Annotated in this window: 51 protein-coding genes; 16 read left to right on the forward strand and 35 right to left on the reverse strand. The window is 69.1% G+C overall.

Annotation, left to right across the window (positions count from 1 at the left end; genetic code table 11):
• The first annotated feature begins 563 nt into the window (after window positions 1-563).
• Complete coding sequence (locus TSO352_RS32380) at window positions 564-1,556, forward strand: SDR family oxidoreductase (protein ID WP_109111371.1); 993 nt, start codon at window positions 564-566, stop codon at window positions 1,554-1,556.
• Window positions 1,557-1,568: 12 nt separating this feature from the next.
• Here TSO352_RS32380 and TSO352_RS32385 read toward each other — a convergent pair whose 3' ends face one another.
• The 7 genes from TSO352_RS32385 to TSO352_RS32415 form a co-directional block, all read right to left on the reverse strand.
• Entirely contained in the window at window positions 1,569-2,720 is a 1,152-nt protein-coding gene (locus TSO352_RS32385; protein ID WP_109111372.1) for a M20 family metallopeptidase, read from the reverse strand.
• Window positions 2,720-4,147 carry a M20 family metallopeptidase gene (locus tag TSO352_RS32390; RefSeq protein WP_109111373.1) on the reverse strand — a complete coding sequence of 476 codons (1,428 nt, stop codon included), beginning with the start codon at window positions 4,145-4,147 and terminating at the stop codon, window positions 2,720-2,722. The genes TSO352_RS32385 and TSO352_RS32390 overlap by 1 nt, the downstream gene beginning before the upstream one ends.
• A gap of 24 nt (window positions 4,148-4,171) precedes the next feature.
• Complete coding sequence (locus TSO352_RS32395; protein WP_109111374.1) at window positions 4,172-5,125, reverse strand: oligopeptide/dipeptide ABC transporter ATP-binding protein; 954 nt, start codon at window positions 5,123-5,125, stop codon at window positions 4,172-4,174.
• Window positions 5,122-6,138 (reverse strand): ABC transporter ATP-binding protein, encoded by a 1,017-nt coding sequence (locus tag TSO352_RS32400; protein ID WP_109111375.1) that lies wholly within the window; start codon window positions 6,136-6,138, stop codon window positions 5,122-5,124. The genes TSO352_RS32395 and TSO352_RS32400 overlap by 4 nt, the downstream gene beginning before the upstream one ends.
• A 5-nt stretch (window positions 6,139-6,143) precedes the next feature.
• Window positions 6,144-7,055: an ABC transporter permease gene (locus TSO352_RS32405; protein WP_109111376.1), complete on the reverse strand. Its 912-nt coding sequence runs from the start codon at window positions 7,053-7,055 to the stop codon at window positions 6,144-6,146.
• Window positions 7,052-7,969, reverse strand: coding sequence for an ABC transporter permease (locus TSO352_RS32410; protein ID WP_109111377.1), 918 nt, complete (start codon window positions 7,967-7,969; stop codon window positions 7,052-7,054). The genes TSO352_RS32405 and TSO352_RS32410 overlap by 4 nt, the downstream gene beginning before the upstream one ends.
• Before the next feature lie 75 nt (window positions 7,970-8,044).
• Window positions 8,045-9,574 (reverse strand): ABC transporter substrate-binding protein, encoded by a 1,530-nt coding sequence (locus TSO352_RS32415; RefSeq protein ID WP_109111378.1) that lies wholly within the window; start codon window positions 9,572-9,574, stop codon window positions 8,045-8,047.
• 135 nt (window positions 9,575-9,709) lie between these two features.
• On the opposite strand from TSO352_RS32415, the gene TSO352_RS32420 reads away from it, so the two are divergent.
• Window positions 9,710-10,618 carry a LysR family transcriptional regulator gene (locus tag TSO352_RS32420; protein WP_109111379.1) on the forward strand — a complete coding sequence of 303 codons (909 nt, stop codon included), beginning with the start codon at window positions 9,710-9,712 and terminating at the stop codon, window positions 10,616-10,618.
• A gap of 18 nt (window positions 10,619-10,636) precedes the next feature.
• Here the strand turns inward: TSO352_RS32420 and TSO352_RS32425 are convergent, their stop codons facing one another.
• Complete coding sequence (locus TSO352_RS32425) at window positions 10,637-11,068, reverse strand: hypothetical protein (protein WP_109111380.1); 432 nt, start codon at window positions 11,066-11,068, stop codon at window positions 10,637-10,639.
• A gap of 223 nt (window positions 11,069-11,291) precedes the next feature.
• Here TSO352_RS32425 and TSO352_RS32430 point away from each other — a divergent pair, with 223 nt between their 5' ends.
• The 5 genes from TSO352_RS32430 (at window position 11,292) to uxuA (ending at window position 20,462) form a co-directional block, all read left to right on the forward strand.
• A complete protein-coding gene (locus TSO352_RS32430; RefSeq protein ID WP_348770671.1) occupies window positions 11,292-13,073 on the forward strand; it encodes an NAD(P)H-dependent oxidoreductase subunit E in 1,782 nt (593 codons plus the stop codon).
• A 10-nt stretch (window positions 13,074-13,083) separates the two neighbouring features.
• Window positions 13,084-15,858, forward strand: a complete 2,775-nt coding sequence (gene fdhF / locus TSO352_RS32435; protein WP_109111382.1) for a formate dehydrogenase subunit alpha — start codon at window positions 13,084-13,086, stop codon at window positions 15,856-15,858.
• Between the two features lie 402 nt (window positions 15,859-16,260).
• The gene (locus tag TSO352_RS32440) at window positions 16,261-17,619 is read left to right on the forward strand and encodes an MFS transporter (RefSeq protein WP_109111484.1); all 1,359 of its coding nucleotides are present in this window, start codon (window positions 16,261-16,263) and stop codon (window positions 17,617-17,619) included.
• A gap of 84 nt (window positions 17,620-17,703) precedes the next feature.
• Window positions 17,704-19,209 (forward strand): mannitol dehydrogenase family protein, encoded by a 1,506-nt coding sequence (locus tag TSO352_RS32445; protein WP_109111383.1) that lies wholly within the window; start codon window positions 17,704-17,706, stop codon window positions 19,207-19,209.
• Between the two features lie 59 nt (window positions 19,210-19,268).
• Window positions 19,269-20,462: a mannonate dehydratase gene (uxuA, locus tag TSO352_RS32450; protein WP_109111384.1), complete on the forward strand. Its 1,194-nt coding sequence runs from the start codon at window positions 19,269-19,271 to the stop codon at window positions 20,460-20,462.
• Window positions 20,463-20,533: 71 nt separating this feature from the next.
• Here the strand turns inward: uxuA and TSO352_RS32455 are convergent, their stop codons facing one another.
• A complete protein-coding gene (locus TSO352_RS32455) occupies window positions 20,534-21,415 on the reverse strand; it encodes an aldo/keto reductase family oxidoreductase (protein ID WP_109111385.1) in 882 nt (293 codons plus the stop codon).
• Window positions 21,416-21,507: 92 nt separating this feature from the next.
• On the opposite strand from TSO352_RS32455, the gene TSO352_RS32460 reads away from it, so the two are divergent.
• Complete coding sequence (locus tag TSO352_RS32460; protein WP_109111386.1) at window positions 21,508-22,452, forward strand: LysR family transcriptional regulator; 945 nt, start codon at window positions 21,508-21,510, stop codon at window positions 22,450-22,452.
• Here TSO352_RS32460 and TSO352_RS32465 read toward each other — a convergent pair.
• The 6 genes from TSO352_RS32465 to TSO352_RS32485 all read right to left on the reverse strand — a co-directional run bounded on the left by TSO352_RS32465 (window position 22,437) and on the right by TSO352_RS32485 (window position 26,934).
• Window positions 22,437-23,288, reverse strand: coding sequence for a cell wall hydrolase (locus tag TSO352_RS32465; protein WP_109111387.1), 852 nt, complete (start codon window positions 23,286-23,288; stop codon window positions 22,437-22,439). The genes TSO352_RS32460 and TSO352_RS32465 overlap by 16 nt on opposite strands.
• Window positions 23,289-23,550: 262 nt before the next feature.
• Window positions 23,551-23,715 carry a hypothetical protein gene (locus TSO352_RS33360; protein WP_158284647.1) on the reverse strand — a complete coding sequence of 55 codons (165 nt, stop codon included), beginning with the start codon at window positions 23,713-23,715 and terminating at the stop codon, window positions 23,551-23,553.
• Between the two features lie 110 nt (window positions 23,716-23,825).
• Window positions 23,826-24,032, reverse strand: coding sequence for a hypothetical protein (locus tag TSO352_RS32470; protein WP_109111388.1), 207 nt, complete (start codon window positions 24,030-24,032; stop codon window positions 23,826-23,828).
• Window positions 24,033-24,358: 326 nt separating this feature from the next.
• Entirely contained in the window at window positions 24,359-25,366 is a 1,008-nt protein-coding gene (locus tag TSO352_RS32475) for a glutathione S-transferase family protein (protein WP_109111389.1), read from the reverse strand.
• 94 nt (window positions 25,367-25,460) lie between these two features.
• Window positions 25,461-26,045 carry a YceI family protein gene (locus tag TSO352_RS32480; protein WP_109111390.1) on the reverse strand — a complete coding sequence of 195 codons (585 nt, stop codon included), beginning with the start codon at window positions 26,043-26,045 and terminating at the stop codon, window positions 25,461-25,463.
• A 49-nt stretch (window positions 26,046-26,094) separates the two neighbouring features.
• Entirely contained in the window at window positions 26,095-26,934 is an 840-nt protein-coding gene (locus TSO352_RS32485) for a hypothetical protein (protein WP_109111391.1), read from the reverse strand.
• Between the two features lie 90 nt (window positions 26,935-27,024).
• Between TSO352_RS32485 and TSO352_RS32490 the strand changes: the two genes are divergently transcribed.
• Window positions 27,025-27,915 (forward strand): LysR family transcriptional regulator, encoded by an 891-nt coding sequence (locus tag TSO352_RS32490; RefSeq protein WP_109111392.1) that lies wholly within the window; start codon window positions 27,025-27,027, stop codon window positions 27,913-27,915.
• Window positions 27,916-27,934: 19 nt separating this feature from the next.
• Here the strand turns inward: TSO352_RS32490 and TSO352_RS32495 are convergent, their stop codons facing one another.
• The 9 genes from TSO352_RS32495 to TSO352_RS32535 all read right to left on the reverse strand — a co-directional run bounded on the left by TSO352_RS32495 (window position 27,935) and on the right by TSO352_RS32535 (window position 36,594).
• On the reverse strand, window positions 27,935-29,320 hold the full coding sequence (locus TSO352_RS32495; RefSeq protein ID WP_199231809.1) for an aromatic acid/H+ symport family MFS transporter: 1,386 nt from the start codon (window positions 29,318-29,320) through the stop codon (window positions 27,935-27,937).
• A 160-nt stretch (window positions 29,321-29,480) separates the two neighbouring features.
• The gene (locus TSO352_RS32500) at window positions 29,481-30,236 is read right to left on the reverse strand and encodes an SDR family oxidoreductase (RefSeq protein ID WP_109111393.1); all 756 of its coding nucleotides are present in this window, start codon (window positions 30,234-30,236) and stop codon (window positions 29,481-29,483) included.
• 24 nt (window positions 30,237-30,260) lie between these two features.
• Window positions 30,261-31,058 carry a 1,6-dihydroxycyclohexa-2,4-diene-1-carboxylate dehydrogenase gene (locus TSO352_RS32505; protein WP_109111394.1) on the reverse strand — a complete coding sequence of 266 codons (798 nt, stop codon included), beginning with the start codon at window positions 31,056-31,058 and terminating at the stop codon, window positions 30,261-30,263.
• Window positions 31,055-32,095: a benzoate 1,2-dioxygenase electron transfer component BenC gene (gene benC, locus TSO352_RS32510; protein WP_109111395.1), complete on the reverse strand. Its 1,041-nt coding sequence runs from the start codon at window positions 32,093-32,095 to the stop codon at window positions 31,055-31,057. The genes TSO352_RS32505 and benC overlap by 4 nt, the downstream gene beginning before the upstream one ends.
• Before the next feature lie 103 nt (window positions 32,096-32,198).
• A complete protein-coding gene (benB, locus tag TSO352_RS32515; RefSeq protein WP_109111486.1) occupies window positions 32,199-32,690 on the reverse strand; it encodes a benzoate 1,2-dioxygenase small subunit in 492 nt (163 codons plus the stop codon).
• Between the two features lie 11 nt (window positions 32,691-32,701).
• Entirely contained in the window at window positions 32,702-34,066 is a 1,365-nt protein-coding gene (benA, locus tag TSO352_RS32520; protein ID WP_109111396.1) for a benzoate 1,2-dioxygenase large subunit, read from the reverse strand.
• Between the two features lie 112 nt (window positions 34,067-34,178).
• The gene (gene catA / locus TSO352_RS32525) at window positions 34,179-35,090 is read right to left on the reverse strand and encodes a catechol 1,2-dioxygenase (RefSeq protein WP_109111397.1); all 912 of its coding nucleotides are present in this window, start codon (window positions 35,088-35,090) and stop codon (window positions 34,179-34,181) included.
• Window positions 35,091-35,148: 58 nt separating this feature from the next.
• Window positions 35,149-35,439, reverse strand: coding sequence for a muconolactone Delta-isomerase (catC, locus tag TSO352_RS32530; RefSeq protein WP_109111398.1), 291 nt, complete (start codon window positions 35,437-35,439; stop codon window positions 35,149-35,151).
• Between the two features lie 33 nt (window positions 35,440-35,472).
• A complete protein-coding gene (locus TSO352_RS32535; RefSeq protein ID WP_109111399.1) occupies window positions 35,473-36,594 on the reverse strand; it encodes a muconate/chloromuconate family cycloisomerase in 1,122 nt (373 codons plus the stop codon).
• Window positions 36,595-36,750: 156 nt separating this feature from the next.
• Here TSO352_RS32535 and TSO352_RS32540 point away from each other — a divergent pair, with 156 nt between their 5' ends.
• The 4 genes from TSO352_RS32540 to TSO352_RS32555 all read left to right on the forward strand — a co-directional run bounded on the left by TSO352_RS32540 (window position 36,751) and on the right by TSO352_RS32555 (window position 41,822).
• Window positions 36,751-37,665 (forward strand): LysR family transcriptional regulator, encoded by a 915-nt coding sequence (locus tag TSO352_RS32540; RefSeq protein ID WP_109111400.1) that lies wholly within the window; start codon window positions 36,751-36,753, stop codon window positions 37,663-37,665.
• Between the two features lie 251 nt (window positions 37,666-37,916).
• On the forward strand, window positions 37,917-38,954 hold the full coding sequence (locus tag TSO352_RS32545) for a putative 2-aminoethylphosphonate ABC transporter substrate-binding protein (protein WP_109111487.1): 1,038 nt from the start codon (window positions 37,917-37,919) through the stop codon (window positions 38,952-38,954).
• Between the two features lie 70 nt (window positions 38,955-39,024).
• The gene (locus TSO352_RS32550) at window positions 39,025-40,098 is read left to right on the forward strand and encodes a putative 2-aminoethylphosphonate ABC transporter ATP-binding protein (protein WP_109111401.1); all 1,074 of its coding nucleotides are present in this window, start codon (window positions 39,025-39,027) and stop codon (window positions 40,096-40,098) included.
• A complete protein-coding gene (locus TSO352_RS32555; protein WP_109111402.1) occupies window positions 40,095-41,822 on the forward strand; it encodes a putative 2-aminoethylphosphonate ABC transporter permease subunit in 1,728 nt (575 codons plus the stop codon). The genes TSO352_RS32550 and TSO352_RS32555 overlap by 4 nt, the downstream gene beginning before the upstream one ends.
• Here TSO352_RS32555 and TSO352_RS32560 read toward each other — a convergent pair.
• Window positions 41,740-42,708 carry a LysR substrate-binding domain-containing protein gene (locus TSO352_RS32560; RefSeq protein ID WP_109111403.1) on the reverse strand — a complete coding sequence of 323 codons (969 nt, stop codon included), beginning with the start codon at window positions 42,706-42,708 and terminating at the stop codon, window positions 41,740-41,742. The two genes, TSO352_RS32555 and TSO352_RS32560, sit on opposite strands and share 83 nt — an antisense overlap.
• A gap of 102 nt (window positions 42,709-42,810) precedes the next feature.
• On the opposite strand from TSO352_RS32560, the gene TSO352_RS32565 reads away from it, so the two are divergent.
• From TSO352_RS32565 to TSO352_RS32575, 3 genes are read left to right on the forward strand one after another with little or no spacing between them, the layout of a single operon-like run.
• Window positions 42,811-43,929, forward strand: a complete 1,119-nt coding sequence (locus TSO352_RS32565) for a 2-aminoethylphosphonate--pyruvate transaminase (RefSeq protein WP_109111404.1) — start codon at window positions 42,811-42,813, stop codon at window positions 43,927-43,929.
• Between the two features lie 28 nt (window positions 43,930-43,957).
• Window positions 43,958-44,788 carry a phosphonoacetaldehyde hydrolase gene (gene phnX, locus TSO352_RS32570; protein ID WP_109111405.1) on the forward strand — a complete coding sequence of 277 codons (831 nt, stop codon included), beginning with the start codon at window positions 43,958-43,960 and terminating at the stop codon, window positions 44,786-44,788.
• Window positions 44,789-44,793: 5 nt separating this feature from the next.
• Window positions 44,794-46,170 (forward strand): aspartate aminotransferase family protein, encoded by a 1,377-nt coding sequence (locus tag TSO352_RS32575; protein ID WP_109111406.1) that lies wholly within the window; start codon window positions 44,794-44,796, stop codon window positions 46,168-46,170.
• A gap of 21 nt (window positions 46,171-46,191) precedes the next feature.
• Here TSO352_RS32575 and TSO352_RS32580 read toward each other — a convergent pair whose 3' ends face one another.
• The 10 genes from TSO352_RS32580 to TSO352_RS32625 all read right to left on the reverse strand — a co-directional run.
• Entirely contained in the window at window positions 46,192-46,593 is a 402-nt protein-coding gene (locus TSO352_RS32580; protein WP_247872594.1) for a PAS domain S-box protein, read from the reverse strand.
• Between the two features lie 273 nt (window positions 46,594-46,866).
• The gene (locus TSO352_RS32585) at window positions 46,867-48,213 is read right to left on the reverse strand and encodes a 2-hydroxycarboxylate transporter family protein (RefSeq protein WP_247872595.1); all 1,347 of its coding nucleotides are present in this window, start codon (window positions 48,211-48,213) and stop codon (window positions 46,867-46,869) included.
• 441 nt (window positions 48,214-48,654) lie between these two features.
• Complete coding sequence (locus tag TSO352_RS32590; protein ID WP_109111488.1) at window positions 48,655-49,224, reverse strand: alpha/beta hydrolase; 570 nt, start codon at window positions 49,222-49,224, stop codon at window positions 48,655-48,657.
• A 72-nt stretch (window positions 49,225-49,296) separates the two neighbouring features.
• Window positions 49,297-50,238, reverse strand: a complete 942-nt coding sequence (citG, locus tag TSO352_RS32595; protein ID WP_109111409.1) for a triphosphoribosyl-dephospho-CoA synthase CitG — start codon at window positions 50,236-50,238, stop codon at window positions 49,297-49,299.
• On the reverse strand, window positions 50,219-50,776 hold the full coding sequence (gene citX / locus TSO352_RS32600) for a citrate lyase holo-[acyl-carrier protein] synthase (RefSeq protein WP_247872596.1): 558 nt from the start codon (window positions 50,774-50,776) through the stop codon (window positions 50,219-50,221). The genes citG and citX overlap by 20 nt, the downstream gene beginning before the upstream one ends.
• 5 nt (window positions 50,777-50,781) lie before the next feature.
• Entirely contained in the window at window positions 50,782-52,329 is a 1,548-nt protein-coding gene (citF, locus tag TSO352_RS32605; protein WP_247872597.1) for a citrate lyase subunit alpha, read from the reverse strand.
• A 16-nt stretch (window positions 52,330-52,345) separates the two neighbouring features.
• The gene (citE, locus tag TSO352_RS32610; protein WP_109111410.1) at window positions 52,346-53,218 is read right to left on the reverse strand and encodes a citrate (pro-3S)-lyase subunit beta; all 873 of its coding nucleotides are present in this window, start codon (window positions 53,216-53,218) and stop codon (window positions 52,346-52,348) included.
• On the reverse strand, window positions 53,215-53,511 hold the full coding sequence (gene citD, locus TSO352_RS32615; RefSeq protein WP_109111411.1) for a citrate lyase acyl carrier protein: 297 nt from the start codon (window positions 53,509-53,511) through the stop codon (window positions 53,215-53,217). The genes citE and citD overlap by 4 nt, the downstream gene beginning before the upstream one ends.
• Before the next feature lie 44 nt (window positions 53,512-53,555).
• Complete coding sequence (gene citC / locus TSO352_RS32620; RefSeq protein ID WP_109111412.1) at window positions 53,556-54,662, reverse strand: [citrate (pro-3S)-lyase] ligase; 1,107 nt, start codon at window positions 54,660-54,662, stop codon at window positions 53,556-53,558.
• A 272-nt stretch (window positions 54,663-54,934) separates the two neighbouring features.
• Window positions 54,935-56,777: NADP-dependent malic enzyme (locus TSO352_RS32625; protein WP_109111413.1), on the reverse strand; the 1,843-nt coding region annotated here is incomplete at its 5' end.

Below are 56,777 nucleotides of genomic sequence, written 5' to 3' on the forward strand. Positions count from 1 at the left end.
CGCAATCAGGGCGTTCAGGTCGGATATGGATTTGACAGTTGTAACCATGATCGGGCGTCTCCCATCGGGCGTCGCCATGTGGCCGGCGTCTCGCCGCTCAGTCTGAGCATGTAGGAAAACTACCCAATCCCTGATGGGTTCGCAAGAGTGGTCATACCAGTTGCCCGCATGTTTGATCTGGATCAAGTGTAGGAGCGCGACGATGGCGGGGGTCGACGGGTAGTCGCACTCCTTCTTCCGGGTTTTCCCGGACATCCGCATGATAAACGGTAATGTAGTTTAACTACATAAAACAAATCTATCGAGATAACCGGAGATTTGAAGAGAAATCGCAAAACATATTCGGGGCGAGTTCGAGAAGAACGGCATTTTACCTCAGGATTTCCATAGAAAAATCAGTGCGCCTGTGTGGAAAAGGCAACGATTGGACGCCGCATCATAGCGCTGTGATGCTCGGGTGGCAGCGGAGACGGATCGGTCTTCCGACCACTCTCACTGGTCGCGACAACCTCCGCCTCCTCCTGTTGAGGCTGTCGACACAGCGTCAGCCGGAGGGGAAGGGAATGGAGAACCTGCATGGGGCCGCCGTCGTGGTGGCCGGAGCGTCGAGCGGAATCGGGCGGGCCACCGCGCTGGCCTTCGCGCGGGAGGGCGCCCGGCTGGCGCTGGCCGCCCGCCGGGAGGAGCTGCTGGAGGAGGTGGCGGAGGAATGCCGCGGCCTCGGCGCCAGCGCCGTCGCCATACCGACCGACGTCACCGATCCGGAGGCCGTGACGCGCCTTGCCGAGCGCGCGGTGGCGGAATTCGGCTCCATCGACATCTGGATCGCCAACGCCGGCGTCGGTGCATTGGGCCGCTTCGAGGACACGCCGGTCGAGGCGCACCGCCGGGTGATCGAAACCAACCTGCTGGGACCGCTCTACGGCGCCCACGCCGTGCTTCCCCTCTTCCATCGCCAGGGGCATGGCACCTTCATCGCCACCGTCTCGGTCGGCGCCTGGGCGCCGGCGCCCTATGCCGCCGCCTATGCGGCCAGCAAGTTCGGGCTGGACGGGCTGCTGGAGAGCCTGCGGGCGGAGCTGGTGGACAGCCCGAACCTGCATGTCTGCGGCGTCTATCCCGCCTTCACCGACACGCCGGGCATGAGCCACGGCGCCAACTACACCGGGCACGAGCTGGCGCCGGAAAGCCCCTTCTACGACGATCCCGACGACGTGGCGGAGACGATGGTGGCGGTCGCCCGCCGTCCGCGGGCCCGCGCCATGGTCGGTGCCCTGACCCCGCTGACCCGCCTCGGACACGCCGTCGCGCCGCGGCTGGTGGAGATGGTGGCGGGCTATGGCGCGCACCGGCATTTCGAGCGGCAGCCCCCGGCCCCGGCCAGCGACGGCAACCTGTTCCATCCGGTGGAGAGGGGGCGGGGGGTCACCGGCGGCTTCCGCACCCCGCCGCCCGCCTGGGTCTCCCCCGTGCTGATGGCCGGCGTAGCGGTCGCCGCCGCCGCGGCCTACCGCAGCCTGGGGCGCCGGCCGGGCGGGCGCCTGCCCCGGCACTGATCCCCTGACGGCTCAGGCGTCCAGATCGGCGATCGTGACCGCCAGCGCCTGGGCGCGCGGGACCAGCGTGTCGAGCCGGCACCATTCGCGTTCGGTGTGCGCCGCCCCGCCGACCGGTCCCAGGCCGCAGAGCGACGGCACGCCGAGCGCGCCGGTGAAGCCGGAATCGGCGCAGCCGCCGGTGAACTCGCCATCGACCGCGAAGCCGATCTCGGTCGCCGCCGTTTGGTAGCGGGCGAAGAGTTCGGCCGAATGCCGTTCCTCCAGCGGCATGAACAGGTGGCCGCGCTGGTAGCTGGCGCTGGTGCCGGGGACATCCTCGGCCGCCAGGATCGCCTCGATCCGCGCCAGGATGCCGTCGAGCTGGTCGACCGAGCGGAAGCGGATGTCGAGCGCCGCCTCGGCATGGTCGGCGACGGTGTTGTGCGTGCGCCCGCCGCGGATCACGCCGACGTTGGTGGTGATGCCGCTGGGATAGTCGGTCAGCGCGTGCAGCGCCGTGATCTTGGCGGCGAGCGCGCCGATGGCGCTGGCCCCGTCGGCGTGGTTGACGCCGGAATGGGCGGCGCGGCCGGTCACCGTGATGTCCAGCGTCAGGCCGCCCTTGCGCGCGGTGACGACGTTGCCCGACGCCCGCCCCGGCTCGGCGTTGAAGGCGGCGCGGGCACCGCGCGCCACCTGTTCGATCACCGCGCGGCCGGACGGCGAGCCGATCTCCTCGTCGGCGGTGAACAGGCCGATCAGCGGAAAGCCGGTGCCGCCGGCCGCCTTCAGCGCCCGCAGCACGAAGACGTCGACGACGAGGCCGCCCTTCATGTCGGCCACGCCCGGCCCGAAGGCGGTGTCGCCGTCGCGGGAGAAGGGCCGGGCCGCCACCGTGCCCTTGGGATAGACGGTGTCGCGGTGACCCATCACCAGCACCGGCGCGCCGCCGGTGCGCCCGGGGATCTCCGCCTTCAGCACGCCGCCATAGACGTCGTTGGGGATGCGCGTCACGGCGATGCCGTCGGCCTCCAGCAGCGCGGCCATCGCCTCGCCGACGGCGTCGATGCCGGCGGCGTCGCGGCTGCCGGAATCGATGTCGACGATCCGGCGCAGCGTGTCTTCCATCTCGTCGCGGCGGCTGGCGAGCCAGTCGCTGGCCCGTTGTGCGAGCGGTGTCATCAGCGGTGTGCCTCCTTGATCGCCAGGATGGACGGGCCGGTTTCGCCCAGGTCCCAGAACAGCCCGGCCATGATCCGCAACGCCTCCTCGGCGACGGGGCCGAGCATGTGCTCGTTGGGGGCGTGCTGCGAGCAGGCCGGGTAGGAATGCGGCACCCAGATCGTCGGCAGGCCCAGCACCTCGGCGAACACGTCGTTGGGGATCGAGCCGCCGAGGTTGGGCAGCAGCGCCGGCTTCTTGCCCGTCGTCCGGGCGAGCGAGGCGAGCGACCAGCCGACCCACGGGTCGGTCGGATCCAGGCGGGTCGCGGCGAAGGTCTCCATCCGGCTGGCGGTGACCTGCACCTGTTCGAAGCCGTTGGCGGCGAAATGGGCGCGGATGGCGGCCAGCGCCGCCTGCGGGTCGGTGCCGACGACGAAGCGGAGTTGCAGCGTCGCCTTGGCCGAGGCCGGCACCGCGTTCACCGGCGCCCGCGGGTTGCCGGTCTCGAAGGCGAGGACTTCCAGCGCGTTCCAGCCGAACACGCGTTCCTCCGGCGTCAGCCCCGGCTCGCCCCAGTCGCGGTCGATCGCCGGATCGTTGGGGCCGCCGCCGACCGACAGGTCGGCGATCGCGGTCTTGACGGCGGGCGGAATCGCCGGAGGCTTCAGCGCGTCGAGCCGGATGCGGCCATGCTGGTCGATCAGCGCGGCGATGGCGTTGGCCAGGATGGTGCCGGGGTTGGCGAGCAGCCCGCCCCAGTTCCCGGAATGATGCGCGCCCTCGCGCAACGTGACGGTCAGGTCGAAATTGAGGGCGCCGCGCGAGCCGAGAAAGATGGTCGGCCGTTCGGCGATCACCCGCGGCCCGTCCGACGCGATCAGCACGTCGGCGGCGAGCGCGTCGCGGTGGGATTCGGCCATCGCGCGCAGACCGGGCGACCCGGCTTCCTCGCCCATCTCGATCAGGAACTTGGCGTTGAAGCCGAGCGAGCCGCCGCGTTCGGCCATCACCTGGGCCAGGGCGGCGATGTTGACCGAATGCTGGCCCTTGTTGTCGGCGATGCCGCGGCCGTACCAGCGGTCGCCGTCCACCGTGACCGTCCAGGGGTCGAGCCCTTCGCGCCAGCGGCCCTCATGGCCCAGCACCACGTCGCCGTGGCCGTAGACCAGCACGGTCGGCAGCCGGGGATCCTCCTGCCGCTCGGCGATCAGGAACGGCCCGCGGCCGGCGACCGGGTTGTCGACGATGGTGGAGGTGAAGCCCAGCCCGGCCAGGGTCGGCGTCATCTCGTCGCTCAGATAGGCGCGGAGTTCGGCGCCGCGGTCGGGAGACTGGCTCTCCGTCTTCATCGCGATACGGCGCGACAGGTCGGCCAGGAAGGCACCGGAGGCGAAATGGGCGGCGGCGCGGGCGACGGCACCGTCGCGCGATGGCTGATGGGTCATGATCGGGGCTCGGGGAATGAGGGATCAGGTGGCGAGGTGGCAGGTGGCGAAACCGTCGGCCAGCGGCACCGGCGGCGGCGCGGCGACCCGGCAATGGTCGGTGGCGCGCGGGCAGCGCGGGTGGAAGGTGCAGCCCGGCGGCGGCGCGATCGGGTTGGGAAAGGCGCCGGTGATCGCGGCGTCGGGCATGCCCAGCGTCGGATCGGGCGTCAGCACGCAGTCGAGCAGCGCCTTCGAATAGGGGTGGCTCGCCCTCTCGAACAGCGCCTCGCGGCTGCGCTCCTCGACGATGCGGCCGAGATACATGACGGCGACCCGGTCGGCCAGATGCTCGACCACGGCGAGGTTGTGGCTGATGAAGAAATAGGTCAGGCCGAATTCGCGCTTCAGGTCCATCAGCAGGTTCAGGATCTGTGCCTGGACCGACACGTCGAGCGCCGAGGTCGGCTCGTCGCAGATCAGCACGTCGGGCTGCATCACCAGCGCGCGGGCGATGGCGACGCGCTGGCGCTGGCCACCGGACATCTGGCCGGGATAGGCGTCGATCATCCGCCGCGGCAGGCCGACCGCGTCGAGCATGGCGGCAACCCGTTTCTGCCGGTCCTTCGCGCTGCCGATGCGGTGGGCGACCAGCGGCAGCGCGATCAGGTCGGCGACCGTCTTGCGCGGGTTCAGCGAGGAATAGGGGTCCTGGAACACCGGTTGGATGCGGCGGGCGACCTCGCGCCGGTTGGTCATCGCGATCGGCACGCCGTCGATCCGGATCTCGCCGGAGGTCGGGGCGATCAGGCCGAGCAGCATCCGGGCCAGCGTCGATTTCCCCGACCCGCTTTCGCCGACCAGGGCGTGGACCTCGCCGCGGGCCACCGTCAGGCTGACGCCGCCGACGGCGGTCAGCGTCGCCGGGGGCCGGAAGATCCCCTGGCGGATCGCGTAGGTCTTGGTGACGTCCTTGAGTTCGAGCACCGGGATCGTCATTGCGGCCTCCGGTCGTCAAGGGCGAGGGCAGGGGCCTCGGCCCAGGTTTGAACAGGGTCCAGAATGCAGGCCATGCGGTGGCCGGGTGTGACCGTCCGGTCGGGGATCTCGCTGGCGCAGGCGTCCTGCGCGTGGTCGCAGCGGTTGCGGAAGCTGCAGCCGGACAGGGGACCGACCAAGCTCGGCACCTGGCCGGGGATGGTGCCGAGCGGTTCGCCGGGGCGGGTGCGGCCGGGCACCGGGATGGCGCGCAGCAGGCCGCGGGTGTAGGGGTGGCTGGGGGCGCCGAACACCGCCTCGACCGGGCCGGTCTCCACCAGCCGGCCGGCGTACATCACCGCGACCTTGGTGGCGACGCGGGCGACCACCCCCAGGTCGTGGGTGACCAGGATCAGCGCCATGCCGAATTCCTGCTGAAGGTCGCGCAGCAGCTTCAGGATCTGCGCCTGGATCGTCACGTCGAGCGCGGTCGTCGGCTCGTCGGCGATGATCAGGTCGGGCTCGCACATCAGCCCCATGGCGATCATGACGCGCTGGCGCAGGCCGCCGGAGAGCTGGTGCGGATACTGCCCCAGCCGCGAGGCCGCCGCGGTGATGCCGACGCGTTCCAGCAGATGGACGGCGCGGTCGCGCGCGGTCTTGCGGTCGACCTTGCGGTGGCGGCGCAGCGCCTCGGCCAGTTGGTCGCCGATGGTGTAGGCCGGGTTGAGCGAGGTCATCGGCTCCTGGAAGATCATCGCCATCCGGTCGCCGCGCAGATTCTCCTTGTCGCGCTCGCTGGCGGCCTGGAGGTCGATGCCGTCGAAGCGCAGCGACCGGGCGCGGCGGATCGCCTTCGACGGCAGCAGATCCATCAGCGCCAGCGAGGTCAGCGACTTGCCGGATCCGCTCTCGCCGACGATGGCGAGCGTCTCGCCGCGCTCCAGCGTGAAGGAGACGTCGTTGACGGCGTGGAGCAGTCCGCCTTCGGTCGGGATGTCGATGGTGAGGTGGTCGACGTCGAGCAGGGGCATGCGCGTCAGCTCCGGTTTTCGGGGGCGGTGACGTCGCGCAGGCCGTCGCCAAGCAGGTTGATCGCCAGCACCAGCGCGACCAGCGCCACGCCGGGGACCGTGATCACCCAGGGGCTGAAGAACATGAACTGCTTGCCCTCCGCGATCATGAGGCCCCAGGAGGGCAGGGGCGGCTGGACGCCGAGGCCGAGGAAGGACAGCGCGGCTTCGAGCAGGATCGCGTGGGCCATCTCCAGCGTGGCGATGACGATCAGCGGGTTCAGGATGTTCGGCAGCACCTCCGACAGCACGATCAGTCGGGTGGAGCAGCCGATCGAGCGCGCGGCCGCGACGAAGTCGGCGCCGGCGATCTGCTGCGTCGCCGAGCGGGCGACCACGGCGAAGCGGTCCCACAGCAGCAGGCCGAGCACGATGATGACGGTGTTGAGCGACGAGCCGACCAGCGCCGCCGCGGCCAGCGCCACCAGCACCACCGGCAGGGCGAGCCGCACGTTGATGATGTAGCCGATCACCAGATCGACCCGGCCGCCGAAGAAGCCGGCGGCGACGCCCAGCGCGGTGCCGATGGTGCCGGACACCAGCACGGTGGCGACGCCGATCAGCAGCGAGATGCGCCCGCCATAGAGCAGCCGGGCGAAATAGTCGCGGCCAAGCTTGTCGGTGCCGAGCCAATGCTCCCAGGTGCCCTTGGCCTGCCAGACCGGCGGCAGCAGCCGCCTGGAAATGTCCTGGGCGTAGGGATCGTAGGCGGTGATGAGCGGCGCGGCGAGCGAGCACAGCAGGAGGACGGCCAGGACGACCGTGCCCGCCATGAAGCCGGGGTGGCGCAACGCCCGCTTGGCCATCCGGGCCAGCGGCGAGCGCCGGAGGGGGACGTCGTCGAGGGGGGCAGCGCCGGAGGCGGAGACACTGGTCATGCGACGCGGATCCTCGGGTCCAGCCAGGCGTTGAGAAGGTCGGCGAGCAGCGTCAGGCCGATGTAGATGGTGGCGAGCAGCATCACGACCGCCTGGACGACCGGGAAGTCCTTGCGGGCGATCGCCTCCCAGGCGAGGTGGCCGAGGCCCTGCATCGAGAACACCGCCTCGACCACGATCGAGCCGCCGAGCATGAAGCCGAACTGCACCGCCGCCAGCGCCACCACCGGCACCACGGCGTTGCGCAGGGCGTGCTTGAACAGCACCTGCGGCCAGCGCAGGCCCTTGGCGCGGGCGGTCCGGATGTAGTCCGACGCCAGCACGTCGAGCATGCCGTTGCGGGTCAGCCGCATCACCGCCGGCACCGCGTACCAGCCGAGCGCCACCGACGGCAGCACATAGTGGGCCCAGGTGGCGCTGCCCGACACCGGCAGCCAGCGCAGGTTGACGGCGAACAGGATGATCAGCGACAGCCCGAGCCAGAAGGTCGGGATGGCCTGGCCGAGCGCGCAGAAGATCAGCGCCGCGCGGTCGATCCAGCTGCCGCGCTTCACCGCGGCGAGCACGCCCAGCGGGATGGCGATGACCAGCGCGACGCCGAGCGAGATGGCGCCGAGCGTCAGGGTTACCGGCATGCGTTGGACGACCAGCGCGGCGACCGTGTCACGGAAATAGAAGGAGCGGCCGAAATCGAAGCGCGCGGCATCGGCCAGCCAGGCGCCGTATTGGACGATCATCGGCCGGTCCAGGCCGAACTGGGCCCGGACCTGGGCGACCTGTTCCGGCGACGCTTCGGGGCCGGCGATGGCCAGCGCCAGATCGCCCGACAGATGCAGGAGCAGGAAGGCGATGACGGACACGGTGAGCACGACCGACAGCGCCACTGCAAGACGGCGAAGCAGGAACATCAGCATGGGCAGGCCTCCTGGACCGGAGGTGTCGGGATGCGGCGGGCCGTCGGGGGATTGGCCGGGCCCGCCGCGGCGGCCTTATTTCCAGTGGGCGGCGTAGAAGCGCGGCAGCTCGTCCGGCTGGGCTGCGAAGTCGAGGTCGGAGGAGAAGGCGTAGTTGGTCGAATAGGAGAAGAGCGGCAGCAGATAGGCCTTTTCCGCGATGCGCGACAGCGCCTGCGCGTAGGTCTTCTTGCGGGTGTCGAGGTCGATCGTGGTGTCGGCCTTGTCGAGCAGCGCCTTGACCTCGGGGTCGCGGCTCATATCGTCCTCGTTGCCCTTGAACCACACGCCGGTGAAGGCGGAGGCGTCGGCCACCGAGAAGGAGCCCCAGGTCTGGAAATAGATCGGCACCTTGCCCGCACGGCTCAGCTCGCGCAGGGCGGCGTATTTCATGAACTGAAGGTTGGCGCGGATGCCGATGGCGCGCAGATAGCCGATCACCGCCTCGGCGTAGTCGCGCTCGCGGTAGGCGTAGAGGTCGATGTCGAAGCCGTTCGGGTAGCCGGCCTCTGCCAGCAGGGCCTTGGCCTTGGCCGGGTCGTAGGCGTAGCGCGGCACGCCCTCGTCGGTGCAGCCGACCTGATCGATGAAGCAGGCGGAGTTCATCACGCGGGCGCCGCCGCGCACCAGATTGTCGACCATCGCCTTGCGGTCGATGGCGTGGGAGATCGCCTGACGGACCTTTGGGTTCTTCATCGGCGTGTTGGGATCGCTGCGGCCGGCGGAGTCGAACTGGAGGAAGCCGACGCGCATGGTTTCGGCCGCGAGCACGCTGACGTTGGGAACGGCCTGGAGCTGGGCGGCCTGGTCGTTCGGCACCCGCCAGATCCAGTCGACGCCGCCGGTCATCAGCTCCGCCATGCGGGTTTCGCCGTCGGGGATGACGCGGAATTCCAGCTTGCCGATGGACGGGTCGCCGATCGGGCTGCCCTTCCAATAGGTCTTCGACTTCTCCATCTTCACGGCCTTGCCGTTCTCCACCGACACGATGCGGTAGGGGCCGGTGCCGATGGGCGCCTTGGCGAAGCCGTCGAGGCCGACCTTCTTGAAATAGGCCGCCGGATAGATCGGCGTCGGGCCGGACAGATACTCCAGCGCCGCCGGGAACGGCCCCTTCAGGTGGATGCGCACCTTGTAGTCGTCGATCTTCTCGGTGCCGGTCATCCAGTCGACGTTCTGCTTGGTCACCACCTTCGCGTCCGGCGTCAGCACGTAGTTGAAGGTGAAGACCACGTCATCCGCCGTGAAGGGCGAGCCGTCCTGGAAGGTCACGCCCCGGCGCAGCTCCAGATCCAGCGTCGTCGGGTCGACCCAGCTCCAGGAGGTGGCGAGATACGGCTCGTAGGCTCCGGTCTTCAAATTGTGGTGGATCAGCGTCTCCCAAACATGATGGGCGATGATGACGCCTTCGCGTACGTTGTTGTGATAGGGGCTGATGTTCTCCGGCTCGCTGTCGGAGGCATAGATCAGCGTGTCGTTGGCCTTGTCGGCAAAGGCCGCGCCGGGCAGCGCGACGGCCAGCGACGCCGCGAGCAGAACAGACTTACCGTACGCAAAGGGCGCCATGTCCGAAGCTCCGTCCAAGGGGTTCCGTTTGCACGAAAGTTAGCCATGACACGGTATTGTGCAGATTGCCGTGCCACAATTATAATAGGGCGAAGCTTGCGTTGCTGATTTGGCAACGAGTCAGCGGGGACCGCCATGAACAGCACGGCGCTGCGCTATTTTCTGGAGGTTGCCCGCACCGGCTCGATCGCCGACGCCTCCGTCCGTCTCAACGTCGCCTCCTCCGCCATCAGCCGGCAGATCGCCCATCTGGAAGCCGATCTCGGCGTCGAGCTGTTCGAACGCCGCCCGCGCGGCATGGTGCCGAGCCCGGCCGGCGAGCAGCTCGCCCGCCACGCCCGCCGCGTCTTCCTGGAAGAGGAGGCGATCGTCAACGAGCTGAAGCGGCTGCGCGGGCTGGCCACCGGCGTCGTGCGCATCGCCGCGACGGAGGGGTTCGGCCTCAGCCTGATCCCGGCGGCGATCCGCGGCTTTCGCGAACGCCATCCCGGCATCCGCATCGAACTGCGCGTCAAGGCGCCGGCCGAGGTGACCCGCATGGTCCGCGACGGCGACGTCGACATCGGGGCGACCTTCTCCTTCGCCCAACAACCGGGCGTGCGGGCCATCGGCGAGGGCCGGGCGCCGGTGCTGGCGGTGATGGCGAAGGACCATCCCTTGGCGACGCGCGTCGTGCTGTCGCTCGCCGAACTGGCCGGCGAGCCGCTGGCGCTGCCCGAAAAGGACACCACCGCGCGGCAGGTGTTCGACATCGCCTGCGGCCTCGCCGGTGTCGCGGTGGAACCGGTGCTCGTCTCGAACTACATCGCCGCCCTGTGGGCGTTCGCCGCGGAAGGCGGCGGCCTCACCATCGCCAGCCCCTTCACCGTCCATGCCCCCAGCGTCGGCAGCCAGGTGGCGCTGGTGCCGATCGACGCGCCGACGCTCGACCAGCGCCAGTATCAGATCCTGACGATGCTCGGCCGCCGCCTGCCCGACGCGGTGGACGCCTTCGCCGCGCACCTTCTCGGCGTCATCGCCGGGCTCGGGCAGGCGACGGCCTGAATTCCCGCCCGCATCGGATCAGCCGCCGTGGAAGCCCTTCAGCCGGTCCTCGTCGAGCCCGATGTCCGATTTGAAGGGGCCCGTCTGCGCCGCCTGCAGGATCTGGTCGATGAAGGCGCGATACGCGTCGGCCGTTCCGCCCTGTCCCGGGCCGCCCTTTGGGGAGACCGGCTCGACGGAGCTGCTGTAGGCGTTGCCGTCGGTGCTGAGCGCGTCCTGAACCTTGTAGGCGGGAACGAAGACGCTGTCGCCCTCGAGGTTGCCTTCCCCGGCATGCTGCGAGGCCCGGGAGAGTTCGATCCGCCCCTCGTCGTCCGGCGCGGAGAGAATCTTCACGCCCCGCAAGATGGTCGCCTTGCCGCGCGCGTTCCACGCGGCGTCCTGTTCGAAGGTGTCCTTGTCGTACATCCGCTCGACGCTCGAACGGTCGTTGACGTTCGCTTCGGCCATGACTGCCTCCAAGTCGTTGACTTGGGAAACACGGGACCCTGCCCGGTCGGTCCGCCGGAACGCCCAAATTCCACCATTGCAATCACAGGGCTCCGGGGAAATAGTTTGTTATCAGAACATTCGGCTCATCCTATTGCTTTCTGGCATCTGGTATACGCCATGCCAAGCTGCTAGGCTGATGAGCATCAAGGACGCGGACCATCCAGCAAGGGCCAGAAACGTCGTGACCTCAGTGAACCCGATGACCATCCCGACGCCACCGCTTGGGCAGGTTCCCGCCCGCAGCATTCACCCCGGCTCCGGCCGTCGCAAGACGCGCGATCATCAGAAGGGACGTCAGGTCGATCCGCTCAGCCTGGACGAGGTGCGCGCGCTGCTTGGCGACCGCTCGCGCCAGCCCGACCTGCTGATCGAGCATCTTCACCTGCTCCAGGACCATTACGGCTGCCTGCACGCGCGCCATCTCGCCGCCCTGGCGAAGGAGATGCGGCTGGCGCTGGTCGAGGTCTACGAGGTCGCGTCCTTCTACGCCCATTTCGACATCGTGATGGACGGCGAACCCGCCCCGCCGAAGATCACCATCCGCGTCTGCGATTCGCTGAGCTGCGCGCTGGCCGGCGCGGAACAGCTTCTGGACGCGCTGAAGGCCGGGGTCGACGAGCGGGAGGTCCGCGTCGTGCGCGCGCCCTGCATGGGCGGCTGCGACAAGGCTCCGGTCACCGCCATCGGCCACAGCCTGCACGAGAACGCCACGGTCGACAGCGTGCTCGACGCGGTGGCGCACGGTCACACCCGCCCGGACATCCCCGACTACATCGGCCTGAGCGACTATATCCGCAACGGCGGCTACAAGATGCTGGCGGAATGCCTCAACGGCGCGCGCGACGTCGACGGCGTGCTGAAGGGGCTGGAGGATTCCAGCATCCGCGGCCTGGGCGGTGCCGGCTTCCCGACCGGCCTGAAATGGCGCTATGTCCGGGCCGAACCGGGCCCGCGCATGATGGCGATCAACGGCGACGAGGGCGAGCCCGGCACCTTCAAGGACCGCTACCACCTGGAGCGCGACCCTCACCGCTTCCTCGAAGGGATGCTGATCGGCGCCTGGACGGTCGAGGCGACCGACGTCTACATCTACCTGCGCGACGAATACCCGCAATGCCGGGAAATCCTGCTGCGCGAGATCCCGAAGATCGAGGCGGCCGGCTTCTCGCCCCACACCCGGATCCATCTGCGCCGGGGGGCCGGCGCCTACATCTGCGGTGAGGAATCGGCGATGCTGGAGAGCATCGAGGGCAAGCGCGGGCTGCCGCGGCACAAGCCGCCCTTCCCCTCGGTCGTCGGGCTGTTCGGCCGCCCGACGCTGATCAACAACATCGAGACGGTGTTCTGGGTCCGCGAGATCCTGGAAAAGGGCGGCGCCTGGTTCGCCAGCCACGGCGCCAACGGCCGCAAGGGGCTGCGCACCTTCTCGGTGTCGGGCCGGGTGAAGGAGCCGGGGGTCAAGCTCGCCCCGGCCGGCACCACCCTGCTGGAACTGGTCGAGAACTACTGCGGCGGCATGGCCGACGGCCACACGCTGAAGGGCTATCTGCCCGGCGGTCCGTCGGGCGGCATCCTGCCGGCGTCGATGGCGAACATCCCGCTCGACTTCGGGACGCTGGAGCCGCACGGCTCCTTCATCGGGTCGGCCGCCGTCATCGTGCTGTCCGACAAGGACAACATGCGGGACGTCGCGCTCAACCTCCTGAAATTCTTCGAGGACGAGAGCTGCGGCCAGTGCACGCCCTGCCGCGTCGGCACCGAAAAGGCGGTGCGCCTGATCAGCCAGCCGGAATGGGACGAGGAACTGCTGGCCGCGCTCGGCAAAGTGATGGGCGACGCCTCGATCTGCGGCCTGGGCCAGGCGGCGATGAACCCGATCAAGCAGGTCATGAAGCATTTCCGCGACGACTTCGTTTCGCGCCAAAGCGCAGACGGCCAAAGCGCAGACGGGTCGAAGGGGTAAGGAGACCGACATGTCCAACGGCATCACGTTCACCCTGGACGGCACCGAGGTCGTCGCACAACCCGGCGAGACGATCTGGCAGGTCGCCAACCGTGTCGGCACCGAAATCCCGCATCTCTGCCACACCCCGAAACCCGGTTATCGGCCGGACGGCAACTGCCGGGCCTGCATGGTGGAAATCACCGGCGAGCGCGTGCTGGCGGCGTCCTGCGTCCGCAAGCCGACCCCCGGCATGACGGTGCAGACCGCGTCGGACCGCGCCCGGGACTCGCGCAAGCTGGTGTTCGAACTCCTGCTGGCCGACCAGCCGGAGCGGGAGACCGCGCACGACCCCAACTCCGTCTTCTGGCGATGGGCTGACCGGGTGGAGATCGCCGGCAGCCGCTTTCCCACGGTGGATCGTCCGACCAAGACCGACGACCTGTCGCACCCGGCGATGGCGGTCCAGCTCGACGCCTGCATCCACTGCAACCTGTGCGTCCGCGCCTGCCGCGAGGTCCAGGTCAACGACGTCATCGGCATGGCGGCGCGCGGCCATCTGGAAAAGATCGTCTTCGATTTCGACGACCCGATGGGCCAATCGACCTGCGTCGCCTGCGGCGAGTGCGTGCAGGCCTGCCCGACCGGCGCGCTGATGCCGGCGACGCTGGTGGACGAACAGGGCGTCTACACCAACGCGCCCGACCGCGAGGTCCACTCGGTCTGCCCCTATTGCGGCGTCGGTTGCCAGCTCACCTACCGGATCCGCGAGAACAGGATCGTCGCCGTCGACGGCCGGGACGGCCCGTCCAACCAGAACCGCCTGTGCGTCAAGGGCCGCTTCGGTTTCGACTACGCCCATCACGCCGACCGGCTGACCGTGCCGCTGATCCGCAAGGAGGGGGTGTCGAAGCACGACGTCGACATCGACCCGATGAACCCCTTCACCCATTTCCGCGCCGCGACCTGGGACGAGGCGCTGGCGGTGGCGTCCGGCGGGCTGAAGAAGATCCGGGACGAGCGGGGCGGCAACGCGCTGGCCGGTTTCGGCTCGGCCAAGGGCTCCAACGAGGAGGCCTATCTGTTCCAGAAGCTGGTCCGCGCCGGCTTCGGCACCAACAACGTCGACCACTGCACCAGGCTGTGCCACGCCTCGTCGGTCGCGGCGCTGATCGAAGGCGTCGGGTCGGGGGCGGTGTCGGCGCCCTTCATGGCGGCCGAGGACGCCGAGGTCATCGTCATCATCGGCGCCAACCCGACCGAAAACCATCCGGTGGCGGCGACCTTCTTCAAGAACGCCGCGGAGCGCGGGGCGAAGCTGATCGTCATGGACCCGCGCGGGCTGGCGATGGCCCGCCACGCCACGCACATGCTGCAGTTCACGCCGGGCCGCGACGTGTCGATGCTGAACGCCATCCTGCACACCATCATCCAGGAGGGGCTCTACGACCGCCAATACGTCCAGGCCAACACCGAGGATTTCGAGGCGCTGGCCGAGACCGTCAAGGACTACCCGCCGGAGGAGATGGCGAAGGTCTGCGGCATTCCGGCCGCGACCCTGCGCGAGGTGGCGCGGCTGTTCGCCCGCGCCAAGTCGTCCATCATCTTCTGGGGCATGGGCGTGTCGCAGCACATCCACGGCACCGACAACAGCCGCTGCCTGATCGCGCTGTCGCTCGTCACCGGCCAGATCGGCCGTCCCGGCACCGGCCTGCACCCGCTGCGCGGCCAGAACAACGTCCAGGGCGCGTCCGACGCCGGCCTGATCCCGATGTTCTACCCCGACTACAAGTCCGTCGAGGATCCCGAGGTCCAGGCCTTCTACGAAAACTACTGGGGCACCAAGCTGGACGGCAAGCGCGGGCTGACCGTGGTCGAGATCATGGACGCGGTCCATGACGGCCGCATCCGCGGCTGCTACATCGAAGGCGAGAATCCCGCCATGTCCGATCCGGACGTGACCCACGCCCGCGAGGCGCTGGCCATGCTGGAACATCTCGTCGTGCAGGACATCTTCCTGACCGAGACGGCGAAATACGCCGACGTCGTCCTTCCCGCCTCCGCCTGGCCGGAAAAGGACGGCACCGTCATCAACACCAACCGGCAGGTCCAGATGGGTCGCGCCGCGGTGCCGCTGCCCGGGGAGGCGCGCCAGGATCTGTGGATCATCCAGGACATGGCGCGCGGGCTTGGCCTCGACTGGAACTACCGTCACGTCTCCGAGGTGTTCACCGAGATGGTCGGCGCCATGCCGTCGCTCGCCAACATCACCTGGGAACGGGTGGAGCGCGAGGACTCCGTCACCTACCCGGTCGACGGCCCGGACGAGCCCGGCCATGACATCGTGTTCGGCAACGGCTTCCCGACCAAGTCCGGCCGCGGGCGCTTCGTGCCGGCCCGGCCGATCAACCCGGCGGAAACCCCCGACGTCGACTATCCGCTGGTGCTCACCACCGGCCGCCAGCTGGAGCATTGGCACACCGGGTCGATGACCCGCCGCTCCACCGTGCTCGACGCCGTCGAACCGGAGGCGGTCGCCTACGTCTCCCCGCACGACCTGACCCGCGCCGGCATGAGGACCGGGGATTACATGCTGGTGTCGAGCCGCCGCGGCACGATCCGCCTGAAGGCACGCATCGACGACCGCATGCCGGTCGGCCTGGTGTTCATCCCCTTCGCCTACGCCGAAGCGGCGGCGAACGTGCTGACCAACCCGCAGCTCGACCCGTTCGGCAAGATCCCGGAGTTCAAATACTGCGCGATCCGCATCGAAAAGGCCCTGCCCGCCGCCGAGGCCGCCGAGTGAGGCGGCGCTCGGGCAGCGCCGGTTAGGTCGGGTTTCACCAGCGACGGTGCGACACGCGCGGCAAGGCTGCGTGGCGCACCGGTTGCTTTCGGAAACCTGTCAAGCCGCCAGCCTTGACGATATGTCGCAGGCCGCCATGGTTGATCCCGACGAAACAATAGGACTACCATACCAGCACTGGAATGGTAGTATGTGAGTCCCGAGGTCGTTTACGACCTCGTGCCGGCTCCGACGATGAACGGACCGCTTCAGGAGAGTTGCTGCACGTGCGACCGCCAACCACCGCGGCGTGGGATCCCCTTGACCGGATCCCCGCACAAGCGGGTGGCGACGGCCGAGGAATCAACGCTGGTGCGCCGGACGGCGGCGGAAAGCCGCTGCGTCATGGCGGGAGATATCAACATGAGCGATCAGATCGTAGCCGACGCGGCCGGGCGGCCGGCGGACGCGATACCGGCCCCCGGTGGTGTCGGGCACGCGGCGGCCAAGCTGAGCAAGACCATCGGTCGGTACCGGTGGACCATTTGCGCCCTGCTGTTCTTCTCGACGACCATCAACTACATGGACCGTCAGGTGCTTGGCCTGCTCAAGTCCACGCTGATGGGTGACCTGCACTGGACGGAGTCGGACTTCGGCGACATCGTCGCCGCCTTCTCGCTGTTCTACGCCTTCGGCTATGTCGGCGTCGGCCGCCTGATGGACAAGGTCGGCATCCGCTTCGGACTGCCGGCGGCGGTCGCGGGCTGGAGCTTCTTCGCCTGCATCCACGCCATGATGGGCAGCGTCCTTGGCTTCAAGATCGCCCGCGCCGGCCTCGGCCTGACCGAAGGCGGCAATTTCCCGGCCTCGATCAAAGCCATTTCCGAGTGGTTCCCCGCCAAGGAGCGGGCGCTCGCCACCGGCATCTTCAACGCCGGCAGCAACGTCGGCGCGGTCGCCGCACCGATCCTGGTGCCGATCCTGCTCGTCGCCTATGGCTGGGAGGTCGCCTTCCTCGTCACCGGCGGCATCGGCTTCCTGTGGTGCATCGTCTGGCTGCTGATGTACAAGAAGCCGGAAGAGCACCCGAAGGTGACGGCCGAAGAGCTGGCCTACATCCGCAGCGACCCGGTCGAGCCGCAGGTCCACATTCCCTGGCTGCAACTGCTGCGCTACCGCGGCACCTGGGCGAACATCGTCGGCACCTGCTTCTCGGCCCCGGTGTGGTGGTTCTACCTGAACTGGGTCCCCGGCTTCCTGTCCAAGCAATATGGCGTGAACCTGTTCGGTGCCATGCTGCCGCTGATCATCATCTACTGCATGGCCGACGTCGGCAGCATCGGTGGCGGCTGGCTGTCCTCGACCCTGATCAAGCGCGGCGTCAAGACCCTGCGCGCCCGCAAGATCACCTTCCTGATCTGTGGCCTGTGCGTCCTGCCGGTGTTCTTCGCGTCGCAGGTCTCCAACATGTGGGTGGCCGTCGTCCTGATCGGCATCGCCGCCTCGGCCCACCAGGGCTATTCGGCCAACGTCTACACCATCGTGTCGGACACCATGCCGCGCAACGCCATCGGTTCGGTGGTCGGCATCGGCGGCTTCTGCGCCTACTTCGTCGGCATGTTCGTGTCGATGGGCGTCGGCCGTCTGCTCGACGCGACCAACGGCAACTACCACGTGCTGTTCGCCATCGCCTCGGTGCTCTACCTCGTCGGCCTCCTGATCATGCACTTCATCCTGCCGAAGACCGGGTCGGGCAAGACCCCGGCCGGCATCGAAGTCTGACCCTTCCGCACCACGCTCCGGGGCGACGCCGCCCCGGAGCCTTATCACCAAACGGCGCGCCAGCCCCGCGCCCCGGAGCCCACCATGACCATGACCGCCACCATCGAGGCGGAGAGACTCTCCGACGCTTTGCTTGACCGCCTGCCCGCGTCGGTCGCCCGCCCCGCCTATGACCGGGCGGCGGTGACCCCCGGCATCGTCCATCTCGGCCTCGGCGCCTTCTGCCGCGCCCATCTCGCCACCTACACCGACGCGGTGCTGGCCGCCGGGGCGACCGACTGGGGCATCGTCGGCGTCGATCTGCTGTCGCCGGCGATCCGCGACGCGCTGAAGCCGCAGGACTGCCTGTACACCGTGCTGACCCGCGAAGACGGCCGCGACCAGGTCCAGGTCGTCGGGTCCTTCATCGACGCCATGGCGACCGCCGACCAGCGCGACGCGGTGATCGCGCTGATGGCCCGGCCGGAGATCCGGATCGTCACGCTGACGGTGACCGAGAAGGGCTATTGCCAGGACGCCGCCACCGGCGCGCTGGACGAGGCGCACCCGCTGATCCGCGCCGATCTGGCCGATCCGGCGCAGCCGCGCAGCGTTCCCGGCCTGCTGGTCGAGGCGATCCGCGCCCGTCGGGCCGCCGGCGTCCCGCCCTTCACCGTCCTGGTCTGCGACAACCTTGCCCAGAACGGCACCAAGGTGCGCGGCATCGTCATCCGCTTCGCCGAACTGCGCGATCCGGAACTGGCGGCTTACATCGCCGCGCAGGTCTCCTTCCCCTGCACCATGGTCGACCGCATCACGCCGGCGACGCAGGACGCCGACCGTCTCGCCGTCGACACGGCGCTGGGCTTCGAGGACCGCTGGCCGGTGGTGACCGAACCGTTCCGCCAGTGGGTGATCGAGGACCGCTTCCCGCTCGGCCGTCCGGCCTGGGAGACGGCGGGCGCGATCATCGTCGACGACGTCCATCCCTTCGAATTGATGAAGCTGCGCTGCCTCAACGGCGCCCATTCGCTGCTCGCCTACCTGTCGGTGGTCGCCGGCATCGGCACCGTCGCCGAGGCGATGGCCGACCCGCAACTGCCGGCGGTGGTGCGGCGGCTGTGGGCGGAGGATCTGATCCCCACCCTGCCGCCGGTGCCCGACACCGACATCCCTGCCTACACCCAGGCGCTGGAGGCGCGGTTCCGCAACCCCGGCATCCGTCACCGGACACTGCAAATCTCCTCCGACGGGTCGCAGAAGCTGCCGCCGCGCCTGCTGGAACCGGCCCGCGAGCGCATCGCCGCGGGGGTCCAGCCGACGGTGATCCCGCTGGCCGTCGCCGCCTGGATGCGCTTCCTGCTGGGCGAGGACGAGGCGGGCGCCGTCTACGCGGTGGCCGATCCGCTCGCCGGCGACCTCACCCGGATCGCGCAAGCGCACCGCGACGACAGCGCCGCGCTGGTCGACGCCCTGTTCGCCGTCGAGGACATCTTCGCGCCGGAACTGGCGGCCGATGCCGGCTTCCGCGCCGCGGTCGCCGCACAGCTCGACAGCCTGATGCACGTCGGCGTCCGCGCCACGCTAACGGCCTTCCTCGCACAACGCTGACCCTACATGGCACCGGCCGCCACGGCGGCCGGGCTCGCGGATTTCGAAAGGACAAGACAATGCAAGAGACTTGGCGCTGGTTCGGCCCCGACGATCCCGTCACCCTGGAAAACGCCCGGCAGGCCGGGGCCACCGGCATCGTCACCGCGCTCCATCACATGAATCAGGGGACCGTCTGGACCACCGAGGAGATCATGAAGCGCCGCCGCGAGGTCGAGGCCGCCGGGCTGACCTGGTCGGTGGTCGAGAGCATCGGCGTCGGCGAGGAGATCAAGACGCGGACCGGCAATTACCGGGAGAAGATCGACAACTACAAGCAGTCGATCCGCAACGTCGCCCGCGCCGGCATCCCGGTGATCTGCTACAACTTCATGGTCATCACCGACTGGAGCCGGACCAACCTGATGCACCGGCTGCCGAACGGCGGCTATGCGTTGCGCTACGACAGCATCGACTTCGCCGCCTACGACCTGTTCGTGCTGCGGCGGCGGAACGCGGAGAAGGACTATGACGCCGCCCGCATCGCCGCGGCCGAGGCGCGCTTCGCGACCAAGAGCGCGGCGGAGATCGCCGAGCTGGAGCGGGTGCTGATCGACTGGCTGCCGGCCCGCGACTTCGCCTATGACCGCCAGAGCTTCAAGGCGATGCTGGAGCTGTACCAGGACATCGGCACCGAGGAACTGCGCGCCAACCTGATCGAGTTCCTGCGCGAGATCACCCCGGTGGCGGAGGAGGAGGGTGTCCGCCTGTGCATCCATCCCGACGATCCGTCCTTCCCGATCTTCGGCCTGCCGCGCGTGATGTCGACCGCCGAGGACGTGCGGGCGCTGTTCGCCGGCGTGCCGCAGGAGGCCTGCGGCCTGACGCTGTGCACCGGCTCCTTCGGCTCCAATCCGAAGAACGATCTGGTGGCGATGGCCAAGGAGTTCGCGCCGCGCATCCACTTCGTCCATCTGCGCAACACCACCCACGAGCCGGACGGTTCCTTCTACGAGGCCGACCATCTCGGCGGCGACACCGACCTGATCGGCGTCGCCGCGGCGATGATCGCCGAGGAAGCGCGCCGGGCCGAAGCCGGGCGGGCCGATGCCCAGATCCCGATGCGGCCCGACCATGGCCATCTGCTGGGCGATGACGTCGGCAAGACGATGAACCCCGGCTATTCCTTCGTCGGCCGCCTGAAGGGGCTCGCCGAGCTGCGCGGGGTGATGCGGACGATCGAGGCTTTCCGCAACGGCCGGCTGGCCGCCTGACCCGCGGTGACGTTGGCCCTCCCCGACGAACCGTCGGGGAGGGGGCATGCGTTGTTGAAACGGCTGCCGGATCAGACGGATACCGGGTGTCCACCGATACCGTTCAAGGCCTCGACGGCATCGGCGGCCAGGGTCAGGGTTGCGGCGGCACGATTCTCCCGCAGATGCGCCACCGAGGACGTCCCCGGGATCAGCAGGATGTTGGGCGCGCGGTTCAACAGCCAAGCGAGCGCCACTTGCATCGGCGTCGCTCCCACCCGCCGGGCGACAGCGGACAGGATATCGGACTGGAGTGGCGTGAACCCGCCCAGCGGGAAGAACGGCACATAGGCGATCCCCTTGCCGGCAAGATCGTCGATCAGGGCATCGTCGGTTCGATGCGCGAGATTGTAGTGGTTCTGCACGCAGACGATCTCGCACATCCGGCGTCCCTCCTCGACTTGGCGGGGGGTGACGTTGCTCAGGCCGATGTGCCGCACCAGACCCTGCTGCTGGAGTTCGGCGAGCACGTTCAGTTCCGGCTCGATCGGCCCCTCGTCCGGACCATGGCCGTTGCCCCACACCCTGAGATTGACGACATCGAGGACGTCCAGGCCGAGGTTGCGCAGGTTGTCGTGCACGGCCTGCCGCAATTCAGCGGGAGAGGTCGCGGGCAGCCAGGAGGCGTCGTCGCCGCGCCGGGCGCCGATCTTGGTCACGATGACCAGATCGTCGGGATAGGGGGCGAGCGCCTCGCGGATCAGCCGGTTGGTGACGTGAGGGCCATAAAAGTCGCTGGTGTCGATGTGATTCACGCCCTGTGCCACCGCCTCGCGCAGCACCGCGATGGCCGCGGCGGGATCCTTCGGCGGCCCGAACACGCCGGGACCGGCGAGTTGCATGGCGCCGTAGCCGAGCCGTTTCACCAGCGTCCCGCCAAGGGTGAAGCCGCCGGACTGGTCGATGTCGGTCATCTCTGTCTCCTTCATGCCTCCACCAAACTAGGCGTTGCCAGCCCGTCCGATTAGTCCGCACAATACGCACGGCCTGTGCGGAATTACGAACAATGCAGCATGATCTGGGGGACCTGAACGCGTTCGTCGCGGTGGCGCGCGCCCGCGGCTTTCGCGAAGCCGCGCGTGCGAGCAATGCCAGCGCGTCCGCCTTGAGCGAGGCGGTGCGTCGGCTCGAAGCGCAGCTCGGCGTGCGGTTGCTCAACCGGACGACCCGCAGCGTGGTGCCGACGGAAGCGGGCGAACGGCTGCTGCTGCGGCTTGCACCCGCCTTGCGCGAGGTGGACGCGGCGCTCGACGTCGTGAACAGTTTCCGCGACCGGGTGGCGGGGACCCTCAGGCTCAACGTGCCGGTCAGCGTGGCGCGGCTGGTGCTGCCGACGATCCTGCCGCCGTTCCTGGCCGCTTATCCGGAAATCCGGGTGGAGGTGATCGCGGAGGACGGCTTCGTCGATGTGCTCGCCGCGGGGTGTGATGCCGGCATCCGCTACGACGAACGGCTGGAGCAGGACATGATCGCCGTCCCCATCGGCCCGCGCGAGCAGCGCTTCGCCACCGCGGCCGCGCCGTCCTATCTCGACGCCAGGGGACGTCCCGAACATCCGCGCGACCTGCTGGCACACGCCTGCCTGCGCGGGCGTTTTTCCAGCGGCGCCATGCCGATGTGGGAGTTCGAACGCGACGGCGAGGTGATGCGGCTGGACCCGTCCGGGCCGCTGCTGGTCAATCCTGGAGGCGCCATGGACCTCGCGATCGACGCCGCGGTCGCCGGTGTCGGGGTGATCCACCTGTTCGAAGGCTGGTTGCGGCCGCACCTCGACCGCGGTGCGCTGGAACCGGTGCTCGAACCGTGGTGGCAGCGGTTCTCCGGCCCCTTTCTCTATTACCCCGGACGGCGCCTTGTGCCGGCACCGCTGCGGGCGTTTCTCGACTTCATCCGGACGAGAGGCCAATCCGACCGGCAGGGGCCCCTTGCCACCCGTCATTCGCCGACCTGAGCCACCTGGGTGTCGGTCCGGTCGGTGCGGGACGGCGGGTAGCGGTAGAAGGTGTGTTCACCGATGGACGCGGTGCGCAGCCGCGCTTCCGCCCAATCCGGCTTCTGGCGCCGGAGCATGGCTTGCGCCGACGGGCTGTAGAACAGCGACGCGCGCGCGGTGGGGTCGGGCAGATCGTCGTCGTTCAGGTTCCAGGCGAGGCCGCGGGCGACGCGCAACGCGTCCCGGTCAGGGGCGAGGCGCGGCTTCGGCCAGGACGGCATGCCGCCCGCCCGGATCACCTGGGCCTGCCGGCGCAGTTCGGCAAGGAGTCGCCGCGCCTCGTCACGTGGACGTTCCGCACTGTCCGGCTGCTCGCGCGTTTTCTCGCGCCGCTTGGCCGATTTGGCGGGTTTCTGCTTCGTCTTCGCGTCCTCAGGCACGGCCGCGAAGGGCTCGAACTGGCCCGAGGCGACGACGACGCGGCAGGGCAGCGACGGCTGCGCCGCCGACGCGGAGCGGTTGGCGACCACCCACATGACGGCGGCCATGGCGTCGGCCCCTTCACCGCGCGCCTCCGCCCAGCCGGCCAGCGCCAGACAGCGGCGCTCGCGCTCGGCCTGCCACGCGGTCAGCATGTAGACGGAAGTCCCGATGACGACCGGTTGCCGTGCCGATTTCCGCTTCGGCAGGGCGCCCTTGGCGTCGCCGACGAAGCGGGCGCACCCGTCATCGCCGGGCGGGCAAACCGCACCGTCGGTATCGGGGTTCCGCGAGACCGGGCTGGCGCCCGAGGCTTGTGCGCCGGCGGGCAGCGTCGCCGTCGCAAGCACCAGGGCAAGAAGGACGTGGCGCATCCCGATCTCTCCGGCTGAAGCAAAGGGACTCCCTTCGACAGCGGGGACGGATGCCAAGTTCCCGAATTCGTCCACGTCTCTGGTGGCTTAAACCCGAGGGCGGAGGACGTAGGCCTTCCGGGTTTCCAAATGGGTTTCCGGCTGATCGACCAGCCTTTTCCGCCCGATGCGCCCATACGGACGGGCCGGAAAAACCGGCAGTGGTGTCCGGTTTCCAGCCCAGTCGGTCGAATGATGTCGCGCGTCGGGACAGCCGGCGGCCTCAGCCGTCCCGCTTGCCATCCTCCGGCGTGCCGCCCTCGCCGGTCCAGTCGTCGGTCAGATACTCCTGCGAGCGGCTGGTCTCCTCGACCTCCGCGCGGGATGGCGGCTTCGGCACCTGGGCCTGACCGGACTTGCGGTCTTCGGGTTCGGGCGTACGGGGCATCGGTTCCTCCTCGGTCCCCGGAGGACAGGGCCGGGGAGCAGGCTTGGAAAACAGGAGGGCACCCGTAACGTCACGCCCGGTCATCGGCCCCTTCGACCGGCACGTTGCCCTCAGTGGGAGGCGTCGGCCACCGTGACGGGAATGGTCTTCACCATCTCGAAGGCGACGGCGGCGCGGGTCTCGTCGGCGGCCAGGATGGCATCCGTGTTCACGTTGGCGAGAACGGCGACGATTGCGAACAGGATGACGCCGAAGACGAAGCGGGCAACGGCGAACTTGGCGGCGAAAACAGCGGATTCGTGGTCGAGCGGGTTCATGACGATCTTCCTTCAATTTCGGTGTGGAGTTCCGGCGGCCGATGTCGCGGCCTGTTGAAGAAGAGTTTGTCACAAACACGCTGCCGCAAAAGCGGAGACATCACATCCCTGCACTCGTCATTTCGCAACGCAGCATAGCGCTGCGAAAGACAAAGATCGGCGCTGTTGTTGTCGATGCAGCGCCGATCGCAGCGCTCTACAAGACTGTATCAGGGGTTTCGCAGCGCTATTACTGCAGGCCATCTGCAACCATTTAAACCATCTGGGTGCGCTTGCGTCAAATGACAATGGCCGGGGCAAGACAGATGCCCGCCGGCCCCTCCCATCTATGGCCCGACGTTCCGCCAAATGCCTTGTCCGGGGAGCCGATCCCGGTCGTGTGGGCGGTCGAGGTCCAGCGCCGGTCCCTTTGGCACGATCAGGGTCGGGTTGATCGCCGGGTTGATGTAGTAGCCGGCCTTGATGTGGTCGAGCCTCACGGTGTCCCGGATGCCGGGCCACTGGTAGAGTTCACGCAGGTAGTTCGCCAGATTCCGGTAGTCCTCGATCCGGCGCAGGTTGCATTTGAAGGCGCCGTGATAGGCGGTGTCGAAACGGACCAGCGTCACGAACAGGCGCCAGTCCGCCTCGGTCAGATGCTCGCCGACCAGATAGCGGCTGACCGCCAGTCGCTCCTCCAGCCGGTCGAGCGTGGCGAACAGGCTGTCGAAGGCCTCGTCGTAGCTGGCCTGCGACTTGGCGAAGCCGCAGCGGTACACACCGTTGTTGACGGCTGCGTAGATCAGGTCGTTCCAGGCGTCGATCCCGGCGCGCAACGGTGCCGGATAGAGGTCGAGGTCGTTGCCGGTCAGCCGATCGAAGGCGCTGTTGAGGATGCGGATGATGTCCGCCGACTCGTTGTTCACGATGCGGCGTTCCTGCCTGTCCCACAGCACCGGGACCGACACCTTGCCGGTGTAGGTCGGGTCGCTCGCCGTGTAGAGGTGCCAATGTTCCCGGAAGGGCGCCATGCCGTCGGCGGCGACCTGGGGGTCGGCGTAGACCCAGCCGTCCTCCCCGATCACCGGCTCGGCGACCGACACGCCGATCAGTCCCTCCAGCCCCTTCAGGGTGCGGACGATCAGGGTCCGCGACGCCCAGGGGCACAGGTAGGAGACGTAGAGGTGATAGCGGTTCGCCGCCGCGGGCAGGGTCGGCCGCCCGTCCGCGTCGGCACGGCCGTCCGGCGTGATCCAGGCACGGAACCGGGTGGGCTCGCGGTGGAAGGCGCCGCCCTTGATCTCGCTCGCGGCGATATCGCCCTTGACCCATTGGCCATTCACCAACTGCGGCATGACGCCTCCGGCACCGTGTTGAAGGACGGAAGGGACCGGCACAAGCCGGTCCCTGTGGGGTGCAACAGCCTGACGGCGAGGCTGTGCCTTCCGGTCAGGCCTTGACCGCCTCGGCTTCGATCAGCAGGTCGATCTCGTCGCTGATGTAGGGGGCGCCGTACTTCATGCCGAAGTCGGTGCGCTTGACCTTGCCGCGGGCGGAGAAGCCGACGGTCTCGAGCTTGCTGGCCGGGCTGACGCCGTCCTTGTTGAAGGTGACGTCCAGGACGATCGGCTTGGTGACGCCCAGCAGGGTCAGGTCGCCGTGGAGCTTGCCGGTGTTGGCGCCGGTCTTCTCGATCGCCGTGCTCTTGAAGGTCATCTTCGGGAATTCCTTCGCATTGAAGAAGTCCGGCGACTTCAGATGCTCGTCCCGCTTGGCGTGGTTGGTGTCGACGCTGGTGGTGTCGACGGTCACGGCCACCGTGCTCTTCTCGACCGCGTCCTTGTCGAACGACACGTCGCCCGAGGCCGTGTTGAAGCGGCCGATCAGGTTGGAGAAGCCCAGGTGGTTGACGATGAACGCCACGCTCAGGTGCGCCGGGTCGATCTTGTAGGCGACCGGGGCGGCCACCGCCGGGGTGAGGGCGCCGAAGGTGGCGGAGGCCAGGAGAGCGGCGGCGAACAGGGTCTTGGTCATGGAAGGAACTCCGGGGGGTAGGACAGAGAATGGGAATGAGGAAGGAGAGTCAGTAGGGCGAGGCTTCGCCGCCGCTCAGGGTGTAGGCGGCGCCGATGGCGACCAGCGCCGGAAGCACGGCGGCGACGGTGACGGCCGCCGCTCCGGCGGCTTGGCCGAAGCGGGTCGCCGGCACCGGCAGATAGCGGCGCACACGGTCGGCCAGCAGCGCCGGCAGGGCCAGAAGCAGGACGGTGGCCTGGGATTGCGTGAACAGCGCCAGAACGCCCGCCAGCAGAACGACGATGCCCAGGGCGGCCTGCCCGGACATGCCCCAGGCGTGGCGTTCGACCGGCCAGTTCCACAGAAGGAAGCCGCCGGCCGCCGCCGCCAGGGCGAGCGCCATCTGGGCGATCGACGCCGAGGAACCGATCAGCGCGATGCTGCCGACCGCCAGCGCCAGCGCCAGCAGCGAGGCCGCCGGAGCGGTCGGGCCGTCCGAGTGGCCAGGATGGCGGCCGAAGGCGACCCAGGCGCCGACGGCGAGCAGAACGAGCAGGGTCAGGATCTCGACGACGGATTCCAGGGCCGGAAGGCTGATCCAGACCAGGGAACCGGCAAGCCACGCCGCCAGGCAGACCGCCGCGGCCCGGCCCCTGGCGCCGATGACGTCGGCGGCAACGCCCAGAGCCAGTCCGGCCGCCGAGGCCCAGAACAGCTTGCCCATGCTGGACGGCGGCGGCAGCGCCGGAAGGCCGACCACCAGCGCGAACACGACAAGGAAGGTCGCCGCGATTCCGGCCACCGCCAGCGGGCGCTTGAGCCGGTGCAGAACGCCAACCATCAGCAGGCTGACCAGCAGCGGCAGCAGGCTGGATTGGACGAACGGGTCGTGCAGCAGGTCGGACATGCGGGTCGCCAGGGGTGGGTGATGCTTCCCGGCGACAGTAGGATGTGCTCCAATGAGCGTGAATTCACGACTTTTGCAGAAAGCGTCTGCATGAATGAGCGGGGTGACTGGGACGATCTGCGCTACCTTCTGGCGGTGGCGCGGCATGGCTCGCTGTCGTCGGCGGCGCGTGCGCTGGGCGTGAACCACAGCACGGTGCTGCGGCGGGTCACGGCGCTTGAAGAGACGATGGGCGTGCAGCTGTTCGACAAGCTTCCCGGCGGCTACGCGCTGACCGCCGCCGGCGACGAGATGCACCGCGTCGCCCTCAAGGTCGAGGAGGACCTCGCCACCGCGAACCGGCGGCTGTCCGGCCGCGACACGCAAATCCGCGGCAGCCTGCGCGTCACGACCGTCGACATCCTCACCCTGCACGTCCTGCCCCGGCACATCGCCGCCTTCCGGGAACGCCATCCCGACCTGCGGGTCGACCTGACGACGGCGGAGGCCTCCCTGAGCCTGACCCGGCGGGAAGCGGACGTGGCCATCCGATCGACCAACAGGCCGCCGGAGAACCTGATCGGCCGGGCCGTTTCCGGCCTCTCCTTCGCCGTCTATGGCGCCAAGGCCTACCTGGAGCGGCAGGCCGTGGACCGGCAGACGTGGGTCGGGCTGGACGAGTCGTTCGACCACACCAGCATGGGCCAATGGCTCAAGCGGACGGTTCCCGAGGCGAAGATCGGTTACCGGGTCAACTCGGTCGCGGCGGCGGTGGAGGCCGTCCGGGCGGGAGTCGGCCTCGGTCTCCTGCCCTGCGGGATGGTCGATCAGAACCCGGCCTTTCAGCGGCTCGGTGCTCCGGTCGCCGAGGTCGAGACGACGATCTGGCTGCTGACCCATGAGGATCTGCGGCACATGGGCCGGGTGCGCGCGTTCCTGGACTTCATGGCCGAGGCGTTCGCCCAGGAACGCGACCTTCTGGAGGGCCGGTGCGGCGGCTGAGCCGCCGGTCCCGGCGCCGTCAGTCGACGCTGCCCGCGGCCGGCAGCGGGCTGGCGAAGGAGGATGCCGGGGCGGCCGTCCGGTGGGCGGGCTGCGGGGCGAGCCGGCCTTTCACGACCATGAACAGCCCGGCCAGTATGACCGGAAGTCCGACGATGGCGAAGGCGGTCGGCAGGCCGAGTCCGCTGGACAGGATGGTCCCGCCGACCATGGAGCCGAGAACCGACCCGCTGCGCCCGACCGCGTTGGCCCAGGCCACGCCGGTCGCCCGGTTCGCCGTCGGGTAGAAGCCGGCGGCCAGCGCGTTCACCCCGACCTGCGACCCGGCCAGACAGAAGCCGGCGCCGAACACGGCGGCGGCGAGCAGGGCCGGGGAGGTGGTGGCGCTGCCGATCAGCGCGATGAACAGGGCGGCGGTCGCATAGGCGATGCCCAGCACCTTGTGCGGGTCGAGGCGGTCCATCAGCGCGCCGATCGCCAGCGCCCCGACCGTGCCGCCCAACTGCAGCATCATCGTCATCAGCGAGGCATCCTTCAGGGTCATGCCGGCGCTGCTGATCACCGTCGGCAGCCAGCTCGACAGCAGGTAGAAGACCAGCAGGCTCATGAAGAAGGTCAGCCACAGCAGCAGCGTGCCGGCGACCAGCCCCGGCTGGAACAGCTGCGCGACCGGCGAGCCCACCGGCCGGTGCACGCCGATGAAGCGCGCGCCGGCAAGGTCGGCCTCCGGCGCGATCCGCGTCAGGACGCGCGCCACCCGCTCCGCCGGGGCGTTGTGCAGGACCAGGAAGCGCACCGATTCCGGCAGGGCCAGCAGCAGGACCGGCAGCAGCAGCAACGGCGCCACGCCGCCCAGCAGCAGGACCGACGACCAGCCATAGTTCGCCACCAGCTGCGCCGCCGCCAGCCCGCCCAGCGCGGAGCCGAGCGTGAAGCCGCAGAACATCAGCGTGGTCAGGAAGGACCGGCGCTTGTCCGGGCAGAATTCCGAGGTCAGGGTGATGGCGTTCGGCATCGCTCCGCCCAGCCCCATGCCGGTCAGGAAGCGCAGCACGGTCAGCTCCGTGACGTTCGTCGCCCAGGCCGACGCCAGGCTGGTCAGTCCGAAGAACAGGACGGTGAGGACCAGCGCGCGCTTGCGTCCGATCCTGTCGGCCAAGGGACCGAAGACGAAGGCGCCGATCATCAGCCCGAACAGGCCGGCGCCGAACAGCGGCGCCAGCTGGGCCGGCGCCAGTTGCCATTCGGCGCGGAGCGCCGGGGCGATGAAACCGATCGCCGCCGTGTCGAAGCCGTCGATGGCGACGATCAGGAAACAGAGCGCGATCAAGGTGATCTGGAAACCGGACACCCGGTGGGCGTTGATGAAGTCCTGGACGTCGATGACGCGTGGTGTCGATGACACGGGCGTTCCTCCCTGTTGACGTGGTGGACGGAAAGGCTGCGGCGTTGCGCAGCAGGACCCATCCGCGCGCTCCCGCTGGGGAACGCGCGTTGCCGGTTGGGCTGGTGATGGGGTGGTTGACCGGGGTTGGTCCGCCGCCCCGGTGGGGGCGACGGTTTCCTCAGGTCGTTTGGCGGTGGATCTGGAAGCCGGCGAAGGACTGGCTGACCGGCATCAGCTCCAGGCGGTTCACGTTCAGATGCGGCGGCAGGTTCGCCACCCAATGCAGCGTGTCGGCGATGTCCTCGGCGGTCATCGGGTTGGCCCCGCGATAGACGGCGTCGGAGGCCCCCTGGTCGCCATGGGTCCGGACCAGGGTGAATTCGGTTTCCACCATGCCCGGTTCGATGCTGGTGACGCGCACGCCGGTGCCGTGCAGGTCCGACCGCAGCCCCAGCGAGAACTGCGTCACGAAGGCCTTGGTGCCGCCATAGACGTTGCCGCCGGCGTAGGGGTAGCGTCCGGCGACCGACCCGATGTTGATGACGATGCCGCGCCGCTCGATCAGCACCGGCAGCAGCCGGTGCGTGATGGTGACCAGACCGGTGATGTTGGTCGCGATCATCGTGCGCCAGTCATCGAGGTCCGCCTCGACCGCCGGCCGGGTGCCGAGCGCGAGGCCGGCGTTGTTGACCAGCGCGTCGATGCCGCGGAACGGCTCCGGCAGGGCGTTGAGCGCCGACTCCATGGCCGCGTCGTCGCGGATGTCGAAGATGGCGGCGTGCAGCCGGTCGGCCCCGAGTTCCGTCACCAGCCGTTCCAGCCGGTCGGCCCGGCGGCCGGTGACGACGACCCGCCAGCCGGCCGCGGCGAAGCGCCGGGCGGTCGCTTCGCCCAGGCCGGAGGTCGCTCCGGTGACGAGGATGGTCTTGTCCATGGTCTCTCCTTCCGTTGACGAGGGTCAGCCGATGCTGCCGCCGGCAACGAAACAGGTCTGGCCGGTGATGTATGACGCCTCGTCCGATGCGAAGAAGCAGATCGCCGCGGCGATTTCCTCCTGCGTGCCCATCCGGCCCATCATCGTGTCGCGCATGACCTGGTCGTAGGTTTCCCGCTGCCAGACCGCTTCCCGCTCGCTCAACGGCTTGGGATTGCGCGGGATGGCGCGGTCCCCGTTGTCGACGGCGCCGGGAGAGACCGCATTGACCCGGACGCCCTTGTCGGCCAGTTCCATCGCCATGCAGGTGGTCATCGCGTGCACGCCGCCTTTCGCGGCGGAGTAGGGGACGCGATGGATGCCGCGGGTGGCGTTGCTGCCGACGTTGACGATGCTGCCGTGCCCTTGCGCGATCATCACCGGGATCACCGCCCGGCAGGACCACAAGGTCGGCCAGAGCGAGCGGCCGATCTCCTTGACCATCTCCTCCTCCCGGTATTCCCAGAAGGGCTTCATCCAGATGGTGCCGCCGACGTTGTGCACGGAGATGTCGATGCGCCCGAAGGCCTCGACCGCCGCATCGGCCATCGCCTGCGCACCGGCGTAGGTCTCCAGATCGGCGGCGAGCGCCAGCGCCGATGCGCCCTGGCCGGTCAGCTCCTCCGCCACCCGATGCACCAGATCGGCGCGATCGACCAGCAGGAGCCGTGCCCCCTCGCGGGCGGCGCGGGCGGCCACCGCCCGCCCGATGCCCTGGGCAGCGCCGGTGACGATCATCACCCGGCCGTCGAAACGTCCGGCCGCCGTCCGATGCGCGGTCATCGGCCGTTCCCTTCGCTGGCGGCGAACTTCTCGTAATGGAAGCTGGCCGGGGTGATTCCGCTGTCGCGGAAGTGGGTGCGCACCGCCTCCACCATCGGCGGCGGGCCGCAGAGATAGACGTCGACATCGCCGCCGTTCAGATGCTCCGGCCGCAGATGGTGGGTGACGTAGCCCTTGAGCGGATGGCGGCTGTCCGGGTCGGCGACGCAGGTCGCCACGGTGAGGCCCGGGATGCGCTCCGCGTAGCGGTGGAGCGTGTCCACCTCGACGAGATCGCAGTCCTGCGTGACGCCGTAGACGAGATGGATCGGTTGCGGCGGCATGGCCGGCGCACCGTTCCCGCCGGTGGCGGCGATGCGGCCCAGCATGGACAGGAAGGGCGCCAGCCCGGTTCCGCCGGCCAGCATCAGCACCGGCCGCCTGATTTCGCGCAGATAGAAGCTGCCGAGCGGCCCGGTCAGGGTCAGCCGGTCGCCGGGCTTGGCCCGCCCGGTCAGATAGCCGCTCATCAGCCCGCCCGGCACGTTGCGGATCAGGAAGGTCGCAAGCTCCGCCCCGGGCGGCGAACTGAAGGAATAGGACCGTGTCTCCCCGGTGCCGGGCACGCCGATGTTGACGTATTGCCCGGGCAGGAAGGACAGGCGCGAGGCCCCATCCAGCGCCAGCGCAAGGGCGATGCCGCTGTCGGACAGCCGCTCGACCGACACCACCTCCGCCGCGACAGCCATCGCCTTCGTCTTGCACACATCCGACGAGGCGGCGATGCGCAGGACGATGTCCGACGCCGGGCGCATCTGGCAGGTCAGGCAATAGCCCTCCTCCGCCTCCGCGTCGGTCAGCGCATCCTCGATGTAGGAGCCGCCGTCGTAGCGTCCGGCTTCGCAGAAGCTCTTGCAGGTGCCGCAGGCGCCGTCGCGGCAATCGAGCGGGATGTTGATGCCCTGGCGGTAGGCGGCGTCGGCCACCGTCTCGCCGGGGTTGGCCTCGACGAAGCGGGTCAGCCCGTCCTCGAAGGTCAGCGCGATGTGAAAGCTCATGGGTCGTCTCCCCCCGCCCCGGAGGCGGCGTGTCGACGCGCCGGGCCGGTTGTGTGCCAGTCCGGGATGATCGTCGCCGGCTGGCTGACCGGATGGCGGGCGATCAGATGTGGTAGATGTCGATGACGTGGTGGATGTAGTCGTTCTTCAGCACCACCGTCTTCTCGGTGATCAGCGGCGTCTCGCCCGACACATCCAGCGTGTAGAAGGACGTGCCGAAATAGGTGTCGGTCGTCTTGTAACGGAAGCTCAGCGTGAACCAGTTGAAGCGGAGCTTGCAGGAACCGCCGGACCGTTCCAGGACTTCCAGGTTGCTGATGTTGTGGGAGGTGCGCGGCTCCGGCAGGCTGGTGGCGCTCGACCGTTCCGTCTTGATGCGGAACACGCGATCCTCCAGGCCGCCGCGGTTGCCGTAGTAGATCAGGGAGATCTCGCGCTGCGGATCGGTGGTCAGGGCGCCATCGTCATCCCAGGCCGGCATCCAGAACACCGCCTCCGGCGCGTAGAGCCGCAGCCAGTCGTCCCACTGCTTTTCATCGAGCAGGCGGGCCTCGTGGTGGAGGAAGGCCTGCAGAGCCTCAAAGGTGATGGTCATGCGGTCCTCCCTCAGGCCGGCGTCTTCGTCGCGGCGGGCGCCGTGCCGGCCGCTGCGGCGCGGCGCATGGTGTCGAGCCAATGCTGGTGCTGGACGACGAACAGCCCTTCGTCCTCGGTGCGCACGCCGCTCATCAGCGGGTGCAGGTCGATGGCCTTGGCCGCATCGTCGGCGCCGTCCACCCAATGGAGCGCACCGCGCGACAGGTCGTTCCACGGCGCGGCGCTGCCGAGATAACCGGTCTGGCAGGAGCGGAACTCCTCCAGGTCGTCGGGGGTGGCCATGCCGCTGGCGTTGAAGAAATCCTCGTACTGCCGGATGCGGCGGGCACGGGCCTCCGCGCTCTCGTTCTTCGGCGCGATGCAGTAGATCGTGACCTCGGTCTTGTCGACGGACAGTGGCCGGTAGGTGCGGATCTGCGAGCTGAACTGGTCCATCAGGTAGACGTTGGGGTACAGGCACAGGTTGCGCGAGTTGCCGATCATCCAGTCGGCCCGCGCCGCGCCATACTGCGCCGCCAGCTCGTCGCGGCGCTCGTACAGCGGGCGATCCTCCGGATTGGCCCAGCGGCTCCACAGCAGCAGATGCCCGTTCTCGAAGGAATAGAACCCGCCGCCCTGCTTGGCCCAGCTTCCGGCGTCCATCGCACGCACGCTGTCGCCCGACGCTGCCGTCTTGCGGTGGTTGGTGGTCGCCGCATAGTTCCAGTGCACGGCGGTGACGTGGTAGCCGTCGGCGCCGTTCTCGGTCTGCAGCTTCCAGTTTCCGTCATAGATGTAGGTGGAGGAACCGCGCAGGACCTCCAGCCCGTCCGGCGACTGGTCGACGATCATGTCGATGATCTTGGCCGCTTCGCCCAGATGCTCGGTCAGCGGGGCCACATCGGGGTTCAGGCTGCCGAACAGGAATCCGCGGTAGGATTCGAAGCGGGCGATCCGGCTCAGGTTGTGCGATCCGTCCCGGTTGAAGGCGTCCGGGTAACCGGCGGACTCCGGGTCCTTCACCTTCAGGAGCTTGCCGGAATTGTTGAACGTCCAGCCATGGAACGGGCAGGTGTAGGTCGCCTTGTTGCCGCGCTTGTGCCGGCACAGCATCGCGCCGCGATGGCTGCAGGCGTTGACGAAGGCGTTGAGTTCGTTGTCCCTGTTGCGGGCGATGACGATCGGCTGCCGACCCATGAAGGTCGTGAAATAGTCGTTCTTGTTGGGAATCTGGCTTTCGTGGGCGAGATAGATCCAGTTCCCCTCGAAGATATGCTTCATCTCCAGTTCGAACAGCGCGGGATCGGTGAAGATGTCGCGCCGGCAGCGGTAAATTCCGCGGTCCTTGTCCTCGACGACAGCGTCGTCCAGCCGCGCCATGAGATCGACGGTCATGACGTGATCCTCCAGAAAATCGGGCGGAAACCGGCGCGGCCAGGGTTGGCAGCCATCGATGTTGCGGCTGCGGGCCGCGCCGGAATCCCGTGGGTGGGCGGTTGGACCCGGCTCAGGCCGCGGCGCGCGGCCGCTCGCCCAGCGTGCCGGGGATGCTGTCCACCGCGGCCGGCAGAGTGAAGTCGAAGGTGATGGTGGCGAAGGGCCGGTTCACGCCCATGTCGTGCAGCGCCGCCGGCTCGGTGTGGTGCGCGACGTCGGGGATCAGGCCGTCCCGGGTGGCGAAGGCGAAGTCGTCGTGGACGTAGGGATCGTCCTTGATGTTGATCTGGGTCGTCAGGGTCCGATAGCCGGGGGCCGAGACGAAGAAGTGGATGTGCGCCGGACGATGGCCGTGGCGGCCCAGCAGGGTCAGCAGCGTCTGGGTCGGACCGTCGGGCGGGCAGCTGTAGCCCGACGGCATGATGCTGCGGAACCGGTAGCGCCCCTCGGCGTCGGCGATGATGGTGCGGCGCAGGTTGAAGGCGCTCTGCGACGGGTCGAAGTAGGAGTAGTTGCCGCGGCTGTTGGCGTGCCAGACCTCGACCTGGGCGCCGGGGATCGGGTTGCCGCGGCTGTCGAGCACCCGGCCGTCCATGAACAGGATCTCGCCGTCGTCGGTGTCGTCGTCCAGCCGTGCCTCGCCCTGGCAGACCGGGGCGCCGGCCACATAGAGCGGGCCTTCGATGGTGCGCGGGGTGCCGCCTTCCATTCCGGCGGCGCGTTCCTTCTCATCCTGGCGCAGGTCGAGGAAATGCTCGACGCCCAGACCCGGCACCAGCAACCCGATCTCGTTGGACTTGCCGAGTTCGGTGACGTAGCTGCAGGCCGCCCAGAACTCCTCCGGCGTGACGTCCATCTCGTCGATCAGCACGAAGAGGTCGAACAGCATGCGGTCGACGACGGCCTTCACCCGCTCGTTGGCCGGGCCGCTCCGGGTGCCGGAAATGCGCTTGGCGAAATCCTGGATCTGGGTCTTGTTCATCGTTTTCTCCCTAGAGCTTGGTTATGGGTGCCTTGGTGGTCGGTGGGCGGCGGCCGGTTCAGCGGTCGTCGTCGCGGATCGACGAGGGGTGGCGGCACAGGGCGGTGACCGTCATCGCCATGTAGGGGAAGAGCGGCAGCGAGGTGAGCAGCGCGTGGAGTTCGTCGGCGCTCTCGACGTCGAAGATGCTGACGTTGGCGTAGCGGCCGGCGACGCGCCACAGGTGCCGCCACTTGCCCTCGCGCTGCATCTGCTGGGCGCGCTCGCGCTCGACCCGCTTCAGCTCGTCCGCGTGCTCGGGCGCCATGTCGGGCGGCAGGCGGACATCCATTTCGACCTGGAACAGCATCGGTCTTGCCTCGATCACAAAGGGGGAAGGGGGTTACCGGCGGTCACGCCGGAAGAAGGCGACGCGGTCCTCGTCCAGCGCGATGCCGAGACCGGGCCGGTTCGGCACCTGCAGGGCGAAGTCGGCGTAGGCGAGCGGCTCGCTCAGGATCTCCTCGGTCAGGAGCAGGGGACCGAAAAGCTCCGTGCCCCAGGCGAGCCTGGGGAAGGTCGCGAAGAGATGGGCGGAGGCGATCGTCCCGATCCCGGCCTCCAGCATCGTGCCGCCGTACAGGCCGATGCCGGCGGCGTCGGCGATGGCGCCGACACGGCCCGCCGCGTGCAGGCCGCCGGACTGGGCGATCTTCACCGCGAAGACATCCGCCGCGGCCTCGGCGGCGAGGGCGAAGGCGTCCTCCGGGCCGCGCAGGCTCTCGTCGGCCATGATCGGCACGATGAAGCGCGCGGCCAGCCGCGCCAGCGCGGCCCGGTTGCCACGGGCGATCGGCTGTTCGACCAGATCGACGCCGGCATCCTCCAGCATGGCGATGCCGCGCGACGCGCCGGCCTCGTCCCAGGCCTGGTTGACGTCGACGCGCACGCTGGCGCGGTCGCCGAGCGCCCGCTTGATCGCGGCGACGTGGGCAACGTCGTCGGCCACGTCGCGCTTGCCGATCTTCAGCTTGAAGATGTCGTGACGGCGCAGCGCCAGCATCCGCTCGGCCTCGTCGATGTCCTTTGCGGTGTTGCCGCTGGCGAGCGTCCAGGCGACGGGCAGCGCGTCACGGTGACGGCCCCCCAGCAGTTCCGACACCGGCAGGCCGAGGCGCTTGCCCATGGCGTCCAGCAGCGCGGTTTCCACCGCCGACTTGGCGAAGTGGTTGCCGACCACCAGCTTGCCGACCAGCGCCATGGTCGCGGAAACCCGCGTGGCGTCGGCGTTGCGCAGGACCGGGGCGATGTAGGTGTCGATCGCCAGCTTGATACCTTCCGGGGATTCGTCGCCATAGCTCAGGCCCCCGATGGTGGTGCCCTCGCCGATGCCGGTGACCCCGTCGGAGCAGCGGATGCGCACCACGACGACCGTCTGCCGGTTCATGGTCGTCATGGAAAGAACATGCGGCCGGATGGTCGGCAGATCGATTAGAAATGTCTCGATGGCATCGATTTTCGTCATTCCGCGACGGTCCTCAGAAGAACTTTGTTGCCCAATCAAGCTATCGGTTGCCAAGAGCGATGTGAAAGATCAATTTGGTCTCGAACGATACCCGGCGGGTATTCTGCTGGGGCGGTGCAGCCGTCCGGTGCCGCCGAGCCGCGGAGGAGACCGGCCTTGGAACTACGCCACCTGCGCTATTTCATCACGGTCGTGAGCGAGCGGAACTTCACGCGCGCGGCCGAGCGGCTGCACATGGCGCAGCCGCCGCTGAGCCGGCAAATCCAGCAATTGGAGGAGGAGCTTGGCCTGCAGCTCATCGAGCGGAGCAGCCGTCCCTTGCGCCTGACCGAAGCCGGTCGGCTGATCTACGAGCAGGCGGTCCAGGTGCTGGAGCGGGTGGACGACATCAAGGCGCTGGCCCGTCGCCTGCGCCACGCCGAGCACAGCCGCTTCACCATCGGTTTCGTGGCCTCGACCCTCTACGGCTGGCTGCCGGAGATGATCCGCCACTACCGCTCGATCCGCCCGAACGTCGAGGTGTCGCTGGTGGAGCTGACGACGGTCGAGCAGGTCGCGGCCCTGAAAGAGGGGCGCATCGACGCCGGCTTCGGCCGCATCCCCCTGGAGGATGCCGCCATCACGCGGACGCTGTTGCGGTACGAATCGATCATCGCCGCCATCCCCACGGGCCACGCGCTGCTGGAACGGGACGCGCCGCTGCGCCTCGACGAGCTGACGGCCACAACGCTGGTCGTCTATCCAAAGACGCCGCGGCCGAGCTTTGCCGACCAGGTGCTCGCGCTCTACCGCTCCCAGGGGCTGAAACCGGCGGCGGTCCTGGAGGTGCGGGACGTTCAAACCGCGTTGGGTCTGGTGGCCGCCGACGTCGGCATCAGCTTGGTGACGGCGTCCGTGCAGCATCTGCGCCGCGACAAGGTCGAGTACCGGCCGCTCGACGATGCGCAAGCCGTATCGCCGCTGTTCATGAGCCATCGCGTCAACGACATGTCGCCGGAAATCGCCATTCTGCTCGACGCCATCCGGCAGGTTTACCGCGTCAACCACGTGAAGAACGAACTTGGCGTCTGATCCGGACGCCTCCCTCGACCGCGCCGGGCCTCGCTTTCCCGGGAAACCGGGGCCGTCCGGGGGGCATGGGCATCACCCGCCATGGCGGCGTCGTCCATGGAGAGTCACCAAAGCTTAACGGGAGCGGACGGCCGCTTCGGCGTAGAGAATTTTCCCGTGCCGGGGCGGTGGCGAAAGGCCGCCCTCCCGGGACGGACGCGCTGTTCCAGGACGCCCCTTCACACTGCCCTTTGGACCACGGGAGCACCATGATGATCCGCCGCACCATTCTGCTGGGCACTAGCGCGCTGGCGCTGCTCGCCGCCGTTCCGGCCGCCTCTCCGGCCGGGGCTGCCACCCGCCTGACCGTCTACACCGCGCTGGAGAACGAGCAGCTCGCCCCCTACAAGAAGGCTTTCGAGGCCGACAACCCCGGCGTCGAGATCGAGTGGGTGCGCGATTCGACCGGCGTCGTCACCGCCAAGCTGCTGGCCGAGAAGGACAACCCCAAGGCCGACGTGGTGTGGGGCCTCGCCGCCTCCAGCCTGATGATCCTGGACGCCCAGGGCATGCTGATGCCCTACCAGCCGAAGGGCGCCGGCGACCTCAAGGCCGGCTTCCGCGACGCCAAGACCCCGCCGGCCTGGGTCGGCATGGACGCCTGGATGGCCGCCATCTGCTTCAACACGGTGGAAGCCGAGAAGAAGAAGCTGCCGAAGCCGACCTCCTGGGCCGACCTGCTGAAGCCGGAATACAAGGGCCAGATCGTCATGCCGAACCCGGCCTCGTCGGGCACCGGCTTCCTCGCCGTGTCGGGCTGGCTGCAGACCATGGGCGCCGACCAGGGCTGGGGCTACATGGACAGGCTGAACGACAACGTCGCGCTCTACACCCATTCGGGGTCCAAGCCCTGCAAGATGGCGGCGGCCGGCGAATACCCGATCGGCATCTCCATCGAATACACCGGCGCCCAGCAGAAGACCAAGGGCGCGCCGATCGACGTGATCCTGGCCTCCGAAGGGGTGGGCTGGGAGATGGAGGCGACGGCCATCGTCAAGGGCACCCGCAACGCCGAGGCGGCGAAGGCCCTGGCCGATTGGGCGGCCAGCCGCAAGGCGAACGAGCAGTATGTGAACTTCTATCAGGTCACGGCTCATCCCGGCGTCACCAAGGAGACGCCGAACTATCCGAAGAACGCGGAAGCGGCGATGAACAGGACCAACGACTTCGCCTGGGCCGCGGCCAACCGCGACCGCATCCTGGCGGATTGGGAAAAGCGTTACGGCGCCAAGTCCGAGCCGAAAAGCTGACGCCGATCCCTCGGGCGGGCGCCGCACGGGCCCGCCCGGCCTTTCCGTTTTCTGTCGGGAAACCTCGCCGATGACCGCCGCGCCCTACCTCCGCCTCGACAGCATCGTCAAGACATTCGGCACGTTCACCGCGCTGAAGGGCGTGTCGCTCGACATCCGGCGCGGTGAGTTCGTCTGCTTCCTCGGGCCGTCCGGCTGCGGCAAGACCACGCTGTTGCGGGTGATCGCCGGTCTCGACCCGCAGAGCGGCGGGACGATCTGGCTGGACGGCCGCAACGTGTCGCGCCTGCCGCCGTCGGCGCGCGATTACGGCATCGTCTTCCAGTCCTACGCGCTGTTCCCCAACCTGACCGTGCACAAGAACGTCGCCTACGGCCTGAAGCTGGGCCGCGCCGCCGAACGGTCGCGGGTGGAGGAGCTGCTGGCGCTGGTCGGCCTGCCCGACGCCGGCCCGAAATACCCGACGCAGCTGTCGGGCGGCCAGCAGCAGCGGGTGGCGCTGGCCCGCGCGCTGGCGCCGGCGCCCGGCCTGCTGCTGCTGGACGAGCCGCTGTCGGCGCTGGACGCGCGGGTGCGGCTGCATCTGCGCCGCCAGATCCGCGACCTGCACCGCCGGCTGGGCGTCACCACCATCATGGTCACCCATGACCAGGAAGAGGCCCTGACCATGGCCGACCGCATCGTGGTGATGAACAACGGCGTGATCGAGCAGGTCGGCACGCCCAACGACGTCTATCACCGGCCGGCCAGCCCCTTCGTCGCCGACTTCGTCGGAGCGATGAACTTCCTGCCGGGCGTGCTGGAGGGGCCGGGACGGGTGCGGCTGGGCGATCGTGGTTTCGAATGCGACGGCGACCATCTGGCCAGCGCCACCCCCGGTGCCGCCGTCACCGTCTGCCTGCGGCCGGAGGACGTGCAGGTCCGCGCGGCCGGCGGCGCCAACACGCTGGATGCGGTGATCGAGAGCCTGGAGTTCCTCGGCCCCTTCCACCGCGCCCGGCTGGCGGCCGACGGGCTGGGCGATGCCCGCGTCACCGCCGATCTGTCGGCCAATCTGGTGCGCGACCTGTCGCTGGACCTCGGGTGCCGTCTGCCGGTGACCCTGCCGCGTGAAAGGCTGCGCGTGTTCGAGGCGGCGCGATGAGCGCCGTCAAGCTGAGCCTGCCCAAACCCGCTGTTCCTGCGCCATCGCGCACCACCGCGCGGCCGGTGGAGCGGAGCGAGCGTTGGCTGTTCGGGCTGGGGCTCGGCGGGATCGCGCTGTTCCTGGCGCTGTTCGTGCTGCTGCCGCTGGGCATGCTGTTCCTGCGCAGCCTGTACGACCGCGACGGCGCCTTCGTCGGGCTCGCCAATTTCGCCGCTTTCCTGGAGGCGCCGGCGCTGACGCGGTCGGTGGTCAACAGCCTGACGCTGTCCGCGCTGACCACGGCCATCACGGTGCCGCTGGCCTTCCTCTACGCCTTCTGCCTGACCCGCACCCACATGGCGGGCAAGGGGCTGTTCCGGCTGCTGGCGCAGATCCCGTTGCTGGCGCCGTCGCTGCTGCCGGCCATTGCCCTGGTCTATCTGTTCGGCAACAAGGGCATCCTGCGCGGCCTGTTGATGGGGGAGAGCATCTACGGGTCCATCGGCATCGTGATGGGCGAGGTGTTCTACAGCTTCCCGCACGCCGTGCTGATCCTGACGGTGGCGCTGTCGACCTCCGACGCCCGCCTGTACGAGGCGGCGGAGGCGCTGGGGGCCGGGGCCTGGAAGCGCTTCGCCACCATCACGCTGCCCGGGGTGCGCTATGGCCTGATCTCCGCCGTCTTCGTGGTCTTCACCCTGGTGGTCACCGATTTCGGCGTGCCCAAGGTGATCGGCGGCTCCACCAACATGCTGGCGACCGACGTCTACAAGCAGGTGGTCGGCCAGCAGAATTTCGGGATGGGCGCCGTGGTCGGCATCGTCCTGCTGCTGCCGGCGGGCCTGGCCTTCGTCGCCGACTGGATCGGCCAGCGCCGGCAGATGGCCCTGCTGTCCGCCCGCTCGGTGCCGTTCCAGCCGCGGCTCAACCCGGTGGGCGACCGCCTGGCCGTGCTGTTCTGCGCGCTGGTCGGCGGCCTGCTGCTGGGCCTGCTGGGGGTGGCCGGCTTCGCCTCCGTCGTCACCTTCTGGCCCTACAACCTGACGCCGACGCTGGCGAATTACGATTTCGCCCAGTTCGACGCGGCGGGATGGGGCAGTTACGCCAACAGCCTGACCCTGGCCGCCGGGACGGCGGTGGCCGGCACCGCCATCGTCTTCACCGGCGCCTGGCTGGTCGAACGCGCGCCGGGACGGGCGGTGATGAAGGGGACGGTGCGGCTGATGGCGGTCCTGCCGCTGGCGGTGCCGGGGATGGCGCTGGGGCTGGCCTACATCTTCTTCTTCAACGCGACCTGGAACCCGTTGAGCTGGCTCTATCACAGCATGGCGATCCTGGTGCTGGCGACGGTGGCGCATTTCTACACCGTCAGCCACCTGACCGCCGTCACCGCGCTGAAGCAGCTCGACGCCGAGTTCGAGGCGGTGTCGGCCAGCCTGAAGGTGCCGGTCTGGTCCACCTTCCTGCGGGTGACGGTGCCTCTGTGCCTGCCGGCCATCCTGGACATCGCCATCTATTTCTTCGTCAACGCCATGACGACGGTGTCGGCGGTGGTCTTCCTCTACGCGCCGGAAACCAAGCCGGCCTCCGTCGCCGTGCTGAACATGGACGATTCGGGCGAGGTGGCGGGCGCCGCGGCCATGGCGATGATGATCGTCCTCACCTCGGCCGCCGTGCGGGCGTTGCATGCCCTGCTGTCGCGCGCGCTGCATCGGCGGACGCAGGCGTGGCGGCGGCATTGACGCCGCCGACCTCCTGCGCCACCTCGCGGGCCAGATCCAGGAAGGCGCGCACCACCGCCAGCCGGCGGCGTTCGCGCAGGCAGACCACATACTCGTCCATCTCGATCTCGGCCCCGGCGATCGGCAGCAGTGCCAGCCGCCCGTCGCCGGTGAATTCGGCGGCCGAGGTGAACCCCACCCCCAAGCCGGCCGCCACCGCCTCCACCACCGCCTCGCGGCTTTGAATCTCGATGACGGCGGCGGGCGTGACCTCCGCCGCCGCCAGCGCGCGCTCGACCAGCCGGCGGGTCATCGATCCCGGTTCGCGCAGCACCAGCCGCTCCGTTGCCAGATCGGTCACAGCCACCGCCCGGCGCCGGGCCAGCGGATGCGTCTTGGGCACCAGCGCCCGCACCGGATCCCGCCGCAGCGGCAGCACGTAGAGCCGCGAATCGCCCGGCACGTCGGCCAGAACCGCCACGTCGATGCGCGTTTCCATCAGCCCTTCCAGCATGGCGCGGGAGTTGCCGACCGCCAGCGTCACCGTCGGTCCCGGATGGACGCGGGTGAAACGGGCGATCAGCGGCACCGCATGGAACGGCCCGTCGGCCCCGACCGCCAGCGTCCCGCCATCCAGATGCCGCACCCCGGCCAGCAGTTCCATCGCTTCCTGCTCCGCCGCGAACAGGCGGCGGGTGACGGTGAACAGCGCGGTGCCGACCTCGGTCAGCGCCACCTGACGGTTGCTGCGGTCGAACAGGGTGACGCCGTAGGTCTCCTCCAGCGCCTTCACCTCCTGGGAGCAGGTCGGCTGCGTCACGTTCAGCAGGCGTGCGGCCTTGGTGAATCCCCCCTCCGTCGCCACGGCGTGGAAGGCGCGGAGCTGGGCAAAGTTCATTGATTTCATCTATGGACCCATAGGTCGAATGGATTGGATTTATAATAGGCGAAACGGCGTCATGGGGCCATTCCGACAGCTCCGGTTCCTGTCCTTCTTCGGGATCTCCCCATGCCTGACACTGTGCCCTACCTGCTGACCCCGGGTCCGCTGACCACCTCCGCCACCGTGAAGCAGGCGATGCTGCGCGACTGGGGGTCGCGCGACGGCCGCTTCATCGCGCTGAACGCCGGCATCCGCGACCGGCTGGTGCGTCTGGCCGGCGGCAGCGCCGATCGCCACGTCGCGGTGCCTGTCCAGGGCTCCGGCACCTTCGCGGTGGAGGCGATGATCGGCACGCTGGTGCCGCGTGACGGCCGGCTGCTGGTGCTGGTCAACGGCGCCTACGGCACCCGCATGGTCCGCATCGCCGAGGTCGCCGGTCGCGCCGTCTCCGCGCTGGCGGTGGCCGAAGACCAGCCGGTGTCGCCCGACGCGCTGGCGGCGGCGCTCGACGCCGATCCGGCGATCACCCATGTCGCCGTGGTCCAGTGCGAGACGACGTCCGGCATCCTCAACCCGGTCGAGGCGGTCGCCGAGGTCACGCGGTCGCGCGGCCGCGCCCTGCTGATCGACGCCATGAGCGCCTTCGGTGCCCTGCCGCTGGACATGGCGGCGCTGGGCGCGGTGGCGGTCGCCGCATCCTCCAACAAATGCCTGGAGGGCGTGCCGGGCATGGGCTTCGTCATCGCCCGCCGCGACACGCTGGAGGCGGCGAAGGGCAACGCCCATTCCCTGTCGCTCGACCTGCACGACCAGTGGCGCGGGTTCGAGGCGAACGCCCAATGGCGCTTCACCCCGCCGACCCATGTGGTCGCCGCCTTTGCCCAGGCGCTGGACGAGCATGAGGCGGAAGGCGGGGTGGAAGGCCGTGGCGCCCGTTACCGCGCCAACGCCGCCATCCTGATCGGCGGCATGCGGGCGCTGGGGTTCGAGACGCTGCTGCCCGACCGCCTGCAGGCGCCGATCATCGTTACCTTCCGCATGCCGGCCGACCCGGCCTTCGTCTTCGCCGATTTCTACGACCGGCTGCGCGAGCGCGGCTTCGTCATCTATCCCGGCAAGCTGACGGTGGCCGACAGCTTCCGCATCGGCTGCATCGGCCGGCTGGGAGCGGAGGAGATGACCGCCGCCATCGCCGCCATCCGCGCCACGCTGGCCGCGATGGGCGTCGCCTCCGGCGCTCCCTGACCCTCCTGTCCCACGGAAAGTCCATGCCATGAGCTTCGTCTATTCGCGCCGCTACACCGGCCCGCTCCAGGCCGTCATTCTCGATTGGGCTGGCACCACGGTGGACCATGGCTGCCTCGCCCCGGCCGGCGCCTTCATCGAGGCCTTCCGGCGCTCCGGCGTCGCCATCACGCCGGATCAGGCCCGCGCCCCGATGGGTATGGCCAAGTGGCACCACATCCAGGCGATCACCCGCATGGCGCCGGTGGCCGATGCCTGGGCCGCCATCCACGGTGCCGCCCCGACCGACGCCGACGTCGACCGCCTTTACGACACCTTCCTGCCCTTGCAGGTCGAGGTGGTGGAGCGCCATTCCGACGTGATCCCCGGTGCCGCCGAGACGGTCGCCGCCATGCGGGCGCGCGGGCTGAAGATCGGCTCGACCACCGGCTATCCGCGCCCGGTGATGGAGGTGGTGCAGCGCGTGGCGGCATCGCAGGGCTACGAGCCCGACATCACCGTCTGCGCCGGCGAGACGCCGGCCGGCCGGCCGGGGCCGGCGATGGCGTTGCATTGCGTCGTCGCCTTGTCGGTGTCCCCGGTCGAGGCCTGCGTGAAGATCGGCGACACCGTGGTCGATGTCGAAGAGGGGCTGAACGCCGGCATGTGGACCATCGCGGTGGCCGACACCGGCAACGAGGTCGGCCTGCCGCTCGCCGACTGGCAGGCGCTGGCGTCCGAGCGGCGCGACGCGCTGCACGCCGCCGCCGTCGACCGCCTGGCCCGCGCCGGTGCCCATTACGTCGTCCGCTCGCTGGCCGAGGCGCTGCCGCTGCTTGACGCCATCGAGGCCCGGCTGGCGCGCGGCGAAAAGCCGTGACGCCGATGCGGCCCGATCGTTCCGAAGGCGACATCAACCTCGGGCCGCAGCGCGCGCGCTGGATGGCGGCGGCGCTCGGCCCTCGCACCCGCGCCCTGGTGGAGCGCGACGCCGCCGCCTTCCTCCGGCAGTCCCTGTCCACCCCCTGCCTGTCGGCGATCCGCAAGGCCGAGGGCATCTGGATCGAGGATATGGACGGCCGCCGTTTCATGGACTTCCACGGGAACAGCGCCCATCACATCGGCTATGCCCACCCCCGGCTGGTTGCGGCGCTGAAGGCGCAGATGGACGATCTGGCCTTCGCGCCGCGCCGCTTCGCCTGCGAGCCGGCGGCGGAACTGGCGGAACGGCTGGCGGCGCTGGCCCCGACCGGCCCCGGAAGCCGCGTGCTGTTCGCCCCCGGCGGATCGGAGGGGATCGAGATCGCGCTGAAGCTGGCTCGTGTCGCCACCGGCCGCTTCAAGACGCTGTCCTTCTGGGATGCCTTCCACGGTGCCGGCTTCGGGGCGTCCAGCGTCGGCGGGGAGGCGCTGTTCCGCTCCCATGGAGTTGGGCCGCTGTTGCCGGGGACCGAACATGTGGCGCCCTTCGCCTGCGCCCGCTGCCCCTACGGCTTCGACCCCGCCCCCGGCGGCGGCCCTGATCTCGACGCCTGCCGGATGACCTGCGCGCGCATGCTGCGCTACGTGCTGGAGAAGGAGGGCGATGTCGCCGCCGTGGTGGCGGAACCGGTGCGCGCCGTTCCCTATGTCCCGCCGCCGGGCTTCTGGGCCGAGGTGCGGCGGGCCTGCGACGCGGCCGGCACCCTGCTGATCTTCGACGAAATCCCGACCGGCCTCGGCAAGACCGGCAGCCTGTTCAGCCATGAGCCGTTCGGTGCCCGGCCCGACATCCTGGTGCTGGGCAAGGCGCTGGGCGGAGCCATGCTGCCGCTGGCCGCCGTGATTGCCCGCGCCGGCCTGGATGTGGCCGCCGACCGGGCGCTCGGCCACTACACCCACGAGAAGAACCCGCTTCTCGCCCGCGCCGGCCTGACCACCCTGGACATCATCCGGGACGAGGGGCTGGTGGACCGCGCCGCCGAGTTGGGCGCGTTCGCACTGGATCGCCTGCGCGAGCTGACGGCCCGGACGCCGGGAATCGCCGGCATCCGGGGGGCCGGGTTGCTGATCGGGGTGGAACTGGCCGATCATGACGGCCGCCGCGCCGCCGATCGGGCGGAGGCGTCCTTCTACGCGGCGCTCGACAGGGGAGTGAGCCTGAAGATATCGCAGGGAACCGTCCTGACCCTGTCGCCGCCCTTGACCATTTCACCGACGGATCTGGAGCGGGCTCTGGCGGTTCTGGCGCAGGCGATCGCGACGGCGGTGTTCACGGACTGAGGCGTCCGCCTTTTCCCGGACTCAGCGGCCGGCCAACTGCTTGCGCAGCGCCTTCAGCTCTTCAAAGCGCGCCGTGACATCGCGCATCACCGAGGCCATGCCCATCATCGCCCCCTGGTCATCATGAATCGGGACGATGGTGAACTCGACGGAGATGCGCCGCCCGTCCTTGTGCAGGGCGGGAACCGACAGCAGGGCGCCTTTTTCATAGCGGCTTTTGCCGGTCGCCATGACCCGGGCGTAGCCTTCCCAATGGATTGCACGCTGCCGCTCCGGAATGATCAAATCGAGGCTCTTGCCGAGCGCCTCGGCCGCGGTGAAGCCGAAGATGCGCTCCGCGCCCTCGTTCCAGAACCGGATCACGCCCTGGTCGTCGGAATAGACGATCCCGTCCGAGGCGGTGTGGATCAGCGCCTGCGCCATGCGGCGCTGGTCGTCCTGGCTCAGCATCGGGGCTTCGGGTGATGGCGTCTGCACAGCGTACCCATCCTTTCCTGAGGGAGGCGAGCGTTCAGCGGCGGGATTCATCCACCTGAGCCCGGCCGGAGGTGGCCGGCGTGGACCGTGCGATCATCCGATCCTACAACAGATCCTCCGCGACACCAACCCGGGCGCCGCCACACGCAGAAACGCCCTTCCGCCCCGGCCTGTTCGGACGGGGCGGAAGGGCGCCGTGCCGGAGCCGGCCGGCCCGGTTCACATCAGCTTTGCCATCGCGATCAGCGACAGGGTGACGGTGATCGCGCCGCCGATGCGGGTCGCCACCTGGGCGAAGGGCATCAGCTGCATCCGGTTGGCCGCGGTGAGGATGGCCACGTCGCCGGTGCCGCCCTGGCCGCAGTTGCAGGAATTGATGATGGCGGTTTCGATCGGGTACATCTTCACCATCCGGCCGACGAAGAAGCCGACCGTCATGTGCGTCGCCACCGTGCAGAAGATGATGATCAGGTTCTGCAGGTTGAAGGCCGACATCAGCTTGTCCCACGGCGTCACCGCCACGCCCATCGCGAACAGCAGCGGGTAGGTGACGGCGACCTGGAAGAACTTGTAGACGACACCGGCGCCGGCTTCGAGCGAGGGCGAGGCCAGTTGCAGCACCTTGATCAGCACCGCGATGAACAGCATCGCCACCGGGGCCGGCAGGCCGACCAGCTTCTGGGCCATCACGCCCATCAGGTACAGGGTGACGGCGAACATGCCGGCCGCGGCCACGGTGTTGGCGTCGATCGGACCGCTGTGCTTCTTCGCCTCGGCGAAGTGGGAGGCGCTGCCGGGCTGGAGCTGGCCGTTGCCGGTCAGGTGCGGCATGCGCTTGCCGATGAAGTTCAGCAGGCCCGACATCAGGATGGCCATCAGGCTGCCCAGCATGACCATCGGCAGGACCTGCGCGAAGATCTCGCCCTGGTTGCCGTTCAGGATCTCGGCGTAGCCCATCGACAGCGGGATGGCGCCCTCGCCGACGCCGCCCGACATGATCGGCGCGACGATGTAGAAGAAGGTGTGCTTGGCGTCGAGGCCGAGCAGGGTGCCGACCAGGGTGCCGACGCAGCCCGCCGCGATGGCGCCGCTCGCCAGCGGCATGAAGATCTTGAAGAAGCCCTTCACCAGCGCGTCGCGGTTCATGCTCAGCACGCTGCCGACGATGATGCAGGCGATGAACAGGTAGAGGAAGTTGGTGAACTTGGTGAACTCCACCACCGACTTCAGCATCTGCGCCGGAAGCACCTGATAGTACGCCAGGGCCGACGGGATGAAGGTGGCGAAGATCGCCGCCGCGCCGATGTGGCGGAACACGGGAAGCCGCTTGCCCAGCTCGCCGCAGCTGAAGCCGCAGACCGCCAGCACCGCGATCATCATGTTGATCTCATGCGTCAGCGATCCCGTCACGACGGAGCCGGCGAACACCGCAAGCAGCACGACGAACACCGGAACGGGGACGATCCCGATGCGGACGTCGAGCAGCGCCCACCACAGCGTGCGCCAATCGGTGCGGCCGCCGGATGCCGATGCGCCGAGCGGCTCATCGAGTGGAACGGAGGTCATAGAGACTTCACTGGGCATGGGATCCTCCAGACATTGCGGTTGTCGGCGCACAAGGACGCGGCTGCGGGTCCGATGACCCGTTCCGGCGCGGTTTCTGTGTCGCGGGTGGATGGGGAGGCCGTGATCGGCAGCGCACCGAAAGAGCCTGGACGAACGTCTCCGATGATCGGCTGGATCACCGGGACAAGAACCGAACCTCCGTCGCAGCGCTGCGAAAGCCCGGCAAAAGAACAGGCCCGTTCACGCTGTGGCTCTCAACGCCACAGTGTCTGCCGGCCGGGCCATATCCGGTATTCTCTGCTTGGTGTTTCAGACCCTCTTCTGCGGAGCGGGCCTGTCACGGGTTTGATGCGTTCACCACCGTTGGCCTTGGTTGATTTTTATCCATCGGAACTGTCAGAAGCCTGTCAGCGCATCATTGTTGGAAAAATCAGCTCCGCGTCAGCCTGTTCCGGCATCGACGCGGGCCACCAGCGCCCGCAGGATCCGCAGCCCGTAGGGCCAGGGACCGAAGCCGGCCTCGGCGTTGATGTGCCCGGCCTCGCCGAGATCGACCAGTTCCGCCTGCCACGCGCCGGCCCAGTGGACGGCGCGGGGGAAGCGCATCACCGGGTCGTTGTGGCTGGCGACCACCACGGCGGGGACGCCGAGCGGCGTGGTCGGCACGCGGTCCTCGGCCTCGAAGCGCGACGGCTCCGCCGGGGCGACCACCATCAACCCGGCGATGGCGTGGCTGCGGTCGGCGGCAAGGCAGCAGGAGGCGAGCGCGCCGAAGCTGTGCCCGACCAGGATGGCCGGCCGCGACCGCGGGCCGAGGAGACGGCGGATCGCGCCGATCCAGCGTTCGATGTCGGCGGTGTTCCAGTCGCGCTGCGCGATGCGCTGCCAGAAGCCGTGACGCGCCTGCCAATGGGTCTGCCAGTGTTCCGGCCCGCTGTCGTAGAGCCCCGGCACCAGCACGAAGCTGTAGCGCGCCGACGCCTCCGACAGGGCCGCATCAACCTCGTGCATCTGTTCGAATCCCATGGCCCACCGCCGTCTTCGTGCCGGTTTCTTCGTGCCGGTCGCTGTCCGGCCGGTGCCTTACGCCGTCCGTCCGTCGACCCCGGTCAGGTTGGACAGGAACCAGGTGACGGCCAGCAGGTCGGCGCTGCCGCCGGGGCTGAGGTTGCGGCGGATCACCGCGTCGTCCAGCGCCGCCATCCGCCGCAGGAATCCCGGCGCCCCGACGCCGCCGGCGCGGCGCAGGCGCATCGCCTCCCCCTGGAGGAAGGCCAGCCCCTCCAGCCCGCCCCGCGCCACCACGTTGGTGTCGGGGTTGAAGGCCAGCAACTCCAGCAGGGCGCCGTGCAGCGCGATGTTCGCGCCGGCGCCGGCGGTGCGCAGCCGCTCGAACACCGGCAGCGCGTGCGCCCGCACCGTGGCGAAGCCCGAGGCCGCCTCGCCGCGGGCGCCGGTCAGCCCATGGCGGCGGAACAGATGCTCGCCCGCCGTGGTGGCCTCGGCCGACCGCCGCAATTCGTCGACCACGCCGGCGCAGACCGCCGCCACCTCCGCGCACAGCGGCCCGGTGGTCACGGCGGCGCCACGCCCGGCGAGCCGCCCGGCCGCCGCGCACAGCAGCCCGAAGGCAAAGACGCTGCCCTTGTGGGTGTTGACGCCGCCGGTGGCGCGCAGCATGGCGCGCTCGCACGCCAGACCATCGGGGCGGATGCGCGGCAGGAACAGCCCGGCCGGCAGTTCGCAGTCGGCCAGCCCGAGCGTGAAGAACCGGGCGAACCAGGGGGCGATGGCGCTGGCGCTGGCGCGGAAGGTCGACAGGTCCATGTCGCGGTGCGAGCCGCTGTTGCGCCGGTCCACCAGCCCCGGCTTGGGCGTCAGCAGAACCTCGCGCAGCAGCGACTGGTGGGCCAGACGGGCGAGCCGGTCCCCCAGCGCGGGGGCGCCGGCCGGCGTCCTGCTTCGCTGGAAGGACCAGGGAAGTGGAGCGATGACGGGGCCGGCCTCAGCGAGAGCGGAATGCATGCACCTTCTCCTCGATCACCGCCAGCACCGCGTCCAGCGGGTGGCGGCGCGCCCGCGCGCAGGCGTGCGCCGGCTCACCACAGACCAGACAGCGCCGCGGCGCCAGCCCCAATGTCCCGCGCGACAGGCTGCCGCCCTGCGGGTCGAGGACGTCGAGGTCCCACAACCGGCCCAGCGGATGCCCGTCCTCCAGCGCCGCCACCGCCCGCTTCAGGTCACGGGCGTCGGCGGCGACGGCGTAGAGCGCCTCCGCCCCGGTGGCGGCCCAGTGCGGCCGGTGGAACGGAATCGCCCAGCCCGTCCGGCGGAACAGCGCGTCGAGTTCGCCCAGCGCCGTGTCCATGACGAAGCGCGACAGCGGCGTGTCCTTGACCGGCCCCGGCATCACCAGCGTTGCCGACAGGACCGGCAGGCGGAAGCGGTCGAGCGCATCGCGCTGCCGCTCCACCCGCCGGTCCCGCGCGTCCAGCATGTCGGCCAGCGCCACCGGCGCACCGGCGGCGGGGAGCGGGGTGGTCTCCACCGCCATCGGTTCCATCGCCGTCAGTCCTTCACCTGGCGCACGACGTCGATCACGCTGCCGTCGCGGTAGCGGATGATGCCGACCACCTTGTCGAGGAACTCGATTGGCCGCGGTTCGCCGGTGATCGACTCCGCCCGCTGCTGAAGCTCCCCGATGGTCATGACCGGCAGGCCGGCCGCCGTCAGGCGCTCCGCGATCTCCGGGCGGTTGGGGTTGACGGCGATGCCGTGGTCGGTGACCAGCACGCCGACGCACTCGCCCGGCGTCACCACCGTGGTCACGCGGCGCACCACGGTGGGGATGCGGCTGCGGATCAGCGGCGCCACGACGATCGACAGGTTGGCGGCGGCCGCCACGTCGGAGTGCCCGCCGGACGCCCCGCGCATCACGCCGTCGGAGCCGGTGATGACGTTGACGTTGAAGGCGAGGTCGATCTCCAGCGCGCTGAGGATCACTAGGTCGAGCTGGTCGCAGTAGGTGCCCTTGGAGCCGGGGTTGGCGTACTCGTTGGTCGACACCTCGATGTGGCCGGGGGAGCTGCGCAGCGATTCCGCGGCGTCGCCGTCGAAGCTCTGGGTGTCGATGATCCGCTCGATCAGCCCCTTCTTGTGCAGGTCGACGATGCCGCCGGTGATGCCTCCCAGCGCGAAGCTGGCGGTGATCCCCGCCTTGCGCATGTGGCCTTCGAGGAAGCGGGTCGCCGCGGTGGACGAGGCGCCCGAACCGGTCTGCAGCGAGAAACCCTGCACGAAATAGCCGGAATGGACCATCACCTCGGCGGCGTAGCGGGCGATCAGCAGTTCGCGCGGGTTGCTGGTGATGCGCGCGGCGCCGACGCTGATCTTCGACGGGTCGCCGATCTGCTCGACCTTGACGATGAAATCGACCTGATCCTGCGAGATGCTGGCCGGGGCGTTGGGGAAGGGCACGATCTCCTCGGTCAGCAGGATCACCGTGCCGGCGTTCTCGGCGTCGACCTTGGCGTAGCCGAGCGCGCCGCAGCGCGAGCGGCCGCTGATGCCGTTGGCGTTGCCGAAGCTGTCGGCGGTCGACACGCCGAGGAAGGCGACGTCGATGGTCAGCTCGCCGTCCTGGATCAGCTTCACCCGGCCGCCGTGGGAGTGGATGTTGATCGGGTGCTTCATAAGCCCGTGGCTGATCGCCTCGGCCAGCTTGCCGCGCATGCCGGAGGTGTAGATGCGGCTGATGACGCCGTTGCGGATGTGCTCGATCAGCGGCGCGTTGCAGCTCAGCAGCGACGACGGCGCCAGGGTCAGGTCCTTGAAGCCCATGCGGGCCAGCAGGTCGACCACGGTGTTGATCGTCTTGTCGCCTTCCCGGAACGCGTGGTGGAAAGAGATGGTCATGCCGTCCTTGAGGCCGGAGCGGCGGATCGCCTCCTCCAGCGTCCCGCAGATTTTGCGCGACCGCTTGGCCACCGGGTCCTTCAGGTAGGGCGTCTGGTGCGCGAAACCGCTGAAGAGCGGCAAGGTGCGGCCCTGGCGGTCCAGCAGAGGCTCGTCCGCCAGAGGCTGGACGGCGAGCCCGTTTTCGATGAGGTCGTTCACGACAGGGATCTCCACTCTATTTGCGGGTGCCCGACGCCTCGGCCCGCTGCAGCACACGGCGCGCGTGGTCGATGACGGGTCCGTCGATCATTTTTCCGTTGAGCGAGACGACGCCCAAGCCCTTGCGTTCGCCCTCCGCCGCCGCGGCGACGACGCGCCCGGCGTACTCGACCTCTTCCTCGGTCGGGGCATAGGCGTTGTGCAGCAGCTCGATCTGGCGCGGGTTGATCAGCGACTTGCCGTTGAAGCCCAGCCGCTTGATCAGGTCGACCTCCTTCAGGAAGCCGGCCTCGTCGTTCAGGTCGGACCACACCACGTCGAAGGCGTCGATCTTGGCGGCGCGCGCGGCGTGCAGCACGGCGCAGCGGGCGTAGAACAGCTCGGTGCCGTCGCCCCGCTCGGTCTGCATGTCCATGACATAGTCGAAGCCGGCCAGCGCGATGCCGATCAGGCGCGGCGACGCCTTGGCGATGCTCACCGCGTTGATGACGCCGCTGGCGGATTCGATGGCCGCCATCAGCCGGGTGGAGCCGACCTCGCGCCCGCAGGCGCGCTCGATCCGCTCGACCTCGCGCTCCAGCAGCTCGACGTCCTCGGCGCAATCGGTCTTGGGCAGGCGGACGACGTCGACGCCGGCCCGCACCGCGGCCTCCAGATCGGCGTGGCCGAACGGGGTGTTGAGGGGGTTGATGCGCACCACCGTCTCGATCTCGCGATAGACCGGGAGCTGGAGCGCCTGGAAGACCAGGAGGCGCGCGGAATCCTTCTCGCGCAGCGACACGGCGTCCTCCAGATCGAACATGATCGAGTCCGGCTTGTAGACGAACGCCGTGCTCAGCATGGCGGCGTTGGCACCGGGCAGGAACAGCATGCTGCGGCGCAGTTTCATGACAGGGCGCTCCAGTTGATCTGTTGGGCCTCGGCCCCGCGCATCACCGCGGTCTGGACGCGGGCGCGGATGGCGCAGTCGAGCGCGCCCTTGTCCTCCACCACGACCAGGCCGGCGGTGACCTCCAGCTTGTTCAGCGTGTCCCGTACAACATGGTCGATCTGGGCGCCGAACTGCTGCATCACCTCGCTGCTGATGACGATTTCCAACCCGGCGCCCGGTGCGGGCGCCACCTTCACCAGCAGGTCGCTCGATTCGAGTGTGCCCGCCAGGGCCTCTTTCACGATCTTCATCGGTCTCACTCCAGATGGTCCGGCGGCCCCGCCGCCGAACCGGTTCAGACGCCGACCGCCATGGCCCGGCGCGGGATCACGTCGGGCTCGCCGCCGGACAGGATCGGGTCGGGGGCGAACGGCAGGATGTTGGGCACGTATTTGTCCCGCAGCAGCTCATAGGTCGCGGCGGGCACCAGGGCGCGGATGCGCTCGAAATCGCGGTTGCGCAGCAGGCGGCGCACCTCCGACGCCGAGATCGGCGTGCCGTCCGACTGGGTGCGTGTCTCTTCGATGACGGTCACGGCCGGTGCGGCGGACGGCGCCGTCTGCAGCCAGTACTTCATGTCGGCGTTGTATTTGCGCGTGGTCCCGCAGAAGGGCTCGGTCCCGACGAAACGGTGGGTGATGCCCAGCGCCGGCGCGATGAAGTTGCGGAACAGCAGCAGGTCGATCGCCGTGCAGCAGTCGCCGACCACCCCCTTCTCCTTGAAGAAGTAGTTCGGGAAGGTGGCGCGCGAGACCATGTATTGGGAGCCGTGGTGCAGGGTCAGCCGGGGAATGCCCCGGACACCCTCCTCCACCAGCGCGTAGCGGTCGCGGTAGGACACGAAGGAGGCGTCCTCGCTGACCACGAACAGGTGCAGCCAGTCGCACCGCTCGGCCGCCAGCGACACGAGGTAGCGGTGGCCCAGCGTGAAGGGGTTGGCGTTGATGACGACGCCGCCGATCGTCGCCCCCGGCCGGCGCGCAGCGCGCAGCCGGTCGCAGTAGGAGCGGATGCCGACCGGCGTGTTCTCCATCAGCGTGACGTAGTCCGGCACCTCGGCCAGCGGGTAGAAGCCGCAGCCCTGGAAGAAGGACACGTTCTCCGGCCGGGTGTAGAGGAAGAGGTGCGAGTGGCCGCGCTCGTAGGCGAGATGGACCACCTCGCTCAGCAGCGTCAGGCTCAGCGAGCCGCCGCGCAGGTCGGGGTCGATCGCGCAGCACTTGACGATGTTGCTTTCCAGCCCGGCGCAGGCCACCAGCCGCCCGGCGCGGCGGCAGACCACGAAGACCTGGATCTGCTCCTCGTAATCGAGGCCGCAGCGCCCCAGAAGGGACCGGATCTCCTGCCGTTCCTTTGAATGGACGGCGGGGTCGACGGCGTAGAAGTCGAGTTCGTCGGTCACGGATCCATGCTCCCTTTGGAGCTTCCGATGAGGGGCGCGGTCGTGGTGTGGGGAGGCAGGGCCATGGCCCGCACAAGCGCCGTGTTCCTGGGGAGTGTAGCGGTGGACATCTGTCAAGGCGCTGTCAGGACCCGCCGCTTCGCACCCCTTTTCCACTCGCGGCAGCTCTGCGTCTTTCGATGGCGTGGCGGACGGGTGCCTGGAATCGGCAGGCCCGGCCGTCCCTCGCGGGGCGGCCGGGCCTGGCTGGGTCGTTGCGGCGGTTCGCCGGCTTATTCCGCCGCCTGCCGCAGCGGGATGGGGGTTCCGTCCATCTGGGCGTCCACCACCGCCAGCGCGGTGATGTTGACCAGACCGCGGGTGGTGATCGCCGGGGTGACGATGTGCGCCGGCGCGCTGACGCCCAGCAGGATCGGGCCGACCGACAGGCCCTCGCCCAGCACCTTCAGCATCTCGAAGGCGATGTTGGCGGCGTCCAGCGTCGGCATGACCAGCAGGTTCGCCTCGCCGCGCAGCCGGCCGTTGGGTAGCATGGCGTCGCGCACCGTTTGCGACAGGGCGGCGTCGGCGTGCATCTCGCCGTCGGCCTCCAGCTCTGGCGCGCGCTGGCGCAGCAGGGCGCAGGCGGTGCGCATCTTGACCGCGGAGGGGGAGTCGGAACTGCCGAAGTTGGAGTGCGACAGCAGCGCCACCTTCGGCTCGATGCCGAAATGCCGCACCTTCTCCGCCGCCAGCATGGCGATCTCGGCGATCTCCGCCGCGGTCGGGTCGGGGTTGACGTGGGTGTCGCAGAGGAAATAGGTGCCTTTGGCCAGGATCAGCAGGTTCATCGCCGCCGACACCGGGGAGTCGCCGCGGCGGCCGAGCACGTCGCGGACGCGGCGGTGATGCTCGGCGTAGAGGCCGGCGGTGCCGCAGACCATGGCGTCGGCGGCGCCGCGCCGGACCATCAGGCTGGCGAAGACGGTGCTGTCGGTCCGCGCCACCGTGTTGGCGAAGGCCGGCGACACGCCGCGCCGCCCCATGATCTGCCGGTAGATGTCGGCGTATTCGGCGCAGCGCGGGTCGCGCACCGGCTCCACCACCTCGACGTCGCGGCCGGGGACGAGCCGCAGGCCGAGCGCCTCGATCTGCCGCGCCACCACCTCGGGCCGGCCGAGCAGGATCGGCCGGGCGATGGCCTCGTCCACCGCCACCTGGGCGGCGCGCAGCACGCGGTCGTCCTCGCCCTCCGCGTAGACGACGCGCTTCGGCGCCTGGGCGGCCTTGTGGAACACCGGCTTCATGACGAGGCCGGAGCGGAAGACATACTGCCCCAGCCGCTCCCGGTAGGCGCGCAGGTCGGCCAGCGGGCGGGTCGCCACTCCGCTGTCCATCGCGGCCTTGGCCACCGCCGACGCCACCTCGACGATCAGGCGGGGGTCGAACGGCTTGGGCAGGATGTAGTCGGGGCCGAAGCGCAACTGCTCGCCGGTGTAGGCGGCGGCGACCACGTCCGACGCCTCGACCCGCGCCATGTCGGCGATCGCCCGCACGCAGGCGATCTTCATCGCTTCGTTGATGGTGGTGGCGCCGACATCCAGCGCGCCGCGGAAGATGAAGGGGAAGCAGAGGACGTTGTTGACCTGATTGGGGTAATCGGAGCGGCCGGTGGCGATGATCGCGTCCGGACGGGCGGCCCGCGCCTCCTCCGGGGTGATCTCCGGATCGGGGTTGGCCAGCGCCAGGATCAGCGGCCTGGGCGCCATCGTCTTGACCATGGCGCCGGTCAGCACCCCCGGCCCCGACAGGCCGAGGAACAGGTCGGCGCCGACCGCTGCCTCCGCCAGGGTGCGGACGGCGCTGTCGGTGGCGTAGCGGTCCTTGTGCGGGTTCATGCCGACGTTGCGGCCGCGGTAGACCACGCCCTCGCGGTCGACCAGGACGATGTTGCTGCGTTTCAGCCCCATGCCGACCAGCAGGTCGAGGCAGGCGATGCCCGCCGCCCCGCCGCCGGTGGAGACGACGCGCAGATCCTCGATCCGCTTGCCGACCACCTGCAGCCCGTTGTAGACCGCCGCCGCGACGACGATGGCGGTGCCGTGCTGGTCGTCGTGGAAGACCGGGATCTTCATC

Source organism: Azospirillum sp. TSO35-2, from assembly GCF_003116095.1.
GTDB lineage: Bacteria > Pseudomonadota > Alphaproteobacteria > Azospirillales > Azospirillaceae > Azospirillum.

Coding starts and splice junctions, on each gene's coding strand:
- TSO352_RS32425 (WP_109111380.1), bottom strand. CDS start 11,068: ATGGCCGAAGCGAACGTCAACGACCGTTCGAGCGTCGAGCGGATGTAC.
- TSO352_RS32555 (WP_109111402.1), top strand. CDS start 40,095: ATGAGCGCCGTCAAGCTGAGCCTGCCCAAACCCGCTGTTCCTGCGCCA.
- TSO352_RS32585 (WP_247872595.1), bottom strand. CDS start 48,213: ATGACCTCCGTTCCACTCGATGAGCCGCTCGGCGCATCGGCATCCGGC.
- TSO352_RS32465 (WP_109111387.1), bottom strand. CDS start 23,288: ATGCGCCACGTCCTTCTTGCCCTGGTGCTTGCGACGGCGACGCTGCCC.
- TSO352_RS32580 (WP_247872594.1), bottom strand. CDS start 46,593: ATGGCGCAGGCGCTGATCCACACCGCCTCGGACGGGATCGTCTATTCC.
- TSO352_RS32535 (WP_109111399.1), bottom strand. CDS start 36,594: ATGACGAAAATCGATGCCATCGAGACATTTCTAATCGATCTGCCGACC.
- TSO352_RS32395 (WP_109111374.1), bottom strand. CDS start 5,125: ATGACGATCCCGGTGCTCGAACTCAAGGACGTCACCAAGACCTACGCG.
- phnX (WP_109111405.1), top strand. CDS start 43,958: ATGAGCTTCGTCTATTCGCGCCGCTACACCGGCCCGCTCCAGGCCGTC.
- TSO352_RS32415 (WP_109111378.1), bottom strand. CDS start 9,574: ATGGCGCCCTTTGCGTACGGTAAGTCTGTTCTGCTCGCGGCGTCGCTG.
- TSO352_RS32475 (WP_109111389.1), bottom strand. CDS start 25,366: ATGCCGCAGTTGGTGAATGGCCAATGGGTCAAGGGCGATATCGCCGCG.
- benC (WP_109111395.1), bottom strand. CDS start 32,095: ATGAGCTTTCACATCGCGCTGACCTTCGAGGACGGGCTGACCCGCTTC.
- TSO352_RS32490 (WP_109111392.1), top strand. CDS start 27,025: ATGAATGAGCGGGGTGACTGGGACGATCTGCGCTACCTTCTGGCGGTG.
- TSO352_RS32545 (WP_109111487.1), top strand. CDS start 37,917: ATGATCCGCCGCACCATTCTGCTGGGCACTAGCGCGCTGGCGCTGCTC.
- citD (WP_109111411.1), bottom strand. CDS start 53,511: ATGAAGATCGTGAAAGAGGCCCTGGCGGGCACACTCGAATCGAGCGAC.
- TSO352_RS32445 (WP_109111383.1), top strand. CDS start 17,704: ATGACCATGACCGCCACCATCGAGGCGGAGAGACTCTCCGACGCTTTG.
- TSO352_RS32400 (WP_109111375.1), bottom strand. CDS start 6,138: ATGCCCCTGCTCGACGTCGACCACCTCACCATCGACATCCCGACCGAA.
- TSO352_RS32560 (WP_109111403.1), bottom strand. CDS start 42,708: ATGAAATCAATGAACTTTGCCCAGCTCCGCGCCTTCCACGCCGTGGCG.
- TSO352_RS32480 (WP_109111390.1), bottom strand. CDS start 26,045: ATGACCAAGACCCTGTTCGCCGCCGCTCTCCTGGCCTCCGCCACCTTC.
- TSO352_RS32455 (WP_109111385.1), bottom strand. CDS start 21,415: ATGACCGACATCGACCAGTCCGGCGGCTTCACCCTTGGCGGGACGCTG.
- benA (WP_109111396.1), bottom strand. CDS start 34,066: ATGACCGTCGATCTCATGGCGCGGCTGGACGACGCTGTCGTCGAGGAC.
- TSO352_RS32575 (WP_109111406.1), top strand. CDS start 44,794: ATGCGGCCCGATCGTTCCGAAGGCGACATCAACCTCGGGCCGCAGCGC.
- TSO352_RS32405 (WP_109111376.1), bottom strand. CDS start 7,055: ATGACCAGTGTCTCCGCCTCCGGCGCTGCCCCCCTCGACGACGTCCCC.
- catA (WP_109111397.1), bottom strand. CDS start 35,090: ATGAACAAGACCCAGATCCAGGATTTCGCCAAGCGCATTTCCGGCACC.
- TSO352_RS32440 (WP_109111484.1), top strand. CDS start 16,261: ATGAGCGATCAGATCGTAGCCGACGCGGCCGGGCGGCCGGCGGACGCG.
- TSO352_RS32565 (WP_109111404.1), top strand. CDS start 42,811: ATGCCTGACACTGTGCCCTACCTGCTGACCCCGGGTCCGCTGACCACC.
- catC (WP_109111398.1), bottom strand. CDS start 35,439: ATGCTGTTCCAGGTCGAAATGGATGTCCGCCTGCCGCCCGACATGGCG.
- TSO352_RS32460 (WP_109111386.1), top strand. CDS start 21,508: ATGCAGCATGATCTGGGGGACCTGAACGCGTTCGTCGCGGTGGCGCGC.
- citX (WP_247872596.1), bottom strand. CDS start 50,776: ATGGAACCGATGGCGGTGGAGACCACCCCGCTCCCCGCCGCCGGTGCG.
- uxuA (WP_109111384.1), top strand. CDS start 19,269: ATGCAAGAGACTTGGCGCTGGTTCGGCCCCGACGATCCCGTCACCCTG.
- citE (WP_109111410.1), bottom strand. CDS start 53,218: ATGAAACTGCGCCGCAGCATGCTGTTCCTGCCCGGTGCCAACGCCGCC.
- TSO352_RS32410 (WP_109111377.1), bottom strand. CDS start 7,969: ATGCTGATGTTCCTGCTTCGCCGTCTTGCAGTGGCGCTGTCGGTCGTG.
- citG (WP_109111409.1), bottom strand. CDS start 50,238: ATGCATTCCGCTCTCGCTGAGGCCGGCCCCGTCATCGCTCCACTTCCC.
- TSO352_RS32420 (WP_109111379.1), top strand. CDS start 9,710: ATGAACAGCACGGCGCTGCGCTATTTTCTGGAGGTTGCCCGCACCGGC.
- TSO352_RS33360 (WP_158284647.1), bottom strand. CDS start 23,715: ATGCCCCGTACGCCCGAACCCGAAGACCGCAAGTCCGGTCAGGCCCAG.
- TSO352_RS32500 (WP_109111393.1), bottom strand. CDS start 30,236: ATGGACAAGACCATCCTCGTCACCGGAGCGACCTCCGGCCTGGGCGAA.
- TSO352_RS32590 (WP_109111488.1), bottom strand. CDS start 49,224: ATGCACGAGGTTGATGCGGCCCTGTCGGAGGCGTCGGCGCGCTACAGC.
- fdhF (WP_109111382.1), top strand. CDS start 13,084: ATGTCCAACGGCATCACGTTCACCCTGGACGGCACCGAGGTCGTCGCA.
- TSO352_RS32390 (WP_109111373.1), bottom strand. CDS start 4,147: ATGACCCATCAGCCATCGCGCGACGGTGCCGTCGCCCGCGCCGCCGCC.
- TSO352_RS32385 (WP_109111372.1), bottom strand. CDS start 2,720: ATGACACCGCTCGCACAACGGGCCAGCGACTGGCTCGCCAGCCGCCGC.
- TSO352_RS32470 (WP_109111388.1), bottom strand. CDS start 24,032: ATGAACCCGCTCGACCACGAATCCGCTGTTTTCGCCGCCAAGTTCGCC.
- TSO352_RS32380 (WP_109111371.1), top strand. CDS start 564: ATGGAGAACCTGCATGGGGCCGCCGTCGTGGTGGCCGGAGCGTCGAGC.
- TSO352_RS32485 (WP_109111391.1), bottom strand. CDS start 26,934: ATGTCCGACCTGCTGCACGACCCGTTCGTCCAATCCAGCCTGCTGCCG.
- benB (WP_109111486.1), bottom strand. CDS start 32,690: ATGACCATCACCTTTGAGGCTCTGCAGGCCTTCCTCCACCACGAGGCC.
- TSO352_RS32505 (WP_109111394.1), bottom strand. CDS start 31,058: ATGACCGCGCATCGGACGGCGGCCGGACGTTTCGACGGCCGGGTGATG.
- TSO352_RS32550 (WP_109111401.1), top strand. CDS start 39,025: ATGACCGCCGCGCCCTACCTCCGCCTCGACAGCATCGTCAAGACATTC.